The 57671-nt window shown below is 38.9% G+C and carries 48 protein-coding genes, 20 tRNA genes, 3 rRNA genes, 1 pseudogene, 2 riboswitches and 1 other annotated feature (1 of these 75 running past the window's edge); of the genes and pseudogenes, 17 read left to right on the forward strand and 55 right to left on the reverse strand.

Translation table 11 applies throughout. The annotated features are described in order from the left end of the window. The 3 genes from B1R93_RS19360 to B1R93_RS19370 form a co-directional block, all read right to left on the reverse strand. Nucleotides 1–765, reverse strand: the start of a protein-coding gene (locus B1R93_RS19360) for a methyl-accepting chemotaxis protein (RefSeq protein WP_088105580.1). It extends 930 nt beyond the left edge of the window; the window shows 765 of its 1695 coding nt (coding positions 1–765); the start codon lies at nt 763–765; the stop codon falls past the left edge of the window. A gap of 176 nt (nt 766–941) precedes the next feature. Then, nucleotides 942–1646 carry a Crp/Fnr family transcriptional regulator gene (locus B1R93_RS19365; protein ID WP_088105581.1) on the reverse strand — a complete coding sequence of 235 codons (705 nt, stop codon included), beginning with the start codon at nt 1644–1646 and terminating at the stop codon, nt 942–944. Between the two features lie 112 nt (nt 1647–1758). Then, the gene (locus tag B1R93_RS19370) at nt 1759–2064 is read right to left on the reverse strand and encodes a nitrite reductase (NAD(P)H) small subunit (RefSeq protein ID WP_088105582.1); all 306 of its coding nucleotides are present in this window, start codon (nt 2062–2064) and stop codon (nt 1759–1761) included. A gap of 212 nt (nt 2065–2276) precedes the next feature. Here B1R93_RS19370 and B1R93_RS19375 point away from each other — a divergent pair, with 212 nt between their 5' ends. Continuing rightward, nucleotides 2277–3563, forward strand: coding sequence for an MFS transporter (locus tag B1R93_RS19375; protein WP_088105583.1), 1287 nt, complete (start codon nt 2277–2279; stop codon nt 3561–3563). 156 nt (nt 3564–3719) lie between these two features. Here B1R93_RS19375 and B1R93_RS19380 read toward each other — a convergent pair whose 3' ends face one another. After that, nucleotides 3720–4328, reverse strand: a complete 609-nt coding sequence (locus B1R93_RS19380; RefSeq protein WP_088105584.1) for a molybdenum cofactor guanylyltransferase — start codon at nt 4326–4328, stop codon at nt 3720–3722. 186 nt (nt 4329–4514) lie between these two features. Between B1R93_RS19380 and B1R93_RS19385 the strand changes: the two genes are divergently transcribed. Continuing rightward, entirely contained in the window at nt 4515–5231 is a 717-nt protein-coding gene (locus tag B1R93_RS19385) for a Crp/Fnr family transcriptional regulator (protein ID WP_088105585.1), read from the forward strand. Here the strand turns inward: B1R93_RS19385 and B1R93_RS19390 are convergent. From B1R93_RS19390 to B1R93_RS19405, 4 genes and pseudogenes are all read right to left on the reverse strand, one after another. Continuing rightward, nucleotides 5192–6694, reverse strand: a pseudogene (locus B1R93_RS19390) (IS1182 family transposase). The gene B1R93_RS19385 and the pseudogene B1R93_RS19390 sit on opposite strands and share 40 nt — an antisense overlap. A 453-nt stretch (nt 6695–7147) precedes the next feature. Beyond that, nucleotides 7148–7876 (reverse strand): pyruvate formate-lyase-activating protein, encoded by a 729-nt coding sequence (pflA, locus tag B1R93_RS19395; protein WP_088105586.1) that lies wholly within the window; start codon nt 7874–7876, stop codon nt 7148–7150. Between the two features lie 61 nt (nt 7877–7937). After that, a complete protein-coding gene (gene pflB / locus B1R93_RS19400; RefSeq protein WP_088105587.1) occupies nt 7938–10163 on the reverse strand; it encodes a formate C-acetyltransferase in 2226 nt (741 codons plus the stop codon). Between the two features lie 577 nt (nt 10164–10740). Next, a complete protein-coding gene (locus B1R93_RS19405; protein ID WP_088105588.1) occupies nt 10741–11034 on the reverse strand; it encodes a DUF6509 family protein in 294 nt (97 codons plus the stop codon). Between the two features lie 173 nt (nt 11035–11207). On the opposite strand from B1R93_RS19405, the gene B1R93_RS19410 reads away from it, so the two are divergent. Beyond that, a complete protein-coding gene (locus B1R93_RS19410; protein ID WP_088105589.1) occupies nt 11208–11750 on the forward strand; it encodes a cysteine hydrolase family protein in 543 nt (180 codons plus the stop codon). Between the two features lie 118 nt (nt 11751–11868). Here the strand turns inward: B1R93_RS19410 and B1R93_RS19415 are convergent, their stop codons facing one another. The 3 genes from B1R93_RS19415 to B1R93_RS19425 are packed head-to-tail and all read right to left on the reverse strand — an operon-like array spanning nt 11869 to nt 14082. Beyond that, entirely contained in the window at nt 11869–12669 is an 801-nt protein-coding gene (locus B1R93_RS19415; protein WP_088105590.1) for an alpha/beta hydrolase, read from the reverse strand. A gap of 5 nt (nt 12670–12674) precedes the next feature. Next, on the reverse strand, nt 12675–13466 hold the full coding sequence (locus B1R93_RS19420) for an alpha/beta hydrolase (RefSeq protein WP_088105591.1): 792 nt from the start codon (nt 13464–13466) through the stop codon (nt 12675–12677). Between the two features lie 46 nt (nt 13467–13512). After that, complete coding sequence (locus B1R93_RS19425) at nt 13513–14082, reverse strand: YdcF family protein (protein ID WP_165763886.1); 570 nt, start codon at nt 14080–14082, stop codon at nt 13513–13515. Nucleotides 14083–14289: 207 nt separating this feature from the next. Between B1R93_RS19425 and B1R93_RS19430 the strand changes: the two genes are divergently transcribed. Together B1R93_RS19430 and B1R93_RS19435 are read left to right on the forward strand one after the other, a co-directional pair. Then, nucleotides 14290–14499, forward strand: a complete 210-nt coding sequence (locus tag B1R93_RS19430; protein WP_088105593.1) for a heavy-metal-associated domain-containing protein — start codon at nt 14290–14292, stop codon at nt 14497–14499. 13 nt (nt 14500–14512) lie between these two features. Beyond that, nucleotides 14513–15202, forward strand: a complete 690-nt coding sequence (locus B1R93_RS19435) for a hypothetical protein (protein ID WP_088105594.1) — start codon at nt 14513–14515, stop codon at nt 15200–15202. A 61-nt stretch (nt 15203–15263) separates the two neighbouring features. Here the strand turns inward: B1R93_RS19435 and B1R93_RS19440 are convergent, their stop codons facing one another. Beyond that, the gene (locus tag B1R93_RS19440) at nt 15264–16709 is read right to left on the reverse strand and encodes a DEAD/DEAH box helicase (RefSeq protein WP_088105595.1); all 1446 of its coding nucleotides are present in this window, start codon (nt 16707–16709) and stop codon (nt 15264–15266) included. Nucleotides 16710–17285: 576 nt separating this feature from the next. On the opposite strand from B1R93_RS19440, the gene B1R93_RS19450 reads away from it, so the two are divergent. Then, entirely contained in the window at nt 17286–18335 is a 1050-nt protein-coding gene (locus B1R93_RS19450; protein WP_088105597.1) for an AbrB family transcriptional regulator, read from the forward strand. 97 nt (nt 18336–18432) lie between these two features. Here B1R93_RS19450 and B1R93_RS19455 read toward each other — a convergent pair whose 3' ends face one another. The 3 genes from B1R93_RS19455 to B1R93_RS19465 all read right to left on the reverse strand — a co-directional run bounded on the left by B1R93_RS19455 (nt 18433) and on the right by B1R93_RS19465 (nt 22212). After that, nucleotides 18433–20091, reverse strand: a complete 1659-nt coding sequence (locus B1R93_RS19455) for a 2-isopropylmalate synthase (protein WP_088105598.1) — start codon at nt 20089–20091, stop codon at nt 18433–18435. 69 nt (nt 20092–20160) lie between these two features. After that, nucleotides 20161–20416: a binding site (T-box leader), on the reverse strand. Nucleotides 20417–20505: 89 nt separating this feature from the next. Further along, nucleotides 20506–21276 carry an SDR family oxidoreductase gene (locus tag B1R93_RS19460; RefSeq protein WP_088105599.1) on the reverse strand — a complete coding sequence of 257 codons (771 nt, stop codon included), beginning with the start codon at nt 21274–21276 and terminating at the stop codon, nt 20506–20508. A 273-nt stretch (nt 21277–21549) separates the two neighbouring features. Next, entirely contained in the window at nt 21550–22212 is a 663-nt protein-coding gene (locus B1R93_RS19465) for a cyclase family protein (protein WP_088105600.1), read from the reverse strand. 163 nt (nt 22213–22375) lie between these two features. Here B1R93_RS19465 and B1R93_RS19470 point away from each other — a divergent pair, with 163 nt between their 5' ends. Both B1R93_RS19470 and B1R93_RS19475 read left to right on the forward strand, forming a co-directional pair. After that, complete coding sequence (locus B1R93_RS19470; protein WP_088105601.1) at nt 22376–23605, forward strand: DNA polymerase IV; 1230 nt, start codon at nt 22376–22378, stop codon at nt 23603–23605. Further along, entirely contained in the window at nt 23602–23943 is a 342-nt protein-coding gene (locus B1R93_RS19475) for a YolD-like family protein (protein ID WP_088105602.1), read from the forward strand. The genes B1R93_RS19470 and B1R93_RS19475 overlap by 4 nt, the downstream gene beginning before the upstream one ends. A gap of 300 nt (nt 23944–24243) precedes the next feature. On the opposite strand, the gene B1R93_RS19480 is transcribed toward B1R93_RS19475, so the two are convergent. The 3 genes from B1R93_RS19480 to B1R93_RS19490 all read right to left on the reverse strand — a co-directional run bounded on the left by B1R93_RS19480 (nt 24244) and on the right by B1R93_RS19490 (nt 25861). Beyond that, nucleotides 24244–24594: a hypothetical protein gene (locus tag B1R93_RS19480; protein WP_088105603.1), complete on the reverse strand. Its 351-nt coding sequence runs from the start codon at nt 24592–24594 to the stop codon at nt 24244–24246. Between the two features lie 167 nt (nt 24595–24761). Beyond that, complete coding sequence (locus B1R93_RS19485; protein ID WP_088105604.1) at nt 24762–25268, reverse strand: hypothetical protein; 507 nt, start codon at nt 25266–25268, stop codon at nt 24762–24764. Nucleotides 25269–25393: 125 nt separating this feature from the next. Next, nucleotides 25394–25861, reverse strand: coding sequence for a GNAT family N-acetyltransferase (locus B1R93_RS19490; RefSeq protein WP_165763887.1), 468 nt, complete (start codon nt 25859–25861; stop codon nt 25394–25396). A gap of 473 nt (nt 25862–26334) precedes the next feature. Between B1R93_RS19490 and B1R93_RS19495 the strand changes: the two genes are divergently transcribed. From B1R93_RS19495 to B1R93_RS19510, 4 genes are all read left to right on the forward strand, one after another. Then, nucleotides 26335–26532, forward strand: coding sequence for a hypothetical protein (locus tag B1R93_RS19495; protein ID WP_088105606.1), 198 nt, complete (start codon nt 26335–26337; stop codon nt 26530–26532). A gap of 152 nt (nt 26533–26684) precedes the next feature. Then, nucleotides 26685–27464 carry a hypothetical protein gene (locus B1R93_RS19500; protein WP_088105607.1) on the forward strand — a complete coding sequence of 260 codons (780 nt, stop codon included), beginning with the start codon at nt 26685–26687 and terminating at the stop codon, nt 27462–27464. 10 nt (nt 27465–27474) lie between these two features. After that, nucleotides 27475–27942 carry a hypothetical protein gene (locus B1R93_RS19505; protein WP_088105608.1) on the forward strand — a complete coding sequence of 156 codons (468 nt, stop codon included), beginning with the start codon at nt 27475–27477 and terminating at the stop codon, nt 27940–27942. A 27-nt stretch (nt 27943–27969) separates the two neighbouring features. Beyond that, entirely contained in the window at nt 27970–28449 is a 480-nt protein-coding gene (locus B1R93_RS19510) for a CBO0543 family protein (RefSeq protein WP_088105609.1), read from the forward strand. Nucleotides 28450–28532: 83 nt separating this feature from the next. Here B1R93_RS19510 and B1R93_RS19515 read toward each other — a convergent pair whose 3' ends face one another. Beyond that, nucleotides 28533–31712, reverse strand: a complete 3180-nt coding sequence (locus B1R93_RS19515) for an EAL domain-containing protein (protein ID WP_088105610.1) — start codon at nt 31710–31712, stop codon at nt 28533–28535. A gap of 189 nt (nt 31713–31901) precedes the next feature. Further along, nucleotides 31902–31983: riboswitch (cyclic di-GMP riboswitch) on the reverse strand. 236 nt (nt 31984–32219) lie between these two features. Here B1R93_RS19515 and B1R93_RS19520 point away from each other — a divergent pair. Beyond that, nucleotides 32220–33221, forward strand: coding sequence for an LLM class flavin-dependent oxidoreductase (locus B1R93_RS19520; protein ID WP_088105611.1), 1002 nt, complete (start codon nt 32220–32222; stop codon nt 33219–33221). A 41-nt stretch (nt 33222–33262) separates the two neighbouring features. Here B1R93_RS19520 and B1R93_RS19525 read toward each other — a convergent pair whose 3' ends face one another. Then, on the reverse strand, nt 33263–34447 hold the full coding sequence (locus B1R93_RS19525; protein WP_088105612.1) for an MFS transporter: 1185 nt from the start codon (nt 34445–34447) through the stop codon (nt 33263–33265). Between the two features lie 210 nt (nt 34448–34657). Between B1R93_RS19525 and B1R93_RS19530 the strand changes: the two genes are divergently transcribed. Further along, the gene (locus B1R93_RS19530) at nt 34658–34918 is read left to right on the forward strand and encodes a hypothetical protein (protein ID WP_088105613.1); all 261 of its coding nucleotides are present in this window, start codon (nt 34658–34660) and stop codon (nt 34916–34918) included. Between the two features lie 169 nt (nt 34919–35087). On the opposite strand, the gene B1R93_RS19535 is transcribed toward B1R93_RS19530, so the two are convergent. The 23 genes from B1R93_RS19535 to B1R93_RS19645 all read right to left on the reverse strand — a co-directional run bounded on the left by B1R93_RS19535 (nt 35088) and on the right by B1R93_RS19645 (nt 42799). Continuing rightward, a tRNA-Leu gene (locus B1R93_RS19535) sits at nt 35088–35169 on the reverse strand. A gap of 7 nt (nt 35170–35176) precedes the next feature. Then, nucleotides 35177–35252, reverse strand: a tRNA-Lys gene (locus tag B1R93_RS19540). A 124-nt stretch (nt 35253–35376) separates the two neighbouring features. Further along, a tRNA-Val gene (locus tag B1R93_RS19545) sits at nt 35377–35452 on the reverse strand. 9 nt (nt 35453–35461) lie between these two features. Beyond that, nucleotides 35462–35536: transfer RNA gene (locus B1R93_RS19550), tRNA-Glu, on the reverse strand. A gap of 5 nt (nt 35537–35541) precedes the next feature. Further along, nucleotides 35542–35616, reverse strand: a tRNA-Asn gene (locus tag B1R93_RS19555). Nucleotides 35617–35619: 3 nt separating this feature from the next. Then, nucleotides 35620–35696 (reverse strand) — tRNA-Ile (locus tag B1R93_RS19560). A 16-nt stretch (nt 35697–35712) separates the two neighbouring features. Beyond that, nucleotides 35713–35786, reverse strand: a tRNA-Gly gene (locus tag B1R93_RS19565). A gap of 193 nt (nt 35787–35979) precedes the next feature. Next, nucleotides 35980–36056: transfer RNA gene (locus B1R93_RS19570), tRNA-Pro, on the reverse strand. Nucleotides 36057–36075: 19 nt separating this feature from the next. Further along, nucleotides 36076–36152 (reverse strand) — tRNA-Arg (locus B1R93_RS19575). Nucleotides 36153–36157: 5 nt separating this feature from the next. Continuing rightward, nucleotides 36158–36246: transfer RNA gene (locus tag B1R93_RS19580), tRNA-Leu, on the reverse strand. A gap of 27 nt (nt 36247–36273) precedes the next feature. Further along, nucleotides 36274–36348: transfer RNA gene (locus B1R93_RS19585), tRNA-Gly, on the reverse strand. 2 nt (nt 36349–36350) lie between these two features. Beyond that, nucleotides 36351–36425: transfer RNA gene (locus B1R93_RS19590), tRNA-Gln, on the reverse strand. A gap of 8 nt (nt 36426–36433) precedes the next feature. After that, nucleotides 36434–36509 (reverse strand) — tRNA-His (locus B1R93_RS19595). Nucleotides 36510–36515: 6 nt separating this feature from the next. Beyond that, nucleotides 36516–36591: transfer RNA gene (locus B1R93_RS19600), tRNA-Phe, on the reverse strand. Between the two features lie 29 nt (nt 36592–36620). Beyond that, nucleotides 36621–36697 (reverse strand) — tRNA-Asp (locus tag B1R93_RS19605). Between the two features lie 5 nt (nt 36698–36702). Next, nucleotides 36703–36779, reverse strand: a tRNA-Met gene (locus B1R93_RS19610). Nucleotides 36780–37137: 358 nt separating this feature from the next. Continuing rightward, nucleotides 37138–37230 (reverse strand) — tRNA-Ser (locus B1R93_RS19615). Between the two features lie 13 nt (nt 37231–37243). After that, nucleotides 37244–37317 (reverse strand) — tRNA-Ile (locus tag B1R93_RS19620). Between the two features lie 18 nt (nt 37318–37335). Further along, a tRNA-Met gene (locus B1R93_RS19625) sits at nt 37336–37409 on the reverse strand. A gap of 13 nt (nt 37410–37422) precedes the next feature. Continuing rightward, nucleotides 37423–37498, reverse strand: a tRNA-Ala gene (locus tag B1R93_RS19630). 23 nt (nt 37499–37521) lie between these two features. After that, nucleotides 37522–37637, reverse strand: a 5S ribosomal RNA gene (rrf, locus tag B1R93_RS19635). Between the two features lie 211 nt (nt 37638–37848). Further along, a 23S ribosomal RNA gene (locus tag B1R93_RS19640) occupies nt 37849–40786 on the reverse strand. A gap of 462 nt (nt 40787–41248) precedes the next feature. Next, nucleotides 41249–42799 (reverse strand): 16S ribosomal RNA (locus B1R93_RS19645). The 16S, 23S and 5S rRNA genes sit together here with 20 tRNA genes alongside, the layout of an rRNA operon. Before the next feature lie 498 nt (nt 42800–43297). Between B1R93_RS19645 and B1R93_RS19650 the strand changes: the two genes are divergently transcribed. After that, entirely contained in the window at nt 43298–44398 is a 1101-nt protein-coding gene (locus tag B1R93_RS19650) for a metallophosphoesterase (protein ID WP_088105614.1), read from the forward strand. Nucleotides 44399–44444: 46 nt separating this feature from the next. Here B1R93_RS19650 and B1R93_RS19655 read toward each other — a convergent pair whose 3' ends face one another. From B1R93_RS19655 to B1R93_RS19670, 4 genes are all read right to left on the reverse strand, one after another. Continuing rightward, nucleotides 44445–45251, reverse strand: a complete 807-nt coding sequence (locus tag B1R93_RS19655; RefSeq protein ID WP_088105615.1) for a hypothetical protein — start codon at nt 45249–45251, stop codon at nt 44445–44447. 361 nt (nt 45252–45612) lie between these two features. Next, a complete protein-coding gene (locus B1R93_RS19660; protein WP_088105616.1) occupies nt 45613–45792 on the reverse strand; it encodes a hypothetical protein in 180 nt (59 codons plus the stop codon). A gap of 165 nt (nt 45793–45957) precedes the next feature. Continuing rightward, entirely contained in the window at nt 45958–46047 is a 90-nt protein-coding gene (locus B1R93_RS19665) for a YjcZ family sporulation protein (protein WP_088105617.1), read from the reverse strand. Nucleotides 46048–46284: 237 nt separating this feature from the next. Then, entirely contained in the window at nt 46285–46521 is a 237-nt protein-coding gene (locus tag B1R93_RS19670; protein WP_088105618.1) for a hypothetical protein, read from the reverse strand. A 213-nt stretch (nt 46522–46734) separates the two neighbouring features. On the opposite strand from B1R93_RS19670, the gene B1R93_RS19675 reads away from it, so the two are divergent. Then, nucleotides 46735–47649, forward strand: coding sequence for a DMT family transporter (locus B1R93_RS19675; protein ID WP_088105619.1), 915 nt, complete (start codon nt 46735–46737; stop codon nt 47647–47649). 29 nt (nt 47650–47678) lie between these two features. On the opposite strand, the gene B1R93_RS23155 is transcribed toward B1R93_RS19675, so the two are convergent. The 6 genes from B1R93_RS23155 to B1R93_RS23750 all read right to left on the reverse strand — a co-directional run bounded on the left by B1R93_RS23155 (nt 47679) and on the right by B1R93_RS23750 (nt 51803). Continuing rightward, entirely contained in the window at nt 47679–47834 is a 156-nt protein-coding gene (locus tag B1R93_RS23155; RefSeq protein WP_165763888.1) for a hypothetical protein, read from the reverse strand. A 31-nt stretch (nt 47835–47865) separates the two neighbouring features. Continuing rightward, complete coding sequence (locus tag B1R93_RS19680; protein WP_088105620.1) at nt 47866–48078, reverse strand: hypothetical protein; 213 nt, start codon at nt 48076–48078, stop codon at nt 47866–47868. A 231-nt stretch (nt 48079–48309) separates the two neighbouring features. Next, nucleotides 48310–49815 carry an alpha-glucosidase/alpha-galactosidase gene (melA, locus tag B1R93_RS19685; protein WP_088105621.1) on the reverse strand — a complete coding sequence of 502 codons (1506 nt, stop codon included), beginning with the start codon at nt 49813–49815 and terminating at the stop codon, nt 48310–48312. 169 nt (nt 49816–49984) lie between these two features. Further along, complete coding sequence (locus B1R93_RS19690) at nt 49985–50881, reverse strand: AraC family transcriptional regulator (RefSeq protein WP_088105622.1); 897 nt, start codon at nt 50879–50881, stop codon at nt 49985–49987. 43 nt (nt 50882–50924) lie between these two features. After that, nucleotides 50925–51527 (reverse strand): class I SAM-dependent methyltransferase, encoded by a 603-nt coding sequence (locus B1R93_RS19695; protein WP_088105623.1) that lies wholly within the window; start codon nt 51525–51527, stop codon nt 50925–50927. A 150-nt stretch (nt 51528–51677) separates the two neighbouring features. After that, nucleotides 51678–51803: a hypothetical protein gene (locus B1R93_RS23750; RefSeq protein ID WP_280949497.1), complete on the reverse strand. Its 126-nt coding sequence runs from the start codon at nt 51801–51803 to the stop codon at nt 51678–51680. Between the two features lie 233 nt (nt 51804–52036). Between B1R93_RS23750 and B1R93_RS19700 the strand changes: the two genes are divergently transcribed. Continuing rightward, entirely contained in the window at nt 52037–52252 is a 216-nt protein-coding gene (locus tag B1R93_RS19700; protein ID WP_088105624.1) for a hypothetical protein, read from the forward strand. A 270-nt stretch (nt 52253–52522) separates the two neighbouring features. Here the strand turns inward: B1R93_RS19700 and B1R93_RS19705 are convergent, their stop codons facing one another. Then, entirely contained in the window at nt 52523–54742 is a 2220-nt protein-coding gene (locus B1R93_RS19705; protein WP_088105625.1) for an RNA degradosome polyphosphate kinase, read from the reverse strand. Nucleotides 54743–55270: 528 nt separating this feature from the next. Further along, the gene (locus tag B1R93_RS19710) at nt 55271–57379 is read right to left on the reverse strand and encodes a sensor domain-containing diguanylate cyclase (RefSeq protein ID WP_165763889.1); all 2109 of its coding nucleotides are present in this window, start codon (nt 57377–57379) and stop codon (nt 55271–55273) included. Nucleotides 57380–57473: 94 nt separating this feature from the next. Then, nucleotides 57474–57560: riboswitch (cyclic di-GMP riboswitch) on the reverse strand. Nucleotides 57561–57671 lie beyond the last annotated feature (111 nt).

The following is a 57671-nucleotide window of genomic DNA, read 5'->3' on the forward strand; positions in this document are numbered from 1 at the left end:
TCTTAAATTCGTCGTCATTCTTTCTAGATTACGTGCTAAATCGCCAACCTCATCGTTACTAATATTCTTAGTATATTGTTTGGTAATATCACCGTCTGCAATCTTTCTTGTCCGTTCAATTAGCTCTGATATAGGTTTGGTTTTCTTTTTAATTAGCAAAAACGTAAAAACTGCGGCAAAAATCAATGGAATAAATCCTAATAAAATTCCGTCCATGACGACCGTCAATGTTCGCTCTTTTACAATATTTGCGTCAAAATCAATAACACTAATAGCGACAATTTCTTTCGTAGGATTATGATCTTTGAAAATAGGTGCATAACCAGAAAGTCGCTTCATACCTGCGTATTCATAAATATGTGAATAGGTGGAATGTCTCATTTCTTTTAACATATTGATTGCTTCTGAATCTATATAAAATCGATCTCCGATTGAAAAGCCTCGTTTTTTTAAGTTATCATCCATTGCTAATATTTCACCATCTAAAGATAAAATATAATGGCTTTCAAAAATATGTTTATGGTTGATTGTCCAATTCAGCTTTTCTCCAATTTCATCATTCCTAAAACCATTTATTAAATCGTCTATATCCGTTACGTCTAATAAACCCGTTGTAATATTAGCACAACCGTATGCCTCAATGCCTGCCGCCTCATATATACTATCGTAGGCCGTTTTATAAGTAGTGATAGAGGTAATTATTAATGATAAAAAAATCACCCCGATAATAATAATTCCCAGTCGCCACGTTAAAGTCCTCTTCACGCTAACACCCTCAATCACGATAAATTATTTCTCGATAATTAATGTTAGCGTAGTATTAGCCTTTTTGGCATAGGGGAATTCCCCTATTGTAACTATTTAATTCCCTTAATGCCGTTATCAAAAAAGCATCTTAAGAAATTCACTTCCTAAGATGCTGAAAATATAGAGAAAAAGAATCAAATCGTGCAAATCTCAACCGGACAATCTCCACATTGTAAAAAGTCTTTTAAAAATTTCATGTCTTGAATAATAATGAAATGATTTTCATACGCAATGATGTTGTTCTTTTTTAGCTCAACCATCATCCGGTTCACTCCTTCACGGGTCGTACCAATGTACGTTGCTAGATCTTGATTCGTCAATTGTATGTTAATTAATATCCCTTTTTTATGAGATTTTCCGTATGAATTACTAAAGCGAATCAGTGTTGAATAAAGGCCGCCTTTCTTTCCACATAAAATGAGATCACGGAATTTTGATTGAATTGATTGAGTATGAACGGCGTTCCATTTCATAAAGGCTACAGCGATCTCACCATTTTGTTTAAATACCTCTTCAAGAACTTTCGCATCAAAGCGAACAAGCTCAGCATCCTTGACAACTGTCGCTGTTACAGTTAATACCAAATTGTTAAATAAAGCCATTTCACCTACAAGGTCATCGGCTTGACATAATTTTGCCGAGAATTCTTTCCCGTCTGATGTCATTTTACTTAAACGAACGTTGCCCGTGGTTACTAAATAGATAAACGTAGGTTTATCACCTTCAGAAAAAAGGATCGTATCCGCCTTCGCTTTTAGTCGAGAGCCTTTAGATAATAGTAGTTGCTGATTTTCTTGAGTTAATTGCTGAAAAAAGCGCACTTGATGTGTATGATTCAAGAAACAGCCCTCTTTTCCATGTTTTTAACCATCCTAGCATTTTTGCAAGAGTAAATAAAGCATTTCTAAGTCAAAAAAACGAAGTGAAAGGCTCTTCCTCTTCGTTGGTACATTAAAAATATATATATACACTGTCATCATCAATGTGTACTTCGTATACTTGTACGACGCCATTATCTGGTGCTTGAACTTGCCCATCAATAAGTGAAATTTTCCAATCATATAAAGGACAGTACAAAAATTCGCCGCTCACAAGTCCATCTGATAGCCTTCCTCCTTTTGGATGTGGACTTTTATTTTCAATAGCTCGCACTTGGCCATTGGTTAAGTGAAACAAAACCAGCTCCATATGCTGAATATGGACTACTTTCCCAATTCCAACCGGTAAAACGCATGCAGAAAAAATATTGCGAAACAAATTACAATGTTATTTTTTTGACTGTCACAATACGTTCATATTATTGCCAATGTCCGGACAAAAAGCTGAGTTTCTTCTATTTATACGAATCCAATAATTTGCTCATTTTTACGGTTAATCTTCTTTTATTTGTGACCAATATCACATTCATTCCTCATTCATCTTTGTATGATTTACGTAGAAGTTAATCTAGACACAATGGAGGAATCAACATGGGTCGAATAAAAGAATGGAACCCTGAAAATGAAGAGTTTTGGGAAAAAGAAGGGAAACAACATGCTCGAAGAAATCTTTGGATCTCTGTACCGACATTAATGCTCGCTTTTATCGTTTGGCAAATTTGGTCAGTAGTGGCTGCAAGACTTAATGACATTGGATTTCAATTTACAGAAGCCCAATTGTTTACTTTAGCTGCAACACCTGGTTTAGTCGGTGCAACATTACGTTTTGTCTATACATTTGCAGTCGGAAAGTTTGGAGGACGAAATTGGGTGGTGTTTTCTACCGCTATTTTAGCATTACCTGCTTTCGGAATTGGTTTTGCTGTTCAAAATCCAGAAACCCCCTATTGGATCATGTTAGCACTTGCAGCCCTTTGCGGTGTTGGCGGTGGTAATTTCTCTTCAGCTTCAGCGAATATGAGCTTCTTTTTTCCAAAGAAAGAAAAAGGAACAGCTCTTGGCATTAATGGAGGATTAGGAAATATGGGGGTGTCTGTTGTTCAATTTGTCACACCACTCATTATAACTATTGGAACGTTTTCATTTATCGCTGGAAAAGGTCAGACTTTACCTGATGGCACGGAAATCTGGTTACAAAATGCAGCATTTATTTGGGTCATTCCTATTATTGTCTTTACAATCATCGCTTATTTTGGAATGGATAATTTACCTACTGCAAAGCAATCCGTAAAGGATCAATTTGTAATCGTAAAACGAAAGCACACTTGGGTTATGACATTACTATATGTAGCTACATTCGGGTCGTTTATTGGTTATGGAGCAGCTTTTCCATTATTGCTACGCTCTCAATTTCCTGAATATGTTTCTTTAGCCTTTTTAGGTGCTTTCTTAGCTGCAATATCTCGCCCGGTTGGGGGATGGGTTTCAGATAAGTTTGGCGGGGCTAAAGTAACAGGAATCGTGCTTTTCGTTATGATGCTAGGTGCTTTATCTGTCATCTTCTTTATTGGACAAAAAAGTTTTACAGGTTTCTTGCTTTCATTTTTAATCTTATTTATCGCGGCTGGAATGGGATCTGGTTCAACCTTCCAAATGATTCCGATTATCTTCCCGGTAAAAGAAGCTGCACCTGTTTTAGGCTTTACCGCTGCCTTTGCAGCATACGGTTCTTTCTTCATACCCCAATTATTTGGTTGGTCTGTCTCTACGACAGGAACACCCATTTCAGCTCTTTATATTTTTATCGGCTTCTATGTCATTTCTATCCTGTTAAATTGGTACTATTACCAACGTAAAAATTCCGAAGTAAAATGCTAATTTTATAAGGTTGTTCCAAAAGGTTGGTTTCAAACTTTAACTTTTTGGAACAACCTTTTCTTAACGAAGTGAATGGTTCAAAATAAAGTTCTAAGTTATCATTCTCTCAACAAAAAAGGCAATAGACTTGTTATCGTCTACTTGCCTTTTGACTATTTACATCGAAATGATTGAGTCATTTTGACTATTTCGTTTCGCTTCTTGATAATCTTCAAAAGATTTAACCCTAAGTTGAAAAGGTTTATCGATTTTAATAGCTTCAAATTTTTCATTGTCGATAACTTTAAAGTTTACTTTTTCTAATAAAGACATGATGCTTGCATTTTCCTGTTCGAGTAATTGATTCGTAATATCTGCACATGATCGTTCGTAGAGACTATGAAAAGGTTGAATCGATCCATTATACTCTGATGTAATTAATTGAAGACCCTCTTTCTTAAATGTATACATAAACAAAATAGCATCAGCTGATAAAAATGGCATGTCAGATGTTACAACCCATAACCAGTCATTTTTTGACAGTGACAATGCTGCATGTAATGCACTTAACCTTTGTGAGCCTTTAAAATAATTTGTAATCATGCGGCTCGAGTTCCCTAGGAGCGGCAAGTAATGAGAAGGGTGGCTAGTCACAAGGATGACCTCTTTACAAATTTTCTTCAATTCGTTTACTTGATGCTCTATTAATGTTTTTTGACCGATGTGAATGAATCCGGTCATTTCAGTATCATTTGAAGTATCAAGGATGACGCCTGTTATGTTCATGTTTTCACCTCCTCTACGTTTTTCTCTCTTTTAGTTTAAAACGAAAGGCTGTTCAATTCTGTTAATTTCATCACACTTCGTTTTGAACAATCATTTTGCTCCAATTGCTTAAGTGTGATTTTTATCACATTTTTATTTTGTGTTGTTGTATATACTCAAGGAGAGGAATGCTTAGGAGGGGTATTTATGATAAACGTAACAAGTGAACGGAACATTCATCAAAATACGTACCATCTTACAGATAAAACACTTCACGCATTAACGGAGATTATGTATGAACAATATGTTCAATCTGGAACTTTTTTATTTCGGGAAGGTAATACAGCAAATAAGCTGTTTTATATTATAGAGGGACACGTAAAAATTATAAAAGGAACTTCAGATGGGAAAGAATATATTTTAAATATGTTCAGAAACGGCGATTTATTTGGTGAAATGAGCAGCTTTATTAACATCTCTTATAGCTACAATGCGATTGCTGTTACCGATTGTAAGGTTGGAGTTATTCAACAGAAGGATCTAGAAATTCTTCTATGGCAGCATGGAGAAATTGCTGTAGAATTTCTGAAGTGGACGTCCCTTCTCAATCAAATAACACAATCTAAATTACGCGATCTGACCTTTCATGGAAAGCTTGGTGCACTTGCCTCCACCCTTATTCGGATGAGTCATTCTTATGGAGAGGAACGCAATGGGGCCATTCATATTACAAGAAAGATTAAAAATGCCGAGCTAGGTGAATATATTGGTGCCACAAGAGAAAGTGTAAATCGCATGCTTTCTGATTTAAAAGCAAATAACATCATTAACCAACAGAAAGGTTTTCTCATTATCTATGATCTCGACCATTTAAAGAACATTTGTCAATGCGAAAATTGTCCATTGGAGATCTGTAGAATGTAAAATATAAAAAGCTCAGCTTGTAGCTGAGCTTCAGACCGTAGACAAAACGCCTTTGAGAAAAGATTCTCAAAGGCGTTTTTACGTGATTTTGTTTATTTGTGGTTAGTGACACTGGAGGATGAGTGTTTCACCAGTGCCAATTCGCTAACTTCTTCAGGTTCATGGAAGCGAAAACAAGCATTGCCTGCATTGAATTATTTTCCAACCCTTTTAGATTGGTCCAACGCAAACCATGCTTCTGTGTTGAGATCGGCAAAGACGCGTTCGATGGTTTCCTTCCGCTTCGCGTAAATCTCTTTATTTAAATCCGTATGTCGCAAGTGTTCAGCATCATCTAAGGCACCTTGCCAAATGTGCCGTAAAACTAGCTTCTGATGGTTTTTACTTTTCGTACATTGGTGTAACACAGGACAGTCCTGACAAATGGATGGATTCGATATGTACTCTCGATATCCGTCTCGGTTTGTGGTTCGATATGGGAGAATCTGATCTTCTGGATATATGTAACAATCATAGTACTCATCATAAACAAACTCGTGTTTTCGGAAATAGCCTGGAGGCGTCATTGGACGTTTATACGGCATGACAGCTCGTGTTGCCTCATCTTTAAGTTTCTTCGCAATACTCGGTGTCTTGTATCCAGCATCTACTGCAACCACTTGAGGTTTTGTCACTTTCTCTTTTAGTTAATCAAATAATTTGTGAAATACTTGACTATCATGGACATTGGCAGGAGTCACAATCGTTCCTAAGACGAAACCATTTCGGTCACAAGCTGTGTGATAACTATAGGCAAACATCTTTTCACGTTCGCTTTTGACATAGTATCCACTTTCAGGATGCGTTGTACTCTCTTTGATCTCCCTTCTCGACTCCTTCTTCAAAGGTAAGGGCTTTTTTCCGTTTTCCGCTCTTTCAGCGTTAATTTCTTCTTCTAATTGTTTCTGGTACGCTCTCGCTACCCAACGAACAACTTTTTTTCCAAACTTTCGCTTATTCGCGTTCGCCTTGACGTGCGTCGAATCGATGAAAGCAACCTCTGGATTAACAAACCCTTTGTCCATCGCATTCCGTAGAATGCGGTAAAAAGATCTGTTCAAACACATCACTGTCCCTGAATCGACAAGCATAATTTTTACCGAATATAGAAAAGTGAGGGATTTTATCCTCGAATCCAAACCCTAAAAACCATCGATATGCAACATTGGTTTCAATCTCTTTAATGGTCTGACGCATCGATCGAATACCGAACACATATTGAATAAAGACCATTTTAACTAAAACTACCGGATCCACACTTGGACGCCCTTTATTAGAAGAGTATAAATCTTTGACGATGTCATAGATAAAATCAAATTCCATCGAATGATCCAATTTACGAACAAGGTGGTCTTCAGGAACTAATTTTCAATCCAGACCATCTCCATTTGCATCCGCTTATCTTCCAACTTTTTTGACATCATCGCCCATTCACCCAGTCTTGTATTCATCCGTATTATAGAAAAAAACCAGTCAACTGTCTCGCATTTGTGAGTATGAAGGATGTTAAAAAGGAAGTGGACTCGTATTTCTCATCTGAAATAGCGGACGGGATGGGAGGGCCGACTCCTGCAGGAGGAAAGGGCAGGTGGAAATCCACCGGCGGAGCCGGTTAGTTCCACGCCCGCCTGCGGAAAGCGTGCCCCCCATCCCGGTAGCGGATTCGAAGCGTCTTTTCATGGCAATCCCACAAAAATACAAAAGCTTGTCGACTGTCTCGTTATAGAGACTTTGTCGACAAGCTGAAGCTCAGCTTGTAGCTGAGCTTTTTTCGTTCTGCATGTATTTTACTGTGCTTTTAAAGGTACCGAAATAAAAACGAGTACATTCTGAATTTCATAAAGCCTCTTTAACACATAAGGCAAGTATAACAGCCCTTAGTGTTTTTGTAATATCGATTTTGCGATGTTAATACGCTCTTCTGTTGGAGGTTCTACGCCTTCGAGAGGATATTCTAATCCTAACTCCTTCCACTTATAAACCCCCAATTTATGATAAGGTAGCACTTCTACCTTTTGGACATTATCAAGGCTATCAATAAACTCCTTTAATTGAGTTAAATCAGCTTCGTTATCAGTTAATCCCGGAACTAAGACATGGCGGATCCAGACTGGTATTTTTTTTGAAGACAGCAATTTCGCAAAGGTTAAAATATGCTCATTCTTCATACCTGTCAAGTTCACGTGTTTACCAGAATCTATATGCTTAATGTCTAGTAACACGAGGTCCGTTAAAGCTAGTAATTTATCTAATTTCAATAAAAACTCTGGATGCTCCTGAAAACAGCCTCCCGAAGAATCAATCGTTGTGTGAATGCCAAGCTCTTTACACTTCATAAAGAGTTCTGTTAAAAAATCCAAATGAAGTAACGGCTCTCCACCAGACACCGTAATCCCACCCCCGCTGCTTTCAAAATACGGGAGATAATGTTGCAGATCCCTGATAATATCATCTACTGAAATCTCTTTACCATGCCCGACTTTCCATGTATCTGGGTTATGGCAATACTGACAACGCAAAAGACAGCCTTGCATAAATACGATATAACGTAAACCAGGTCCATCGACTGTACCACAGGTTTCTATTGAATGAATACGACCGTTCATACAAATCCCTCTTCTTCTTGAAAACGCAAATCCCCAATAATGGGGATTCCCGTTTAGTTTTTTATAGTGATTCGTGGAACGTACGGTTAATCACATCAATTTGTTGTTCACGAGTTAACTTGATGAAATTGACTGCATAACCTGACACACGAATCGTTAATTGCGGATACTTTTCTGGGTGTTCCATTGCATCTAGTAAAGTATCACGATTAAAGACGTTAATATTTAGATGGTGACCACCTTGTTTTGAGTACCCATCTAAAATCCCAACTAAATTATTCGTTTGGTCTTGGTTTTCTTTTCCTAATGCCTTTGGAACGATACTAAATGTATTAGATACACCGTCTAAAGAATGCTCATACGGAATTTTTGCAACAGACGTTAATGAAGCAAGTGCACCTTTTTTGTCACGACCATGAAGCGGATTTGCCCCTGGCGCAAATGGTTCGCCTGCTCTTCTGCCGTCAGGGGTATTCCCTGTCTTCTTTCCATAGACGACATTACTAGTAATCGTTAATACAGACATTGTTGTAACAGAATTACGGTACGTTTGATGCTTTTTAAGCTTTTCCATGAATGTTTTTACGAGCCAGACTGCCATGCTATCCACTCTATCATCGTTATTTCCGTATTTCGGATAGTCGCCTTCCATCTCAAAGTCTACAACGAGCCCTAGCTCATTTCGAATTGGCTTTACCTTTGCATATTTAATTGCACTTAAACTATCTGCCGCAACAGATAAGCCGGCAATCCCTGTAGCCATTGTACGGAGAATCTCCTTATCGTGTAAGGCCATTTCAATGCGCTCGCAGCTATATTTATCATGCATATAATGAATTACATTTAATGTGTTAATGTAAAGCTCCGCTAACCAATCCATCATTTTGTCGTAATTTTTCATTACCTCATCATAATCTAAATATTCAGAGCTGATTGGTGCAAGACTTGGCCCGATTTGTGTTTTTATCATCTCATCAACGCCGCCATTTATCGCATAGAGGAGAGCTTTTGCTAAATTGGCGCGCGCTCCAAAGAATTGCATTTGCTTCCCAATTCTCATTGCACTTACACAGCATGCAATTCCGTAATCATCCCCAAACTGTGGCCGCATAATATCATCATTTTCGTACTGCACTGAACTTGTTTTAATGGACATTTGCGCACAATAATTTTTGAAATTTTGTGGTAAATGTTTTGACCAAAGAATCGTTAAGTTGGGCTCAGGTGCTGGCCCTAGATTATCTAGAGTATGCAGGAAGCGAAATGAATTTTTCGTGACAAGCGATCTTCCATCGACTCCGACACCAGCGATTGATTCAGTAACCCATGTTGGATCTCCACTAAAGAGTTCATTGTAGTCTGGCGTTCTTGCAAATTTAACAAGTCGAAGCTTCATTACAAAGTGATCGACTAGTTCTTGAGCTTCTACCTCTGTTAGTGTACCTTCTTGTAAATCCCGTTCAATGTAGATGTCTAAGAAAGTTGATACACGGCCTAAACTCATCGCTGCACCATTTTGTTCTTTAATAGCTGCTAAATAGCCGAAATATAACCATTGAAAGGCCTCTTTCGCATTTTGGGCTGGTTTAGTAATATCAAACCCGTAAGAAGTGGCCATTTCTTTTAACTCATACAATGCTTTAATTTGTTCCTGAATTTCTTCGCGGTCTCGGATCACCTCTTCTGTCATCGTTTTACCTGTCGCTTCTAAGTCTTTTTGTTTTTGACTTATGAGAAAATCAACACCATATAATGCAACGCGACGATAGTCACCGATAATCCGTCCACGACCATATGCATCAGGTAAGCCTGTAATGATACCAGCTTTGCGCGCCATTCTCATTTCAGGCGTGTAAGCATCAAATACACCTTGGTTATGTGTTTTCCGGTATTTTGTAAAAATATCAACGACTTCGGGTTCCACTTCGTAGCCATAAGCTTGACATGCATCCTGTGCCATGCGGATCCCGCCAAAAGGTTGTAAAGAACGTTTAAATGGAACATCGGTTTGTAAACCGACGACTTTTTCAAGTTTCCTATTCAAAAAACCTGGACCATGAGAGACAATGGTAGAAACGATCGATGTATCCATATTTAACACGCCGCCATTTTCACGCTCTTGCTTGGTAAGTTCCATAATCTGCTTCCATAATTGATTTGTACTATCGGTTGCCCCCTCTAAAAATGAATCAGTGCCATTATATAATGTATAATTTAGTTGAATAAAATCGCGGACATTAACATCTTCTTGCCATTTACCTTCTTTAAAGGTTCTCCAGTAAGACATTACCAAATCCCTCGCTTTCGTAATATGAACTATTTGTGAAGTGATTCACAAGTGTTGTCAAATAGATGACTAATGTTTCCCTTACATTGATAGAATACCGTTTTTCTGAATTTATAAATGTGATTAATATCACTTTTTACCTCTCTTTTTTTTGACGAAATTTCGAACGAATGTTGTCGTTAAATTAGAAAGGACATCTAAAGGTGATTTCCCTCCTTCAGATGCCCAATAACTTTTACACACCTTTATAGGCTGCTCTGTACACTTCTACTAGTTCACTAACTAAGGAAGCTTTGGATTAGCTGTTATACACTGATCTTCAAACGCTTTTTCAGCTAAATATTCTACCTTTTTTCCATATGTCTTTTCATCCACAGCGTTTGGAGTCTAGAAGAACTGATTTTAAAAGAAAGTGACAGTAGCATCGTTTTTTTGGCTCTTACCTCTTGGTGAAATTTCACAAACTGCCAATTCAACCCTTCATTTCTAACTTACAACTTTTAGTGTGAATAACTTATAGTATTTAAGATGTGATGTTGATCACGAAATAAAAAAACTTGAGAGCTATAAATCACCCTCAAGAATTTTTTAATTCAGCAAGATATTGATAACAATATTGCTGAACTAGGTCAAGTTCCTCTTCTTCTAAATCAAAATCAAGGTACCGGTCTGTTCCTTTTTCGTATATCTGATACTGCTTCATGCTTACTTCTTGATCGTCTGCGATAATCACTCTTATATAAAGACCATGCACAGAAAATAATTCATCATCTTCTGGCACTTCAACGTTAAGATGAAACTCATACCGTTCCCCTGTTAATATTCCTGTTGGATCGTTAATTTTTTCAACTTCATGGCTAACAATTTCCATTCGTATCCCCCCGTGTTTCTTATGACTATTCTTCTTATAGAGCTTTCTCTTTCTTCATGAGATTTATGATTCAACTATGTTCTTTAAAATTTATTTTCGCATTAAATAACAAAAATAGCCATAACCTGTCTTCGATGATACGATAATAACAAATAGAACTAGGAGATGATTTAATGCCGAATGAAGCATTGCTTATTGTTGATATGAGCCATGATTTTGTTGCAGACAATGGGAATTTAACGGTTGGAAAACCCGCTCAAAAGATCATTCCATATATTATTGAGCTAGCAAACACGTTTTTAACAGATGGGAAGCTTGTTTTTATTACGATGGATGCTCATGAAGAGAATGACGCACATTTTGACCTTTGGCCTCCACATAATGTTGTTGGTACAAAAGGTCAAACCCTATATGGTGATTTAGCGGATTGGTATGAACAGAATAAAAACAACAATCAACTTCGCTATGTACCTAAAACCGACTATAATGCCTTCTTCAATACGAACTTGGCTCAACAACTGCGTGACGCTGGCGTTGATAAGGTTCATGTTGTCGGAGTTTGTACAGATATATGTGATTTTCTTACAATTGCCGGTGCGAATGCTGAAGGCTTTAAAACAGCGATTCATAAACAAGGGTGTGCGACCTTTACAAACCTAGGCGAAACGATGATGCACCATATGAACACTTGCTTTCATACAGAAATTATCGGTTAAACATTCGGGCGTCGCAGCTCTCCTCTTTAAACGCCTTACGATGAAAAAACTCTCATCGTAAGGCGTTTAGCAAATGGAGACAACACCATATATTTTGGGGAGGTTTGTTCTAGATTAATTAGATTCCAATATACTTTTCCTTATTCCTCTCTAAGCCTAGATACTTAAAAAATCGAATTATTTCCATGTCCCAAAAATCCCACGTATGGTCATAGCCTTCTGCCAGGTGGTATTGGTAATGATACGGGTTTCCTTCAAGAGCGATAAAAAATTCTTTGACCTTCTCATTTAAATCTAGCCACGGGTCAAGGCTACCGCACGCATGATAAACCCTTGGTAGCTCCCCACCATTCTTAATTGCTTCACGCCCTAAATGCTTTAGATCATTCTTCGTCTCTTTAATATCACCTTCACCAAATAAGAGAATTCGATCATAGGCACGCTTTGAGCCATCGTTTTCAAATGCGATGTCAGATTTATCTCCAGCTGAGAACGCACCGATGGCCGCATACAAATCTGGTCTTGCTAGGCCTAGCTTCAAACAGCCGTAGCCTCCATTAGATAGGCCCGAAATGTAATTGTCCTCACGTTTAGACGAGAGCCTTGGAAACATATGTCTTAGAACAGCTGGAAGCTCCTCTGTCATATAGCTAAAGTATTTTCCACCATGTGTCATGTCAACATAACAGGAATGATGAACCCCTGGAGAGATAACAGCTATTCCATACTCTAATGCATAGCGCTCAATGCTGCTCATTCGTAACCATGCAGTATGATCACCTGAGCCACCATGTAATAACCAAAGAACCGGGAGCTTCCCATCTCCTGAATACGGCTGTTTCTCTTGAGGTAATATGACATTAACCTCCATTTCCATTCCTAACACCTCTGAGAAAACATGCGTTTCAATTAAAGCCATCTAGTTCACCCCTTAGCCGTTTGTCGTACTGGCAACCAGTTTGTTAAAATATGTTCAATGCAACGGTCCCAATGCTTCCACGTGTGATCACCAGGTCCTTCCTCATATGTAAGAGGCAACCCTAGCTTCAAGGCATGATCCTTAAATCTTACATTATGCTCGTAGAGAAAATCCTCCGTTCCACACCACATATATAATTCTGGTCTCTCCTGATCGGATTGAGCAAGACGTTCTGCATTGGCAAAAAGGTCATTTACACTCCCTTTCATTGCTTCCTGGTTGCCGAAAATATTTTCAATAAATGAGCGCTCTAATAATTCTAGTCTTTCGTTCAATTTAAGGATATCCATTACACCCGAAAATGAGGCAGCTGCACGATATGTTTCAGGCTTTACCAATCCAGCTTTCATCGCCCCATAGCCTCCCATTGAAAGGCCCGCGATAAATCGATCCTCTCTCTTATCTGAAAGCGGAAACATTCTTTCGCAAATCAATGGCAATTCTTCTGTAATGAACGTAAAGTACTTGCGACCATAAGCCATATCAGTATACCAACCGAGATGCCCTGCTGGCATAATAATAGCAAGTGGTCGTCCTTCAACATATCGCTCTATGCTCGTTCGTCTCATCCAAGTTGATTGATTGTCACTCATACCGTGTAATAAATATAGGGTTTGATACGGTCCAGGATCTTTCACCGTATGCGCTCCTCCCGCAATGTGCTGAGGTAGTAAAACTTCCATCGGTACTGGCATGCCAAGTACCTCAGAATGATAATGAACATGAAGCCAAGCCATAGATACCCCTCCTCGTTAATGCTTTCACCTAATGTTACTTCTATTCTTACTCTCGATCAAAAATAAGCGTTTTTGCTACAGCGACATACTCTCTTGCCCACATTTTACCTTTAACTATAGCTGGTGTTTTTGCTGCCAACGTATATGGTTCCATTCCTAAGCGCCCTGCGATTACGGTTGCCCGATACAAATGGAAATCATTGCTAACAATGACGATAGTCGCATCTTCCTCTAGCATTGGTTGCGATAGTTTAAGATTTTCAAAGGTTGATGTTGATTGGTCTTCTTTGATAATCCGCTCTCCTTCGATTCCTTGCTCTATGAAAAAACGTTTCATCGCCTCAGCCTCTGTAATCGATTCGCCTGGTCCTTGTCCACCCGAAACAATAACCTTTGCGCCCGGATTATTCTGCAAATATTCAAGTGCAGCATGAACTCGATTTTGTAACGAAAGTGACATAGTTTCGCCATGGAGCCTAGCACCTAAGACGATGACATAATCAGCATTCTCCACAGTCTCTTGTTTTGCAGTCGATGTAATTGCAACTGTAACGAAAACAATATAAATGAGTGACATGACAAAAATGGATAGTAATACATACAGTAGTTTTCTCATCGTTAACCTCATCTCTGATGTTTCTAAGGGAATTATATCTTTAAATAGTAATGATATCCACCTCTTCTTGCTACATTCTTCTAATGCGCCTTTAACATCCCCTCATTTAATTATCCTGATTTGCCTTCTCATACATAGATTGCTTTTTGTTGGGGATTCTCATAATGAACTCAGTTATCAACTTTATGTTTGAAAGGAAGACGGCTAATGCAGGATATGACAATTATTATTCAAGAAGCAACCAAAGAACAACCGATTCAAACGCTAGAGGTGACACTTATGCAAATGAATGGGATCGAGCGTGCTCTTGTAGATATGGACGATGGTGAAGTTAAAGTTTCATACAATGAAAATGAGGTCAATAAGGACCAAATTATTACCCATATTAAGCAGCACGGTCTGCACGTACTAGATTAAATGGAGGTAAATGATGGATCAACAAGAAAAATGGAAAACGGCTGCAATTGCTATGTCAAGTGGTTTAAAAGCTCATGCCTTTAAGGCTACGTCTAGTCCCAGTAATGTAGTCGATCTTCAAACGGTTAACTCAATTATTAACGACTGGCCTGCATTATCAAAAAAATCAGCGAACCTAACGATTAACAGATACGGACCACCAAATGAAGCCATTTCAAGTAGGCTTATTTGGTATAAAAATGGACCTTGGAAGAGAACGATTGTTTATCAAGAAGAAATCCCACATGATTTCCCACAACCTCACTCGGATGTTATTGAAAATGTCATCGACTATCAGGTACCACCTGAAAAGTTTACGGAGCTTGCAAAGTTTGATGGCAGTGTCATCATCGAACGAACAAAGGGAGAGGTTTCTTCACGCTGCGATATGGAAGAAGCCAACATTATTGCGTTGAATTTAATGCATGATATTGTAACAGGGAAAATGGATGCGCAAACAGCACGTGATGTATATTGTGAAGTAACATCAGCCTTCATGTTAAACCGTTCAGCACCTTATGCAGAAAAACTCCAATTTGAGATTCCAACAAATACGAGAGATACGGATCAAATCATGATTGTTGATGAGATGGCTCGTGAAGCGGTTGAAAAAGTAAAAGACATTGTTTCAGGCGAGCAACAAGAACAGAAAAAGTATCATTAGACTTCAAAAAAACGAGCCTTCCGTTATTACCGGGAGCTCGTTTTTTGAAGCTAGTCTTCTTTTATTGCTTCGCTTTATGAACCTTTAACTGCTTACCTTTTACTGTTTTTTCTTTCATTTGTTTTAGAACGATTGAACCCTTTCCGTTTAGGATTTCTACAAAGGAGGCATTCTCTTGAATGTTAATAATTCCGATGTCATCAGCTGTTACTCCTTCAATATTAGCGATTGTCCCAACAAAGTCAACAGCGCGTAGCTTCTTCTTTTTACCTCCGTTAAAGTACAGCTTCATGATGTCTTGGTTCAGTTCTGCACTTTTATCCTTCTTTAATTCCGGCTTTGTATTGAGCTTTTTTTCAAAGGCTGCTTCATTTCTATTGACCTCGGTTTTAGAAGGAGGATTTGATTTTGGTAATTCAAAGCCAATAAAGTCTTCAATTTCTTTCACATATCTACGTTCTTCTGATGTGTAAAAGGTGATTGCCTTACCTGTTTTACCCGCACGTCCGGTTCGTCCTGTCCGGTGAACAAAGCTTTCCTTTTCTAATGGAAGATCATAATTTAGGACATGTGTGACACTATCGATATCGATGCCTCTAGCCGCTACATTCGTTGCGACTAAATAGCGAAACCTGCCCTTCTTAAAATCATTCATTACCTCAAAGCGATCATCCTGATACATACCACCATGCAGCTTATCACATGGAATATCAAGAACATCTAATTTGTTAAAGAGATGATTAACTTCTTCTTGTGTACGACAAAAAATAATACAACTGTCTGGATTTTCAACGATAAGAATGTCTTTTAAAATAGAGAATTTATTGTTTTCGGTTACTTCGATTAATAGGTGCTCAATTCGATCCGTCGTTAAGCCGCTTGACTCAATTTCGATATAGACAGGAGCCTTCATATATTTACCACTTAGCGCCTTAATATCCTCTGGTAATGTTGCGGAAAATAACATCGTTACACGCTCAGTAGGCAACTCATGGATAATGGCTTCAACTTGGTCAATAAAGCCCATGTTGAGCATTTCATCAGCTTCATCAATAATCAGATACTCAAGACGCTCAACATTCAAGGTTCCTTTTTGGATATGATCCAATACACGTCCTGGCGTTCCAACAACGACATGTGATTTTTGCTTTAATTCAAGCTTCTGACGCTCAAAGGATTGTTTACCGTAAATCGCCGTCGCTTTCACGCGTTTAAAGCGACCGATATTAATGATATCCTCTTTCACCTGTGCTGCCAGCTCTCTTGTAGGTGTTAATACAAGGGCCTGAGGCTTATTCTCCTCCCAGTCAACAAGCTCACAAAGTGGGATTCCGTACGCAGCTGTTTTCCCACTGCCTGTTTGTGATTTTACGACAAGGTCCTTTTTTGCTAAGGCTTTTGGAATGACTTGCGCCTGAACCTCTGTTGGATTGCGGAAGCCTAAGCTAGTAAGTGCCTTTTTAATTTCTTCACTTATAACACCGTTCGTAAATGGTTGTTTGTTCATCTCAATACCTCTTCTTTGCTGTGTCCTTTTTTATATCTTGTGTCAATGCGTTCCCTTTGTATGCAGATTAGGTACGAAACGACTTAGTTTATTTCTTTTTGTTCCAACCTATCATTCCATCTTTAAGGATTCTACACGTTCAAAGCCTTTTGCTTCCAAGAACTCAGTAGCCTTTTGGCTACGCGTTCCGCCTCTATTACACACAATTCGTAACACATCTTATTTAAACTCAGTAAAGCAGGTTGGCACAGACTTTTAGATGTTACGTCTGTAACGTAAACAAGACCCGCTTCGACTTCACTTAATGAAACCTTCTGTAGCACTTGTTTGACATTTGTTTCTAATGATACTACATTCTCCATAACCTTTATAGATAATCCTCACCAAAATCTGTGGTAGCCTTATCTATAATCTCACGTGTATACCGGACATCGGTAAAAAACTCCTCATTTTTGCATTCTTTTTACAAAATTGGACTTAACCCTATTTTAAGACTAAGGTTTTTTAGTTATAGTGAAGGAGTATGTACTTCGGGAATCGAAAGTTTTACGTAGATATACTAAAGGAGTCAAAACAATGATACAACGGTTTATCGAAACGGCCTTGCTCGGTTTTTTAGGAGGCTTCTTATTTAATAACCTCAATCTCCCCTTACCATGGATTCTTGGTTCATTAACCTTTGTCATGCTATGGCAAGGGTTTACGCACAGAGAAGCCTATTGGCCAAATGCGGTTAAAAATATAGGCTTAATCATTCTAGGTCTTTATTTTGGTCTTTATTTTACAATTAGTACATTTTTATCGATAGGGCCTTACGTTTTCCCTTTTCTATTTGTGACCTGTATTCTGATTTTCTCTAGTATTGCGATAAGCATGACCATTACAAAATGGATAAACGTGGATGATGTGACTAGTGTATTTGGCTCAATTCCGGGTGGCTTATCAGAAATGGTCATTGCCAGTGAAGCTCTTCACGCCAATTCCTCCTATGTCGTCATTTTTCAAACGGTTCGCTTACTTACAGTCCTGTTTGTTGTTCCAAGTGTGATTATTCTATTTTTTACTGAATCAAGCGTTGCAATCGAGAGTATAACGACACCCTTTGAGTTCGGTTGGAATGTTTTATGGTTTAGTTTCCCTGCTCTACTTGGTGTCCTTATTCGAAACAAAATTCCAGCCGGTATTGTCATTGGTCCGCTAGTATTGACAGCACTTATGAATCTAGTCTTAAATCTGGCTACGATTCCCGAGCTTCTTTTAATTGCTGGTCAACTAGCTATTGGTATTGGGTTAGGTAAAAACATTTCCTTTGCTGATGTAAAGGCTGGTGGAAAGTATAGTTTGATCTATTTCAGTGTCTCTTTAATTCTCATTTGTCTTTCTTTTTTATTAGGTGCCTTCTTTTCTTTGATAACATCATTAGACCTAGCTACGGCGATGTTAAGTGTCGCCCCTGGTGGCTTAATTGAGATGGTGCTAACTGCAGCGACTGTCGGCGCTGACCCTGCCATTGTGAGTGCTCTCCAGCTTACACGAATTCTTGTCATTCTAGTAGCAGTCCCTCCTTTTCTTAGCTGGTTTTTCAGAAAAAGAAGCAGAACAAATAACAGCACGAAGGTGAGCTAACACCTTCGTGCTGATTTGTAGTCAATCCATCGATTATTTATCATTTATAGAACAGGGAGTGATTGTATTTACTGACAAATCACTCCCTTATCACCCTTTAGTCAACCATCTTGTTAACTGCACTAAAGAGTGCTTTAACAGAGGAAGTCATAATATCAACGTCGATTCCACAGCCCCAATATACTTTGCCGTCTTCGGCCGTAATTCCGACATAGGATACCGCTTTTGATTCAGAACCTGTTTCAAGAGCGTGCTCTTTATAAGATAAATCTTTATAGTTAATTCCTAGTCTTGTTTGAAGTGCATTACTAATTGCGTCAAGTCTCCCGTTTCCAGAGCCTGAAATCTCCTCTACCTGTTCCTTGTAGCGAATCGTGACATTTGTTTGATAGTCAGCGCTTTTCGTATAACTATACTCGATAAATTCAACTGGTGAGATTAAGTTCACATATTCTTGGATAAAAATGTCGTAAATTTCATTTGGCATCAATTCTTTCTGCTTCTGATCAGAGACATTTTTGACGCTATATCCAAAACCTTCACGCATTTTTGGCGGCAGATCAAGTCCGTAATGCTGCTCTAATAAATAACCAATACCACCTTTTCCTGACTGACTGTTAATCCGGATAACATCTCCCTCATATTCTCTACCAATGTCTTTCGGATCAATAAGCAAGTAAGGAACAGACCATGTATCACTCTCATGCTCCTCGTGATATTTCATTCCCTTTGCAATCGCATCTTGATGCGATCCTGAGAATGCAGCAAATACTAGCTTTCCACCATAAGGCTGTCTTTCATGAACCCGCATCTTAGTAACACGCTCATACATTTCAATGATTTCAAGAATGTTTTCGAAATTCAACTGAGGGTCAACCCCGTGTGAATACAAGTTTAAAGCAAGTGTCACAATATCAACATTACCTGTACGTTCACCGTTTCCAAACAGCGTTCCTTCAATCCGCTGACCACCTGCAAGTAAGCTTAGTTCTGCATCAGCAATTCCTGTTCCTCTATCATTGTGAGGGTGAATGGATAAAATCACATTGTCGCGATATTTTAGATGATCGCTCATGTATTCAATTTGGCTTGCATAGACGTGTGGCATTGACATCGATACAGTTGCTGGTAGATTAATAATCACGTTATCCTCAGCTGTCGGCTGCCAGACATCTAATACCTGATTACAGATGTCTAGTGCAAAATCAATTTCTGTCCCTGTAAAGCTTTCAGGAGAGTATTGAAATTTAAAATTCCCTTCCGTTTCAGCTGCATATTTCTTTAATAATTCTGCCCCTGTAACAGCGATGTTAATGATTTCTTCCTTCGACTTTTTAAACACTTGCTCACGCTGCGCGACAGACGTTGAATTATACAAGTGAACCACGGCCTTGTTAACACCCTTAAGCGACTCAAATGTTTTTTTAATGATATGGTCTCTTGATTGAGTTAACACTTGGATCGTTACATCGTCCGGAATTAAATTTTTTTCAATCAATGTACGTAAAAATGTGTACTCCGTCTCTGATGCAGCCGGGAAGCCAACTTCAATTTCTTTAAAGCCAATTTTCACTAGCATTTTGAAATATTCTAGCTTCTCTTCTAAATTCATCGGAACGACCAACGCTTGGTTTCCATCGCGCAGGTCGACACTACACCATGTTGGTGCTTCCGTAATATATTCCTTCTCTGTCCATTTCAAGCTTGTAACTGGAGGCATAAAGTAACCTCTTGCGTATTTATTGACGTTTTTCATTGACTAACACCCTTTCCTCAATCCCTTATGTGGTTAATTTTATACACAAAAAAGCCTTCCATCTCTTAAAACAGAGACGAAAGACTTTGACATCTTACGCGGTACCACTCCGATTCACGCCAAAAAGGCGTGCACTCATGCAGATACGGGTTCTACGACCTTATATCCTCCTATTATAACGGTTAGGCTCCGTCTCCACCTACTCTGTTTCCATTTCAGCGAGCTACTTCAAGGTGAGTTCGGGTTTTGTTTACGGCTGTTTCGCACCATCCAACAGCTCTCTGGTCGTTCCCAAAAACCTACTATTCCTCTTCAACGTATTTTGTTTAAATATTGCTAATAACGTACCATATAAAATTGTTGTTATCAATAACTTTTATAAAAAAAGTTGATTTATTAGTTAGAAAAGTCACGCTAATCTCTAAACCCACCATCTGAATGAATAATTTGTCCCGTGATCCAGCTAGCTGTATCACTAACTAAAAAGGAAACTAAACGAGCCGCATCTTCTGGGACCCCAATACGTCCCATTGGAAATTTCGGCTTTAAAAATTGCTGGATTTCTGTATTCATCCAGCCTGAATCGGTCGGCCCGGGATCAATCGCATTAACAGTTATCTGATAAGGCGCAAGCTCCATCGCCAACGTTTTTGTAAAAGCTGAAACCGCTCCTTTTGTCGTAACATATGCCAAATTTCCTGGCTCGGGGCTCTTATCTTGCCCTGACACAAAGTTAACAATACGCCCCGCTTGTCTTCCTTGGAGTCGTTTAGCAAATTCAGTAGAAAGCATACACGTACCCCTAACGTTCACAGCATAATGATCATCTAAAATCATTGCTGTTAATTTACTAAAATTGACGTCCACACAATGGGTTGCATTATTAATTAAAATCGTCGGTTGACCGAGAATTCGCTCCACCTCATTTAAAAGTACAGTCGATGCATTCTCCTTCGATAAATCGAGCTCCATATGCCCAACTTCAATACCATATTCAAGCAATTCTCTTTTTAATTGTTCTGGCCACTTATCTTCTGCATCATCGTAGCCAGTTTTTTGATCATACTTAGTTAAATGCGTAAAAAACAGGTTTACACCCTGTTGTGCTAATTCTCTACAGATCGCTGTGCCAATTCCTTTTCTGCGACTTGCCCCCGTGACAATCGCAATCTTTTTATGATTCATCTATTCGTTCCTCCTTAAATTAAGGAACACGATTACATAGGAGATGTTATAAAAAAAAGCAGATTCCTCCAAAGGTATCTGCCTGGTCTGTAACCTTGCGTCCCTTGTATGGTAAAGATAGACATACTCCTCCCTTTAACGTTAAACAGGAGGCTTCTATCAAATTAATCTACCATTACAAAGTCTGCCACATATAGAATCTAGATTCCCCTCTCTTCACATTTCCGGACTTACTATAACAAAGGAAATTATCTGAAAGCAAGGAATTTTATATTACGCTTCGACAATTTCTGCAAATGCACGAACTGGGAACGTTCCAACACCCTTTAGTTTTGGTGGAACTGCATAAAAGCGAAATGGTTTTGATAATTGGTTTAAATGACATAAGTGCTCGACAATCGGAATTTCTTCACCTAATAACGTCGTATGAACGGGTCGAGCTTTTCCCGACGTATCATCAATATTAACGGAATCTATTCCGACTAAAGCAACGTTTTGGCTGACGAGGTATTGCGCAGCCTTCTCTGTCAGGTACGGATGGTTTTCAAAATACCTCTCCGTATTCCAGTAATTATCCCAACCTGTATGAACTAATACCGCTTTTTCTTTCAAATCAAGATGATAAAACGAGTCCGCATCGATCGCTTTTACTGATGAATCGATATATATAACAATCCCTTCTAATCCTGCCATTTTCGGAATGGCCGTTTCCGAGAGGTCCTTTCCTTTCACGTAACGATGAAATGGAACATCGACATACGTTCCTGTATTGGAAACCATTTCGATTTTTCCAATTTGAAACTCCGTACCCGGCTCGTAATGCTGACGCGATTCCTCTCTACTTAGATAATCACAAATAATTGGAGCCGGAAGCCCCTTATACGTAACTAAACCATTCTCAATCGTATGACTTAAATCGATATACGTTCGCTTCATCTCTTTTTTACTCCTCTCTCAAATCTATCTTTACTTTACTCCATTTATTTTAACATAAACTCCCAGTTGGGTCGTTCTGCTGGTATGATTAACCATTGAATATCGAACGCACATTCGCATATAATAGATACAAACATTAGTTCGCTTTAAGGGATGGTTTATTATGAAAGTTGTTTTTCTCGTAGATATGGAATCCTTTTATGCATCAATCGAAAAGGCAAAGCACCCAGAGTACCAAACTCGTCCCCTCGTTGTCTCAGGAGATCCCAAACGACGTTCAGGTGTCATCTTAGCCGCTTGCCCATTAGCGAAAAAACGTGGTGTGAAAAATGCCGAACGCCTATGGGAAGCTCAGCAAAAGTGCCCCGAAGCTGTTGTTGTCCGACCACGAATGCAGGATTATATTGATGTATCTGTGCAAATTACGGAGATTTTAGAACGCTACACCGATATGGTTGAACCCTTTTCGATCGACGAACAGTTTATGGATGTAACCCATAGTCAAGCGTTGTTTGGGTCACCACTTGAAATCGCTCAGAAAATCCAACGTGAGATTTATTTTGAGACCCGTGTCCGAGCGCGAATTGGTATTGGCGAAAATAAAGTATTAGCGAAAATGGCCTGCGATAACTTCTCAAAGAAAAACTCATCGGGGATTTATTGGCTAAAAAAAGAAGAATTAGCCGACACTCTTTGGAGGCTTCCTATCGATAAGATGTTTGGGATCGGCTCAAAAATGACACAGCATTTTCGCAATCGAGGTATTCGTACCATCGGTCATATTGCCGCATTGTCGGCCGAATATTTTATTAAAAGATGGGGCATCAACGGGCATGTGCTTTGGATGACGGCAAACGGCATTGACTACTCTCCTGTCACGACAGCCTCTCATGATAAACAAAAAGCCATTGGTCATGGGATGACGTTGCCTCGGGACTACGCAGCCTATGCAGAAATTAAAGTCGTTCTCCTCGAATTGTGTGAGGAAGTGTGCCGTAGAGCTCGAAACTCTCGTGTCATGGGGCAAACCATTTCTGTTAGCGTTAGCGGAGCCAGCTATGATTTCCCAACAGGCTTTCATCGTCAAACAACGTTAGCGGAGCCTTCTAACATTAGCCTCGATATTTTTCATGCAGTTGAAGGACTGTTTCTGCAGTTCTGGAATCAGCAGCCCGTTCGGCGGTTAGCCGTAAGTATCACAAAGCTAAGCCCTGATAACGAACTACAATTAAGTTTATTTGAAACAGACAAAGAAAAGAAATTTGACCTCGGCTATGTAATGGACGAAATCAATAACAAATATGGAACAACTTCGATTGTAAGAGCGTCGTCTCTTGTAAAAGCTGGTCAAGTGTTTGAACGTTCCAAAAAGATTGGAGGACATTATAAATGATTGAACCATTAAAACGTGGAAATCTCTTATGGGAAAGCAGTCGAATGTTCTTACCGGAACATAAGCAGGCCTTACTCGCTCGAAAAGAAACCTTAAAAAAAGTCCCTAAACCACTCCTTGATGATCAGGAATTGCAGGAGATCGGCTATGTTGTTATGGATTCGTTACATTACACCTTATCTATCGAAGTGGAGTATTGGGAAGACGGTTTTTTTAAGGTAGTAAACGGTATCGTAAACTTAGTCGATTATCAAATGAAGTTTATTAAACTCGAGACCGAATCTTTTGGCGTTATGAAAATCAACATTGATTGCTTAAGAAGGGTTGAACGCTTGTAACAGTTGAGGTGGATAATATCCCCTCTCCCCCACACCAGAATTCCAATATAGTATACCAAGATAACGATAAATATGAGTTCAATTAAAAGAAGGAGGACGATTCGTGGAGCCTTTTATACTTATATTTAGAGACAATAAAAGCTTTATAGATTAGCCATTTTGAAGCTATTTATTCTACTGTACAAGTTTCTGTACACTTCAAGATTTTCATATTTTGCAAAAACAGCCCCTTCTCGCCATGCTAATAATGAAGCCGTAGGGATTGTTTAAGACATCATTCTTAATGACAGAAACCAATAATTACTTAAAATAAAAGACATAAAGATATATTAATATCATTATCACAAAAATATATAAAAGAATAGCTCTTTTAATACTTTTTTTCCATAATCCAATTCCGACAATACTCGCATCAACAGCTACTAAGATAATCCCAATGACTATTACCTCATCTATTTCAAAGATCATTCCCGAAAAAAAAGTTAAATAACCGATAAGCTGTAACCCATTGAGAATAAATTTTCCGGGGGTACTTAGTTCCTTTTTTACGTCTTCTTTTTCCTCCGTAGTTAATTTGTTAAATTTTGATTTTATATTAAAAATAATAAAAACGACAAATAGGAGAATGTATAGGATTTGAATGATTACCATTACAACACGACCTAATTAAGTGTATTTTCCTTATATTAACATGTTAACCACTCCAATTGTTAAGATATGGAGATACTGTTTCATAGATTAAACAAAAAAGCACTCCTTTTATAGGAATGCCTAGCGTCTCTTTTAATAAAAGACAACCAACCTTTGGGAGGTATTAGTTAAAAACTTGATTCGATTGTGTTAATCAGCCAATGTCCATCTTTGTAATCAAAGCTAATTGAGATTTCATACTTCCCATAAAGTTCATTCGATGAATTTTGAACCAGTACATAGTGTTCGGATGATATTTCGTTTAACGCAAAATCATCCTCAACATTGACCCAAACCGGTGTTTCTGAAGCTAATAAATAAAGTCCATCATCTTCTTCAGTGAATAAATAGCCATAATACTCTTCCACGCATTCGCGAGAAGCAATATTAGAGAAGCTCTGAAAGAATTCATCTTTTGTAGCATATTCTTGAACTTTCATCTGATCATCCACAGATAGATTTAGTTTGTCAGAGAACGTAGTTAATAGGTCAGCCGCTGTCTGTTTATCAAGGGTAGCTTTTCCCTTCTCAACGGACTGGGACGAACCATTTTCTAATTCAACCATCGACGTTTCGCCGCAACCTAATAAAGTAAAAAGAAACAAAAACACGAGCATTCTTCGGAATTTTAACATTGGTTATACAACACCTTTCTGAATACATTCTTTTTATTACATAAGACGAACATTTTCGAGAAAGGTTTCATATAGAGAAAAAGTACAACCTTATACGCTAACCCGATAATTAGGTCTGAGTTTAATTATTTAATAAGTAATTTCATTTTTCTCCCTTCGCAATCGACAAAACCATGCGATTGATAAAACATATAGGATCGAGCAAACTGTGGTATAGGAGGTGTAGCTACCTCTACTCGTTTCCATTTCATTATTCTACTAAAATTACTTACCGCCGCTAATAATTGTGTTCCTACTTTCTTTGAACGATAGCTTGGACGAACAAAGAACTCTTGAATGATCCCAAATTCTCCGCCAGCATACAAAGAGCGACTTGGACATAATGAGATAAAACCTATTATTTGATTATCCTCCTCTGCTAAGAATACGATGTAGCTTTCATCCTCTAACAATTTTTTACATAACTCTAATGAATCAGAGATTTTCGGTAATTTTTGCTTAGTCTTTGTTTTTTGACCAATCTCATTTATTAAGTCATGATATAATTCAGAAATAACTCGATACTGTTCTACATTTGCTCTGTTTATTTTCACTAAAGACACCTCGTTAGAAGTTTAATAATTTTACGACATTCAGTACACTGTTGTACTTCCTTTCCTACTACTTACTTGCAACACGAACTTGACTTCCCTTTCTTTCTATTAGAATTCATTCCTACTAAATTTTTATTTAAAGAAAGACACTATACTCTTTGAAATAGCCTGTGCTTACTTCAATATTTGAAAAGTCAGGAAGAAACATTGCTTTTAAAAAATTATCCCCGATATAATTTCAAAAGCAATATAGAGTGGTACAAAACTAACTATGAATATCATGTATTTTCTCATTTTGTTTCTCTTTGTTTGGATATTCAGACTCTTTTTCAACATAACACAGAAATTGCCCTTTTGGTTAAATATCCAATATTAAAATGTCGAAAATTCAGACTTTTGTGTTCTAAACCATAAATTGATGAGTAGGAATAGAATAAGCGAGTCGATCCAAAACCTAACAAGGAGATGATAGCATGTCATCAGGATTGTTATTTATTATTGCTGTGGTCGTGCTAGTCGTGGTTGCTATTGTTTTATCGTTACGCAAAAGTAAATCATCTGCTGAGACCCATTCAGAGGATAATGAAAGAAGTTGTAAGCAATGTGGTGAAAGCATTCCTTTTGATTACGATAAGTCATTATGTCCGCATTGCAATAAATTTTTAATGTAATCGCTTAATCATTTTAAGGAACAGGTTTGCCTAAACAGAGATTAATCTCTTTAGAGCAACCTGTTTCTTTTTTATTTCTATAAAAATAAATGAATGATTTATAAAAAATAATGAATCCTAATATAGAACAATTACATCGACGAGGTAACCACGTGAGAAATTTTAATCCGACAAATAAAGCCCGCCGCTTCAAAGCCTATATTAGTGCAATAGGAACGACTCAATTGCATTTGCACAATCCGTATATTGTTGCTTGGTGGTCAGCTGCCTTCCCAGGATTTGGACACATGTTAATAGCAAAAAACCTTAGAGGCTTTACTCTGTTTCTTTGGGAAATTCTCATTAACAATATGACTAACTTGAACCTTTCAATGGTTTATTCGTTTACAGGAAATATCGAAATGGCTAAAGCTGTTCTTGAACCTAGATGGTTTTTGTTATATATTCCTGTGTACCTTTTTGCCATTTGGGACAGCTACCGTACAGCTGTTAACATAAATAGTGAATATATTCTAGCTGAACGAGAACAAGCTAGCTTCCCGACATATAGCATTGGGGCGTGGGAAATCAATTACCTTGATAAAAGAAAACCTACAATGGCAGTAATGTGGTCTCTTTTCACACCTGGTTTAGGACAACTCTATTCTCATCAAATTTTTAAATCTTTTTTTATCATATTTTGGGTCGTTATTTTTGTTTACTTTTCAAACGTATTGGTAGCCATTCATTATCTCTTCTTTGGTGAAGTTACACTTGCAACACAGGCCTTAAATCCACAATGGCTATTATTTATTCCCTCCCATATCGGGTTTGCTGCCTATGATTCGTATGTTAACACGGTCGAAACGAATAAGCTTTTTGATACTGAACAAAAAAATTATTTAATCAAAAATTATCAACAGTATCGCGTCAAACTATCGAAACGAACATGAGGTGAAGCCTTTGCAAATCTTTTCAACTTACGAACATTCCACCTATCTAGAATTAGCCATCACTGCATTAGAGAACATTGGAATTGAAAAGAATGCGATTTTAGCTGTCCCTCTCAATAACCGCGTTGAAGAAAGGCGATTATTCGATACTCTACATCGAGCAGATGGCGTAAGTCTTTTTGATAAAGGAGCAGCAATTGGAACTGCGTTTTCCGTCATTGGTGCGAGTATCGGATTTGAATTAAAATGGGGCCCTATCTATTGGGGTCTTATAGGGGCAGCAAGTGGGTTTATGCTTGGATTTATCATTGATTACATACTATTTAAGGTGATTCATAAGAGAAACAGACAAATTCGCGGAAAAAAGTCTGAAGTAGTCCTTGTTGTTCACTGTGAAAAAGAACAAGTTGAGAAAGTTGAGAACATCTTATGGGACAATCTCGCCCTAGGTGTAGCAAAAGTAGATGACGACTTCTAGGTGAACACTCAACAAGGAGGACCTTTAATGAAACCAAAAACTTATGAGCACGTAATATTATACGGACTACTTGTGTTATCATTAGGAACATTACCCTTTTTATTAAGCGGTTCATTACGAAGACAATGGTTCATGCTCTATCTCTTTAATGCTATGACAAATGGTGTTTTTGACAAGATGATTAATACACGTAACATTGTTGTATATCCTGTACGGTTATTACCAAAATGTTTTAAAACTAACATTTTATTTGATTACCTCATGTACCCCGCAATTACTGTATTCTTTAACAGACTAACCTATAATAATCAACCTTTAACGATCATTTACAAATGGTTAATGATTTCCATCCCAATGCTATTAATTGAAATATGGGCAGAACGGAAATCAAACTTAATCAAATGGAACAAAAATTGGAAATGGCATAACACGTATCTTAGTATATCAGCAAAATCTCTTTCCGAAAGGCTACTCAGCTTTTATTTACGGAAGGTTCTATATAAGTAAGTGATAATCCTTTTTTAAAAATCAATACCTTTGGTTTAAATGTAAAAAGACATGACTATCAGAGTCATGTCTTTTTGTAAATGTTAACCATTACACAATGGTAAGCGAATCTCTACCGTTGTCCCTATTTTCTCCTTACTCTTAATGGTTAGAGTACCATTATGCTTTCGAACGATTCGATAGCATAGCATAAGCCCAAGTCCGGTTCCCTTTTCTTTATTACTATAAAAAGGCTCCCCTAAACGTTGAAGTCGTTCTTGACTTATACCAACGCCATTATCAATAACTTTAATTAACAAATGCTCATTCTCCGCTTTCACATCAAACGTAATCAGACCACCATCTGTCATCGCTTCAATACTATTTTTCACAATGTTAATAACTACTTGTTTCATTTGATTCTTGTCACACATGATACGTGGTAAGTTTGGTTCAATCGTAGATGAGAACTGAACATTTCTTAAATGAGCTTCTGATTCGAGTAAGGTTTCGACTTCACGAAGCAAACGAGAAATTGAAACTTCCTTTAACTGAATTTCTTGAGGTTTAGCTAGGGATAGAAATTCTTTAATAATTCCTTCAACACGATTGAATTCAGGTAAAATGATGTCAAAATACTCATCTTTAATTTGACCTTGTTGAATAAGTTGTATAAAGCCTTTAATGGATGTAATCGGATTTCTAATTTCATGTGCTACTCCAGCGGCTAACTCTCCAACTAACGAAAGCTTCTCGGAACGCCATAAACGTTCTTCAGATTTGCGTTTTTCTGTAACATCTCTCCCGATAATCATCACATGCTCAACGTTTTCTTGTTCACCTAAAACGGCTGTTCCGACACATTCAATTAACACTTCTTCTCCCATTGAATTAATGAAACGAAACTCAATTTGTGAAGATGATTTAGCATTAATGATATGGCTGAATTGTGTGGTAACATATTCAACGTCATCTGGATGAATATGATCGATTAGCTTTTCCTCTTTAGATTGAAGCGAAAAACCAAGCACGGTATGGAAGGAAGGAGAGACGTAGATACTCTCCCCATTTGTATCAAACAGGATGATGATATCTGTCATGTTTTCAGCAATAAGTCGGTACTTAGTCTCGCTTTCACGTAAGGCTTTTTCAGTATTTTTCCGATCCGTTATATCTACACAGGAAACAATCACTTCATGGACCTCTCCACCACGCTTGATTGGACTTAACGCAGCTAGATAACAAACCCCATTTACCTCTCCTTCAAACATGACGTTGTCTTCACCATTCCAAGCCCGATAATAGCTTAACTGAATCCGGTCAGCTTCACTTTTTGGAAGAAAATCATGTAACTCCTTCCCCACAATCTGATTTGGAATAAAGCCCATTCGATACATTAATTCCCCATCGCATAAAGTATGAACAAAGCGTTGATTTATTTTTTTAAACTTATAAATCATTCCTTGCTGGAGTCGAATCGTTTCGTTTAGTTCCTCTCTTGCCTTTTGTAAGAGCTTTTCGACCCACATTTTTTCACTTACGTCTTGAGAAATTCCGTATTGCACGACTTTTTTCTCAATATCAATTAAATTATGCTCCAATTGATTAGCAAGTACAGGTTTACTTAGAAAGAATCCCTGTCCTTCGTCACAGTGGTGCTGCTGTAAAAACGCTAGCTGCTCTTTCGTCTCTATCCCTTCAGCTACTACCCGTAAATTAAAATGATGAGCCATTGAAATAATCGATTTAACAATCATTTCATCATCTGGATTTTTATAAAGTCCTTGTACAAATGATTGATCGATTTTTAATGTGTCAACTGGCAGCTGTTTTAAGTCATTCAAAGAGCTTGATCCTCTCCCGAAATCATCAATACATATTTGAATTCCTAGCCCTTTCAGCTTTTGTAAAACTTCAATAGTTTGATTATTATCAGTTGTAACTCTTTCCGTTATTTCAAGTTCTAAATATTGTGGCTCAAGTCCAGTCCGTTCTAAACTTCTCACTATTACGTCAACTAAATCTTTTTGAGTAAATTGAAGTCCGGATAAATTTACAGAGACAGTAAAATAGAAACCTTTTTCTTGCCAGGCTTTATTTTGTCTGCATGCTTCGTTAAGAGCCCATTCACCAATGGAATGAATCAATCCAGTTTCTTCTGCTACCGGAATAAACACTCTTGGTGATACCTTCCCTAAACGAGGATGTTCCCAGCGAATAAGTGCTTCTATACTTAGGATTTTTCCTGATTTCAAATCAACTTTCGGTAAGTACTGTAATGAAAACTCCTTACGCTCAATCGCCTTGTATAATTCCATCTCCATTTTAAATGGACTTAATTTCAAATCATGTTCGTTTGATGAATAGAACGTAATATCTTGCCTTCGTTTTTTCGCCTCATACATAGCAAATTCAGCATTTTTGATTAGCGCATCGGCTGTCTTAGCATCTTCCGGATAAAGACTAATGCCTATGCTCGGTGTTGTAAATACATCATAATTACGAATTCGAATCGGTTTTGAAAGAACATTTATTATTTTTCTTGCAACTTTAGAAACGATATCTCGATCCATATTCTTTAAAATGATGATGAATTCGTCCCCACTTTGGCGTGCAACGATATCATCAGCCTTTACTGTTGATTTTAAACGAGATGTCACTTTCTTTAATAAAAGATCGCCATTTTCATGTCCTAATGTGTCATTAATCCCTTTAAAGCGGTCTAGATCTATAAAAAGAGTAGCGACACCATTGTTAGTAACATTAAGCTCATTGGAAAGAACTTTTGTTAGCATCATTTGATTTGGCAAACCAGTTAAATCGTCATAATAGGTCATCTGTTCAATGACGTTCTCCGCTTCGACAAGTGTGGAAATATCCTCAGAAATACAAAACGCACCTACAACTTCACCAGCGATAATTTTCGGGATGAAGGTAACGCTTACATCTAGGCAGGAGCGATCCTTTTTCTTCAAAGAGGCTCGAAATGAATGGAGTGTTCCGATGTTACTTTTCTCAAAAAATTGTTGAATATAATCCTCTTCATAAGTAAACAAAAGTTCGGACATATGCATCGGTTTCAAAAGTTCATTTTTGCTATATCCTGATAACCGAATACAACTATCGTTACAGTCTGTAATATATCCTCTTAAATCAAGAGAGTAGATATTGTGAGGATGAAGGTGAAAAAGAGAATCCAAATGTAAACCCTCTTCATGGTTAAGTAAATCACTCCGATCATTTGCATCCTTTTTTGTTTCATTGATTATTGATTGTATTTTCATATAATCACCATCACATTGTTTCTAGAATTCACAAGACAACTTCATTACCACTTTGAGTAAATAATTACTCCCCTCATTAGAGGCGGCATAACATATGTATGGCTCTTCGTTAAAAGCTTATGAATCTCCTTTGTCTCCTAGTTTTAAAAAAGAAACCTACTTTTGCCATAGGCTTCTTTCTCTCTACCATTCGGCAACCCGGCGACCATGTCAACGATTTAGGCCCGTAGCTTTGCGTCACTCCTTTTCAAGAGTTTTGCCAATGTTATACTCTGTCCGATTATAATGTGTAATATAATACTACCTTACATAACAGGTTCATTCAATTGTTAATTAGACAAAAATGCGTTAAGGATTTGTTAAAATGATAAAACAGTTCTTTTACAGGATTTAAAAAGAGGAAATAAGCATTATATTTTAAAGCTTGTGAAATAATTGTTAAAATAAATTGAACTAATAGTCACTATCTATTAAAAAACGCATTAAACAGGAAAGTAGATGAACACTATGTCACATAAACAGCTTCGCGATATTCGCTTTTCCGTATTGGATTTAGCACCGATCCTACGTGGCAGTACTGCCGCAGATTCATTTAAACATACCGTTTCTCTTGCTCAGCATGCCGAGAAATGGGGCTATACGCGATACTGGTTAGCTGAACACCATAATATGCCTGGAATCGCAAGCTCGGCCACATCCGTCGTCATTGGTCATGTTGCTGCCTCGACTTCAACAATACGTGTTGGATCAGGTGGAATTATGCTACCCAATCATTCCCCTTTAGTGATTGCTGAACAATTTGGTACTCTTGAATCTCTCTTCCCAGGAAGAATTGACTTAGGCCTCGGTCGTGCTCCTGGAACAGATCACCAAACTGCGTATGCGCTTCGTCGTGATCGACGAAGTGATAGTCACCAGTTCCCAGAGCAGTTAGCTGAGTTACGTGCGTATTTTGGCACAGAAAATAAACGTGTACGAGCAATCCCCGGTGAAGGATTAAACATACCAATATGGTTACTCGGTTCAAGTGGTTTCAGTGCCCAGTTAGCTGGTCAACTTGGACTTCCATTTGCGTTCGCGAGTCATTTTGCCCCGGAACATACGTTACAGGCCCTTGAGCTCTACCGCTCTACCTTCCAACCATCTGAAAGTCTTGAGGAACCATATGCAATGGTTGGAGTCAATGTGATTGCTGCTAATACAGATGAGGAGGCAGAACGACTCTCAACGTCGATGCAGAAACAGTTTTTGAACTTAATTCGCAACACCCCCTCCCCACTTCAACCTGCTACTGAACATGTTGAACTTTGGGGAGAACATGAAAAACAAGCACTTGAAAGCAAGCTTGGTTCATCCGTTATCGGAAGCCCGAAGACAGTGGAAGAAAAGCTACAAACTTTCTTAAATGAAACAAATGCAGATGAAATGATTGTAAATGGTCAAATCTACGACCATCACGCACGCCTCCGTTCTTTTGAAATCGTAAGTGAAATAAAAAAGTTGTCCTAAAAGGGCAACTAAAAAGGACGGATAAAAGGTAGACTTGCCTTTTATCCGTCCTTACAAACATTCTTTACTTGTTTCTTATTTTTTTGTTTTCCCCGAATGATTGTTACGACAATAAGCAAAGAGCCAACAGTAGATAGGACACCTGCTAACTGATACGTTAATTGTGGAGAGAATGACTCCATTAACCAACCACCCCCTGCATTTCCGACAAGCCCACCTAGACCAATTGCTGCAGCAATAAATAGTAATTGGCCCGTGGCAATCAAATCCTTTGGAATTAGCTTAGTAACATACTGAAACACAGAAACAAAAAAGATTGGGAACGTCACACCTTGTAAAAGCTGTAAGTAAATTAAGACTTTTGGCTGATCCATATAACCATATAAAAACCAACGTAAAGTAAACACAAATGCTGCTGCCACCATTAGCACTAGCTCATGATAATGTTTCAATAGTATCCCTGTTGCTATAAAAACTGGAATTGACGAAAAGGTAGCTAACATCCAAGCTACCCCCATCTGTTGCTCACTTGCACCTAATTCAGATAAATAGATTGTAAATAAGCTATCGTTCATTTTATGTGGTGTTAAAATAAGAAAACTTATTCCAACAATCCAAAGATATACTTTATTTTGAAACAATACTTTAATAGAAGAAAATGTGATAGTTGAACGAGAAATAGATGCTGACTCTTCTCGCTCTGCCTCACGAACGAGAAAAATAAGAGGAATAGAAAGGCTCATCATTATTGCATACATCCAACCAAGATATTCAATTCCGTATATTGAAATAACAATCCCCAAAATAAGTGCTGAAATTCCAACTCCAAATGACCCGAACGAACGCATAAAACCATAATTTTTTTTATAGGTTCTAGCGTAATACATCGCAATACTATCGGTTAATGGGCCACACGAAGTCATAAAAAACATAAATAACGTAAACACAAATAATAGAGTCAAAAACGTTTTGACCGAGAATAATAGAAAACTAAAAGCAAATGTACAAACCATCACAATAAAAAGGACAGTTTTTGTAGAATTCAATTTATCACTTATATATCCCCATATCGGCTGACCTACAACAGATATAACCGAGCCCATTGCCATAATCCAACCAATTTCGTCCTTACCTAATCCATTATATTGCAAATATAACGGCATAAACATTAAAATCACAGCAAACGAGGAATACAAAACAAAGTAAAATACTGAAATTCTAAACATATATAACTCCTAACAGCATGATCATTAATCGTACACCTTAAATAATGATTATATTGTCAACATCCAACTTTATTAATAGATTCAATAAAAACAACAGTATTCCCGCTTTATTATTTAAGTGACACTCTTTAAATAAGGCTGTTTTCTAAAAAATTGTGCTTTTTAAAATAAAATTTGATCGGTAGAATATTGAAAAGGAGGGAGATAAAAGTGAAAGAGTTTTTACTAAACAAAGATACTGAGCGTTCACGATTGACACATTTATTATTGGCATCAACGTCATTGTTATTAGCGTTTTTTGGTGGCACCTTTTTCTTCATTTTGGCAGCAACTACTATGATACTATTTTCTAACGTAGAGAAAAGTCAAAATAATTATATTAAAGCATATGGTACAATATTATATATCATAATTATTTCGTGGTATTTATATCAACTTGGTATGTGGATTTACACTAGATTTATAATATAAGTACCAATATCTAAATTTGCACAGGTTCCAGGAAAAGACATGATAGAATTCAATATAGAGCCAAAAAAGCACAACCCTTTGGGTTATGCTTTATCACAAGTTCTACTCTCGCAGGAGGAATCCTCAAACTACCTGCTCTTCGCTTCGTCACCTGTTATTAGTAGAAAAGTGCGGGTGAAGGGAGTCGAACCCCCACGTCATAAGACACTAGATCCTAAGTCTAGCGCGTCTGCCAATTCCGCCACACCCGCATAATTATGGTGAGCCATGAAGGACTCGAACCTTCGACCCTCTGATTAAAAGTCAGATGCTCTACCAACTGAGCTAATGGCTCTTGCGTTTTTGAAGTTATTCAGATTGTGTCTCTTCCTCTTCTAGCTAAGCTCCATAGTTGGCTGCGTCTGCTTACTCGACAAGGTAAACGCTCGTCTCTACCAATTGAGCTAGACCGGCATGTATGGTGGAGGATGACGGGATCGAACCGCCGACCCCCTGCTTGTAAGGCAGGTGCTCTCCCAGCTGAGCTAATCCTCCATTTCGTGTTGGTGACCCGTACGGGATTCGAACCCGTGTTACCGCCGTGAAAGGGCGGTGTCTTAACCGCTTGACCAACGGGCCATTCTTGGCTCCACAGGTAGGACTCGAACCTACGACCGATCGGTTAACAGCCGATTGCTCTACCACTGAGCTACTGTGGAATATGGTGGGCCTAAGTGGACTCGAACCACCGACCTCACGCTTATCAGGCGTGCGCTCTAACCAGCTGAGCTATAGGCCCATTTCATGTTATTAAATGGAGCGGGTGATGAGAATCGAACTCACGACATCAGCTTGGAAGGCTGAGGTTTTACCACTAAACTACACCCGCATCTTTTTCAATTGTTACCCTCATTCATCTTACGCACATTCATGTCTCTTCCTCTTCTAGCAACTCTTCGTAGCTTGCTGTGTCGAGACAACTCGTTGCCGTTTCGACGATGTAAACGCTCGTGGCTGAGGTTTTACCACTAAACTACACCCGCATCTTTTTCAATCACAATCTAAGCTTGACCTTAAAACAATGGTCGGGAAGACAGGATTTGAACCTGCGACCCCCTGGTCCCAAACCAGGTGCTCTACCAAGCTGAGCCACTTCCCGTCACTACTATATGTTTTCATGGCGCGCCCGAGAGGAGTCGAACCCCTAACCTTTTGATCCGTAGTCAAACGCTCTATCCAATTGAGCTACGGGCGCATCTTTGGTGCCGAGGGCCGGACTTGAACCGGCACGGTAGTCACCTACCGCAGGATTTTAAGTCCTGTGTGTCTGCCAATTCCACCACCCCGGCATCGGTTTTAAGGACTTTTTATTTTTTTGGAGCGGAAGACGGGATTCGAACCCGCGACCCCCACCTTGGCAAGGTGGTGTTCTACCACTGAACTACTTCCGCATTGGCTGGGCTAGCTGGATTCGAACCAACGCATGACGGAGTCAAAGTCCGTTGCCTTACCGCTTGGCTATAGCCCATTAGTTTATGGGGCGACTGATGGGAATCGAACCCACGAATGCCGGAACCACAATCCGGTGCGTTAACCACTTCGCCACAATCGCCATATCTGGTGGCTTGGGACGGAATCGAACCGCCGACACATGGATTTTCAGTCCATTGCTCTACCGACTGAGCTACCAAGCCAGAAACGAAAAACCATTTCTACTTTTAATTGGCGGTCCGGACGGGACTCGAACCCGCGACCTCCTGCGTGACAGGCAGGCATTCTAACCAACTGAACTACCGGACCATTTTTGGTTGCGGGGGAAGGATTTGAACCTCCGACCTTCGGGTTATGAGCCCGACGAGCTACCAGACTGCTCCACCCCGCGTCGTCATATAGTAATGGATGTTGCTTATTCATGATGTTGTCTCTTCCTCTTCTCGTGTTTCAAGAAGGTCATGCGTCGAGACATGTCGATGTTTTTTCGACGAAGTTTCGCTTCATGCTCCACCCCGCGTCGTTGTATAGTAATGGATGTTGTTTTTCACTGAAGAATACATCTTCCTCTTCTTGTATTTTAAGAAGTTGATGCGTCGATGTTACTCGTAGCATTTTCACGATGAGAATGCTCGTTGCTCCACCCCGCGTCGTTTTAAAGTAATGGATGTTGTTTACTCAATGATGTAACAACTGTTTCTTCCTCTTCTCGTATATTCTGAGAAGGTAATGCGTCGATGTAGATTAGATGGCGGAGGAAGAGGGATTCGAACCCCCGCGCGGTTTAACCCGCCTGTCGGTTTTCAAGACCGATCCCTTCAGCCGGACTTGGGTATTCCTCCAAAGGTTATAAAGTGGATCCTGTAGGACTCGAACCTACGACCAATCGGTTATGAGCCGACCGCTCTGACCAACTGAGCTAAGGATCCTTTTTATAGATATAATAGTAGCGGCGGAGGGAATCGAACCCACGACCTCACGGGTATGAACCGTACGCTCTAGCCAGCTGAGCTACGCCGCCAAATTTTAAAATATGGTGGAGCCTAGCGGGATCGAACCGCTGACCTCCTGCGTGCAAGGCAGGCGCTCTCCCAGCTGAGCTAAGGCCCCATAATAAAAGGTTAATTAGTTATGCCTTGCAACGTCCTACTCTCGCAGGAGGAATCCTCCAACTACCATCGGCGCAAAAGAGCTTAACGACCGTGTTCGGCATGGGAACGGGTGTGACCTCTTCGCTATCGCCACCAAACTTTTTGACTTCAGATAACCGGCGAATTTCTTCGTCAGCTGCGTGATCTTCGGTCATGTCACGTACGGGTGTACGCTCCATTCCTTAGTCACTTGCTTCCTCGAACTTCTTGGTTCTCTTTGTCAAACTAATATTGTTGAGATGATTCTCTCAAAACTAGATAATGTGTAAACAAGTCACAATCTGAGTGTGACATATGTCAAGAATGTTATTGGATAAGTCCTCGACCGATTAGTATCTGTCAGCTCCACGTGTCGCCACGCTTCCACACCAGACCTATCAACCTCATCATCTCTGAGGGGTCTTACTGGATTAACTCCATGGGAAATCTCATCTTGAGGGGGGCTTCATGCTTAGATGCTTTCAGCACTTATCCCGTCCACACGTAGCTACCCAGCGATGCTCCTGGCGGAACAACTGGTACACCAGCGGTGTGTCCATCCCGGTCCTCTCGTACTAAGGACAGCTCCTCTCAAATTTCCTACGCCCGCGACGGATAGGGACCGAACTGTCTCACGACGTTCTGAACCCAGCTCGCGTACCGCTTTAATGGGCGAACAGCCCAACCCTTGGGACCTACTTCAGCCCCAGGATGCGATGAGCCGACATCGAGGTGCCAAACCTCCCCGTCGATGTGGACTCTTGGGGGAGATAAGCCTGTTATCCCCAGGGTAGCTTTTATCCGTTGAGCGATGGCCCTTCCATGCGGAACCACCGGATCACTAAGCCCGACTTTCGTCCCTGCTCGACTTGTAGGTCTCGCAGTCAAGCTCCCTTTTGCCTTTGCACTCTACGAATGATTTCCAACCATTCTGAGGGAACCTTTGGGCGCCTCCGTTACTGTTTAGGAGGCGACCGCCCCAGTCAAACTGCCCACCTGACACTGTCCCTGAACCGGATCACGGTTCGAGGTTAGAATGTCAGCACAGTCAGGGTAGTATCCCACCGACGCCTCCATCGAAGCTGGCGCTCCGACTTCCAAGGCTCCTACCTATCCTGTACAAACTGTACCAACATCCAATATCAAGCTACAGTAAAGCTCCATGGGGTCTTTCCGTCCTGTCGCGGGTAACCTGCATCTTCACAGGTACTATAATTTCACCGGGTCTCTCGTTGAGACAGTATCCAAATCGTTACACCATTCGTGCGGGTCGGAACTTACCCGACAAGGAATTTCGCTACCTTAGGACCGTTATAGTTACGGCCGCCGTTTACTGGGGCTTCAATTCAGAGCTTCTCCTAATGGATAACCCCTCCTCTTAACCTTCCAGCACCGGGCAGGTGTCAGCCCCTATACTTCGCCTTGCGGCTTCGCAGAGACCTGTGTTTTTGCTAAACAGTCGCTTGGATCTATTCACTGCGGCTCTCTCGGGCTTGCACCCTATCAGAGCACCCCTTCTCCCGAAGTTACGGGGTCATTTTGCCGAGTTCCTTAACGAGAGTTCTCCCGAGCGTCTTAGAATTCTCTTCTCGCCTACCTGTGTCGGTTTGCGGTACGGGCACCTCTCACCTCGCTAGAGGCTTTTCTAGGCAGTGTAGAATCAGGAACTTCGGTACTATATTTCCCTCGCCATCACAGCTCAGCCTATGCGGTAAGCGGATTTGCCTACTTACCAGCCTAACTGCTTGAACGCGCATATCCATCAGCGCGCTTACCCTATCTTACTGCGTCCCCCCATTACTCAAACGGTGAGGAGGTGGTACAGGAATTTCAACCTGTTGTCCATCGCCTACGCCTTTCGGCCTCGGCTTAGGTCCCGACTTACCCTGAGCGGACGAGCCTTCCTCAGGAAACCTTGGGCTTTCGACGGAGGGGATTCTCACCCCTCTTTTCGCTACTCATACCGGCATTCTCACTTCTATGCGCTCCACCAGTCCTCTCGGTCTGACTTCGCTGCACATAGAACGCTCCCCTACCACTGACACCATAAGGTGTCAATCCATAGCTTCGGTGATACGTTTAGCCCCGGTACATTTTCGGCGCAGAGTCACTCGACCAGTGAGCTATTACGCACTCTTTAAATGGTGGCTGCTTCTAAGCCAACATCCTGGTTGTCTGGGCAACTCCACATCCTTTTCCACTTAACGTATACTTTGGGACCTTAGCTGATGGTCTGGGCTGTTTCCCTCTTGACTACGGATCTTAGCACTCGCAGTCTGACTCCCGAGGATAAGTATTTGGCATTCGGAGTTTGACTGAATTCGGTAATCCTGTGGGGACCCCTAGTCCAATCAGTGCTCTACCTCCAATACTCTCACCTCGAGGCTAGCCCTAAAGCTATTTCGGGGAGAACCAGCTATTTCCGAGTTCGATTGGCATTTCACCCCTACCCACACCTCATCCCCGCACTTTTCAACGTGCGTGGGTTCGGGCCTCCATTCAGTGTTACCTGAACTTCACCCTGGACATGGGTAGATCACACGGTTTCGGGTCTACGACCACGTACTATGGCGCCCTATTCAGACTCGCTTTCGCTACGGCTCCGCCTTATCAGCTTAACCTTGCACGGGATCGTAACTCGCCGGTTCATTCTACAAAAGGCACGCTGTCACCCATAAACGGGCTCCAACTAGTTGTAGGCACACGGTTTCAGGATCTCTTTCACTCCCCTTCCGGGGTGCTTTTCACCTTTCCCTCACGGTACTGGTTCACTATCGGTCACTAGGGAGTATTTAGCCTTGGGAGATGGTCCTCCCGGATTCCGACGGGGTTTCACGTGTCCCGCCGTACTCAGGATACACTCAAGAGGAAACGAAGTTTCGATTACAGGATTGTTACCTTCTATGATGGGCCTTTCCAGACCGCTTCATCTACTCCGTTTCTTTGTAACTCCGTATAGAGTGTCCTACAACCCCAAGAGGCAAGCCTCTTGGTTTGGGCTGTTTCCGTTTCGCTCGCCGCTACTCAGGAAATCGCATTTGCTTTCTCTTCCTCTGGGTACTTAGATGTTTCAGTTCCCCAGGTCTGCCTCCTCGTATCCTATGTATTCAGATACGGGTACCATCCCATTACGGATGGTGGGTTCCCCCATTCGGATATCCTCGGATCAAAGCTTACTTACAGCTCCCCGAGGCGTTTCGTCGTTCGTCACGTCCTTCTTCGGCTCCTAGTGCCAAGGCATTCACCGTGCGCCCTTTCTAACTTAACCAAATTGCGGCAGATAACCTTCGTAACTCTTCGCCAGCTACGTGTTTCTCGGTCATGTCACGTACGGATGTACGCTCCATTCCTCGAACACTTGCTTCCTCGATTTACTCGGTTCTCTTTGCAATTACTTTTGGCTTCAGATAACCTTCGAATTTCTTCGTCAACTTCGTGGTCTTCGGACATGTCACGTACGGATGTACGCTCCATTCCTCAGCCACTGGTTTCCTCGAACTTCTCGGTTCTCTTTGCCAAAAACGTCTTATTTAAAAAAGTCGTTTTTGAATTCTTGACATGCTCGTTCAAACAAAGTCAGTTAAGACTCCGGTGAACAAAACATTGTTTACATTCATTATCTAGTTTTCAAAGAACCAAGTTTTGAAAGAAATAAATTCTTCCAAAACTGACCAAAAGCACAAGCGTTATATGACCTACGTCATACATCGACTAGAGTTAAACTCCATAGAAAGGAGGTGATCCAGCCGCACCTTCCGATACGGCTACCTTGTTACGACTTCACCCCAATCATCTGTCCCACCTTAGGCGGCTGGCTCCAAAAGGTTACCCCACCGACTTCGGGTGTTACAAACTCTCGTGGTGTGACGGGCGGTGTGTACAAGGCCCGGGAACGTATTCACCGCGGCATGCTGATCCGCGATTACTAGCAATTCCGGCTTCATGTAGGCGAGTTGCAGCCTACAATCCGAACTGAGAATGGCTTTATGGGATTGGCTCCACCTCGCGGCTTCGCTACCCTTTGTACCATCCATTGTAGCACGTGTGTAGCCCAGGTCATAAGGGGCATGATGATTTGACGTCATCCCCACCTTCCTCCGGTTTGTCACCGGCAGTCACCTTAGAGTGCCCAACTAAATGCTGGCAACTAAGATCAAGGGTTGCGCTCGTTGCGGGACTTAACCCAACATCTCACGACACGAGCTGACGACAACCATGCACCACCTGTCACTTATGTCCCCGAAGGGAAATCCCTATCTCTAGGGAGGGCATAAGGATGTCAAGACCTGGTAAGGTTCTTCGCGTTGCTTCGAATTAAACCACATGCTCCACTGCTTGTGCGGGCCCCCGTCAATTCCTTTGAGTTTCAGCCTTGCGGCCGTACTCCCCAGGCGGAGTGCTTAATGTGTTAACGTCGGCACTAAGGGCATCGAAACCCCTAACACCTAGCACTCATCGTTTACGGCGTGGACTACCAGGGTATCTAATCCTGTTTGCTCCCCACGCTTTCGCGCCTCAGCGTCAGTTACAGACCAGAGAGTCGCCTTCGCCACTGGTGTTCCTCCACATATCTACGCATTTCACCGCTACACGTGGAATTCCACTCTCCTCTTCTGCACTCAAGTCTCCCAGTTTCCAATGACCCTCCCCGGTTGAGCCGGGGGCTTTCACATCAGACTTAAAAGACCGCCTGCGCGCGCTTTACGCCCAATAATTCCGGACAACGCTTGCCACCTACGTATTACCGCGGCTGCTGGCACGTAGTTAGCCGTGGCTTTCTGGTTAGGTACCGTCAAGGTGCCGCCCTATTCGAACGGCACGTGTTCTTCCCTAACAACAGAGTTTTACGAACCGAAATCCTTCATCACTCACGCGGCGTTGCTCCGTCAGACTTTCGTCCATTGCGGAAGATTCCCTACTGCTGCCTCCCGTAGGAGTCTGGGCCGTGTCTCAGTCCCAGTGTGGCCGATCACCCTCTCAGGTCGGCTACGCATCGTCGCCTTGGTAAGCCGTTACCTTACCAACTAGCTAATGCGCCGCGGGCCCATCCTGTAGTGATAGCCGGAGCCATCTTTTATCCTAACGTCATGAGACATTAGAAATTATCCGGTATTAGCACCGATTTCTCGATGTTATCCCGATCTACAGGGCAGGTTGCCCACGTGTTACTCACCCGTCCGCCGCTAACTTCCAGGAGCAAGCTCCCTTCAGTCCGCTCGACTTGCATGTATTAGGCACGCCGCCAGCGTTCGTCCTGAGCCAGGATCAAACTCTCCATAAAAATGGTGAGCTGATTAGCTCGAATAAATAATAAATTGACGAGATTGGTTTAAATGAAAAGAACATTTAAACTGTCTCTCTTTTCGCTTGGCTTTTGTTCAGTTTTCAAAGAACTTATTCATCGCATCTCAGCGACAATTACTATCATAACATAATCACTTGTTCTGCGCAACAACTTTTTTAAAATATTTTTCATGAAAACTACCATCCGTTGTTGGCGACAAATAATAATATATCACATTAAATAATTCTACGCAAGTGTTTCTCAAAAAATAATTTCTCTGAACAAAATGTGAATATTTATTTCGAACAGGTTTTTTACTTTATCATAATTAAGAATCTAGATCAATCCTCGACAAAAAATTTTAAATGTAATTATCTCGAATTTTCTAAAACCACTATTCTTCTTCACACATGTAATATCATAATTCATTAAAATAGCATTCACAATTCACAAATGATACGAATAAATCTGCAAGTTAAAGAACGGAGGGCAAAAATGAAAAAAAGAGCTATTACCTTTTTTCTTATCTATAATCTTCTTACCTTATATATTGGCTGGAACGTCTGGGTATGGGTTAAAGTAGTTTCGGGATTTGAGCACCTCCTGTTATTTTGGATTGTTCTTTTCGTATCGGCTAATTCTTTTTTTATTAGTCGATTAAATAAAAGGCTAGCCCTTCTAAAGATTATCGGTGCATATTGGATAGGTTTATTTCAGTACGCAGTGCTTTCTTTTCCAATAGCAAACATCGTTTATTTGCTACTTATAAATATAACAACCTATACTCCCGACGTCCTGCTTTATTATGTTGGAATTATCGTTATCATATTTCTTTTATTTATCTTCTTTTACGGAACATATAATGCTTACAATACTGTCGTTCGAACGTACAGCATAAATATCCCTAAAAAGGTGAAAAAAATAAAAAAACTGCGAATTGCAATGGCATCAGATATGCACTTTGGGCTTTTATCAGGGACCACGCATTTAAAAAGGCTTGTAAAGATAGTCAATGAACTTAAACCTGATCTTATTCTTTTTCTAGGCGATATTATTGACGATGATCCCGACTCTTTCAAACAAAAAAACATGGGAACAATGATGAAACAAATGAAATCTCCTCTTGGTGTTTATGGAGTACTCGGAAATCATGAGTATTACGGAGGAAAAATTTCCGAATTTATAAAAGAAATGACTGACATCGAAGTAAAGATCCTATTAGATGAAGTGATATTACTCGAAGACAGTATCTATCTTATTGGACGAAGGGATCGTACAGAAAAAAAGAGAAAAACTTTAGAAAAACTACTTGAAACCACAGACAAAACTAAACCTCACCTCCTCATGGATCACCAACCTTTTCATTTAGAAAAAGCGGAACATGCAGGTGTCGACTTAATGTTATCAGGGCATACCCATAGAGGCCAAATGGCCCCAAATCATCTTATCACTCGAAAAATGTACGAAGTTGATTGGGGCTATTTAAAGAAAAACAACCTTCACACTATTGTTTCCTCAGGATTTGGTTTTTGGGGTCCTCCCCTTCGAATTGGAAGTCGCTCAGAGGTTGTTGAAATTGAAATTACGTTCAAATAATCTTTCGGTAAAATAGCTCACCCTTCACATTGGGTGAGCTATTTTATTAATGGACAGACTTCTTTACATGGAGATGCTTCACTTCGGATTCAAGTTTTGCGATAGCCTGTTTTAACATAGTTGAAGACTCTCTTGTTACCGTTTGAAGCTGAAGCAACTCACAGTAAAGTTCAAGATGTAAATGTTCCTGTTCCCTTTGTTGAGTTGTTAAATCCTTACTTTTCTCAATAAGCTGATTCACTCTTTCTTGAGTACATTTCTGCTCCTTTTTATTCTCCCTCACTTTTTCGAGCAAATCACGATAATCCAAGTTTTGTAATTGGAGCTGTTCTTCAAATTGATCCTGTACCGTCTTTTGTTCTGACTGTTCTTTTTCAACTCTTTCACTTCGTTGTTTGTATTCTTCTATCTGTTTCTGCTGTTCACTTAATTGTTCAAATAGTTCATGTTTTGCATGTTCTATTTCGGTTAACTTATCATTTACATTTTTATAAGAATCCACAAGCTCTGTTAGCTGAGTTTGAAGGACTGTTCCCTCACCTTTATATTGTTCAAAGCGACTAATTAATTCTTGTTGCATATCACCTTTCTGTTCAACCGTACGATGTATTTTTTCCTGCATTGCACTGAGTTTTTTGGCTGCTTTTTCTTGCTTAACAACTTGCCCAGTTAAATAATCAATGTTCTGGGTATGAGAGTTAATAATTTTGAATAATTGATTAATATTTTTTTCAATCCCATCGATTTGTTGATTTGAATAAAAAACATGTTGATTCCTAATTTCGTTTTCCGACTGATTTTGTAGAAATACCTTGGGCCCTAAACGATTAACATTATAAAATTGGCTGCCCATTGTAACCACTCCCCCAAATAAAGTTATGGTTAGTTTATGGATCCTAAAGGTGTAGGGTGCCTAGTCACAACTTAAATAGGCAACTGCGGAAAACATGATTAAACTTCTTCTTTCATAAAACATTTTTAAAACCTATAAAATGAGGGTGTCCCTAAAGGTCCTGTTTTGACCTTTTGAACACCCTGTAGTAACGAAGTCACTTCATGTACGATGAGTGGGTTTGATAGGCGAACACCTTACGCTGGTAGTCGGCGAAAAGAGACCCATGTTCTCATCGCAAGGAGTGCTGAGCAAACGGAGCCATTACCTTGCACTTTATTGGCTTATTGGAACAGCCCCATCCCACATTCCGTTTATCTCCTTACTCCTTTTCTTCGTTATCAACGTTTTCTTTAGTTTGAGTTGGAGCTTCCAAAGGTCTTCTTCTCCCAAATAAAATCACGTCCCAAGGATCTACAAACGTTACTTCTGTCTCCTTCGCACCCTCGACGCTATTCTTTGATTCAGCAACATTTTCAGTTACTTTCTTATTATCTTCCATTAATATTCCTCCTTATCGTAATTTTTCTATATCATGGTATTCCTTAACCTCAAAATGGATTGGGCTACGAGGAAGCTTTTCAATAATCATGGTTCTAACAAAAAAAGTTCCTCAGTTGTAGGAACCTATTATATGTAGGAAGGGGATAATCCCCTTCTTATTTAATTAATATGGCATCCAAGCTGCACCAACAATAACAAGTAGGATAAATAATACAACAATTAACGCAAAACCTCCGCCGTAAACGTGAGACATTATAACTCCACTCCCTTTTTATCCAAATATTTGTGAAGCTTCACAGTATAAATTATGCAAAAAATGAGGAGACGTACTAGTTATACGACTATATACAACAAAAATTTTATTAGGCCATACTAGTAAATAAGCCTCCTATAAAATAGAAGGCTTATTAAACACTAATTTATGTTTAAAATACATTTATAATCTCTCGTAAGGTCCTGATAGGTTAATGTAACGTTTAGCACATACTCATTACTTCTTCCTGCTGGAAAAACAATAATGATACATCTCCTTACTTGTTCTTGGTGCAATCCCAACGCTACTTACCGTTCCTAATAACTGACCACTCTTAGCTAATAAGGATAAATCCATTTGAAAACGATGGGAATAGACGTCGTCATTAAATAAACCAACTTGAGCAATAACCTTCTCATGATTAGCTTCATCTCTACGTATCGTTGGATAAATTTTAGAGCAAATGAACAGCATTTAATCTCAACATTTTCGTCAGCGATTACGAAAAATACACGCTTTCCTTCTTCTAGAGTTACGGTTGCGTGTACAGTTTGATTATCATGTGCATACTTTTTTAAAAGTTCTTGAAGCAAATAGTTTTTAAATGGACTTTTATAAAGAGCATTGCATTTTGAACACTTTTACGAACCATGTTACAATGACCAAGTTGAAAAGGTGGTTGATGCAATGCTTCGCTCTTATTTATTATTATCAATAACGATGATTTTATTTTCAGGTAATATTCTCGTTGGAAAAGCCATTCATGATTTACCACCTGCTACGATTACATTTGTTCGATGTTTCATTTCATTCTTAATTCTTCTGCCTATTGGCTTTCTTGAACTTAAGAACAACCGTTTAATATGGTTGAAAGAGTGGAAACCACTTCTTTCTTTATCACTAAGTGGTATTGTTATGTTTAATTTTTTTCTATATGCTTCCCTGCAGTTCACAACGTCTACAAATGTAGCTGTTATTGAAACAACGACTCCTGTATTTGCCGTTTTGCTAGGATTGGTTTTTTTGAAGGAACGTCTTAGGGGTATACAGCTATTCGGTATTCTCTTGTCACTTTTAGGAGCATTTTCGGTCATTACTAAAGGGGATTGGTTGATGTTTAGCAAAATTCAATTTAACATCGGTGACATACTTGCTATTATTGCAGTTATGGCATGGGCTGTTTATTCTCTATTAATCAAAAAGCATAATCACAAGTTTCCACTTTACGGAAGTCTTACTATTATGTTATCCATTGCCTTAATCGTCTTATTTCCATTTGCGTTCTATGAATGGAGAGAAGGGGTACTCCATTTACTTGAACCAACATTGATTATCGGCCTTTTATATTTAGGTATTTTTCCTTCTGTTATCGCACTTATATTTTGGAACAAAGGTGTTGCTGAAATCGGACCATCTCGGGCTTCTGTTTTTTTGAACTTACTTCCCGTGTTTACGATAATTGGCGCAGTCCTTTTTCTAGGAGAAACTGTCACTTATGGACAATTAATTGGTGGAGTTGTCGTAATTTTTGGGGTTTACTTAACAACAAAGAAGGTACGTTTAACTACATCTACTTATGAAAAGGAAGATTTGAAGGGGTAGAAGGAAGCAGCCGAATTTGGCTGCTTTTTTTAGCGATTGTTTTTCTTATTAGCTTGTTGTGTCTCAGTTGCATTGTGTAAACCTTGCTCACTAAATGCGTTATCACTATTTAAATCACTTTGAATGGGACTTCCGTTCATCGTGCCAGAGCGTTTATCGAGTTTGTTTTGCTTCTTTTTAGACATAAAATGGACCTCCCTCTATTTTGTAGATAAGCTATTGTCGCTTTGAATTTTGCTGTATTCTATTCAGTGCTTCTTCTACTGCTTCTACAATAAAAGCATCACTCCCTTGTAAATCGTTAATGTTCATTTCACCTGACTGCAAGCGCTCGCAAATTTCATGAATATCCTCTGAAATCGAAAGTGGTATTCTATCCTCGTTTAACATATTATTTAATTCCGTCGCTAACTGTTGTTCTTGACTCACTTCAATTACTCCCTTTCCATATCGCTTTTATTCCATATGTTCATTCTTGCCATTTTCAGTAGTACTATGTATGGATAATAAAATTGGTATTATCAAAATGGCTGGATAAGGAGAGTTAAATAAACACAATTCAATTATTGCTTTAAACTGAAAAAAACCCACGTTCGAAAATTGTTATCGTTAGCCAGTAACAAGTTTGAACATGGGAGTCTGTGATTAATGTATGAATACTTATTTTGTTGCAGATGGGCGCTCTTTTGCTTTATCCGATTCAGCAGCATTTTTGCGTGCTGCTTCTTTATTCTCAGCTAACTCTTCTACAGTTTTAACCTTAAGTCGTGCCGCCCCTTGATAATCCTTGGTTGGAATAAGCTCACCCGCGCTCAATCTTTGTTTAGCCTCTTTGATTGCTTTTGTATATTGTGGCAGCCACTTTTCCTGTGCAACTAGCATTTCATCAACTAACTGCCAAATTTCTTTCGGGTTACAAACCGCACCGACAAGCGGGTCCATCATCATCGCTTGCCGAAGCAGCATATCATCTCCGTTAACTGCCGCTTCTACAGCAAGTCTTTGTACAGAAATACTTACATTACAAACAGCTGCACACCCGATAGGAAGCTCCCCGACATGAGGTATATTCATTCCATTACGATCCACATATCCCGGTACCTCGACAATGGCATCATCAGGTAGATTAGAAATAATTCCTTTGTTCACCACATTAAAATGCCCTCGGTATACACGACCCGTTTCTAATGCTTCTATAATATAAGACCCATGCTCTTCACCACGATGATCCGCTCTGTATTCATATGCCGGTTCCTTTAACCAATTGGGAAAATCGGTCTTGAACCAATTTCGTCCCTCCGTACAAACACGTAAATACCCACCAGTTTCACCGTTTATCCAAGTACCAAGGTCGATCCATTCATTGATTTCTTCCGGACGTTTCCGATACCATGGAACATACTCACTTAAGTGGCCATTTGATTCCGTTGAATAATAGCCAAAGCGTTTTAACATATCAATACGAACCTTTTCTGTTTTTAAAAATTCCGGATGGTTTTCAAAGGCTTCAAGCACCTTCTCGGTTAAATCTTCGCCATTATGCTTCACACTAATATACCATGTTTGGTGATTAATCCCGGCACAAATGATATCCACTTCTTCCTTTTTCAAACCAAAGGCTTCAGCAATCTGCCCGTGACCACCTTGCACGCCGTGACATAGGCCAATCGTACGAACACCTCCATATTTATGGCAAGCCCATGTGAGCATCGCCATCGGGTTCGCGTAATTCAACAATAAGCAATCAGAAGCTGCAACTTCACGAATGTCTTTGCAGATCGCGAGCATTTCAACAATCCCACGTTGACCGTACATAATTCCGCCCGCACAGAGCGTATCCCCTACACATTGATCAATCCCGTATTTTAGCGGGATGTCAACATCATGTTTAAATGCCTCGAGACCTCCAATGCGAACGACGGAGAATATATACTTTGCATCTCTTAGTGCCTCTCTACGATTGGGTGTTGCCTGAATTTGAATATCTAAGCCATTTTCGTCGATATCTCTTTGACAAAGCTGTGTGACCATCTCCAAATTTTCTAGACTAATATCGGTAAAGGCAACCTCAATGTTATGAAATTCTTGTACAGCAAGAAGATCACGTAACAAACCACGTGTAAATCCAATACTTCCTGCGCCAATAAAGGCAATTTTAAATGACATAAGTGCAACTCTCCTTTTTTATTGAATAATACGAAAACATAAATAAATGTTAACACCAAAAGTAGTAAAGCGTTTTCAAAGTTGTAACTTCATAAGAAATTCTATGTATAAAATTTTAACTTTTCTACTTATAGGCAAACAAAAAAGCAGTCGTATGCAACAAACTGCTTTACTTATAACTAAACTTTTGGATATTCTGTTGCGCACATTTTCGATATGCAAGTGGTGATTGTAGCGTATATTTTTTAAAAAGCAGACTGAAGTATTGACGGCTATTAATTCCGACAAAAGAAGAAACATCGATAATCGGAATATCCGTGTCTGCCAAGAGCATTTTTGCCTTTTCAATACGGAGTCCTGTCAAATACTCCATGACAGTAACTCCCATTTGTTTTTTGAAAATACGATGGAGGTATCCTGGGTGTAAGTTCACGACCTCTGCAATCACCTGCATTCGCAATTCGCAATCATAATGATGATGGAGATACTCAATCACTTTCTTTATATAAACATTCGTTTGCTGCTGTTTATTTTTTCTCTCTTTTTCCTCTATCATAATACGTGTAATTTGAATAAAAAGCTGTGTTAAATGAAGTTGAACCATAACGTCCTTTTCATCTTCTTTTTTATCTAATTCAAGTACTAAATGCTTTAATGTATGATAGATTTCGTTTGCGTCTTTTAAGACAATATAGCCATCACAAAAGGTCAACAGCTCAACAATTCGTTTGTTTTCTGTGGCTAACTCTTTCAGAGATGGGAATATCCCCTTCTTTCCGGTAAAAGAGAATTCAATATTTAGCATTCGGCAAGGGTTTCCTTTTTCTACGAGTAGTTGATGGGCTAAATTCGCATCAAGTAGGATAAAGTCTCCTTTTTTCAACGTAATCGGTTGCTGTTCTACATTGACTACGCAGTTACCTTGAATGACATACATAATTTCTAAATCATCATGAGTATGGTTATCCATATAAAATTGCTCCAAGGTTTTAAAATAATAGGCCGTAACTTTAGGATGAAAGTCGTCTACTAGTAATTTACTCTGGCACAGACTAAAATTGCTCATTACATCCACCTCCAAGGATGGTTCTACGCTCTAAAAACAACGGTTAAAGCCGATATATCAAAAATCTCTCATTACTATTTTCATCATATAATCCAGGCAGTTGTATTTCCTTTATTAATTCAAAAGACGTATAGTTCTCCAAATAAAAAATATAGTCCTCAGATGGATAATATAAAATCAATTCCATCTCACGTTTTGTTTGTTCCATTGATCGTAATATGTTATTAACGACTTTCATGAAAACCTGAACGGAAAAAGGGTTAAAAAAGTAAAATTTATTATCTAATGGATCAATCTCATATTCTTCTGCCAGACATTGATAAAAGTAGAGGTTGGTATTTTTTACGTTGGGCTTTTTTATGTAACGTAGTTGATTGTCCATGGCTTCTTGGAAGAAACGCTCATTCATTTCGATGCCTATAACTGTTGTTCCATAAAAATAATGAAGATAAAAATTTAATCTTCCTTTTCCACAACCAAAATCAACGATGCGGTCACTACACGTTATTTGATACTGAGTAAATAAATATTCGAGTGCAGCATATGGTGTCGGCTCATAACGATGATAATGCACAGATGTAAGAAATCCCTTTTGGTTTTCACCTGTTTGAATCTGCAATACATGATCATAGTTTTTTACATTCATTTTGAACTCCTAATAAGAATAGCTTCTTTGCTCCAATAAGCTTTACCGGTTATATAGCATGAAACACAAAGGAATGAAGATTATTTCTAGTAGTCTAATATAATGCCAGCAATGGCTTTATTTTTTCTTGTGTAGGTATTTTATACACCTTTATTTTAACATACTTGTTTTCAATTCATTTGTATTAAAGTGAAAATTAGCCAACCCAAAAAACAACAAAGCCTTTTCGCTTAAGTCTTTAGTAGCGAAATTACGTAAAGGATCCAATGCATCCATTGTAAAGCCCCTCCTTCCCTCCTAATTATTCCTTATTTTCATCTTCACCCCCCCGAAAAAAGCATGTTCGTACGAATAGTTAAGGGAAAGGTTACCACTTGCTATCTCGTAAAAAGGACGGTCTGCTTTAACGAAATCTGCATACATATAGTTAAAACATACATTTTACCAAACCCTTTAAATTGGACCGATCTTCTTACGAGTACAAAATTTTCACAGAGAGGAAATACATTATGCTTTCTAATTTAACATTTATTCAACGACAACCCCTTGTGATGAAAACAAAGGAAGTCTACACAAACATTGAACAACGTAAAAGGCAACGAAACCTGTATCGTTCGGTTACCCCTGAAGAAAAGGATACAAACTCTTCCAAAAAAACGATGTATGTAAGCGGGGATGGCTACGAAGGAAAACTTTATAAAAGTACCTTTGACTTCAAAGTTTAGTTCTCAGTACACGAAAATAAAAACGGACAATATAAGGTTAACTTGAATGCACATTGATTATGAACGAATTTCTATAACTAAGAGAAGAGGTTCTAAGAGGTTAACAAACAATCCTCTTAGAACCTCTTTAAAGCCATATAATTTTTCAAAGCGGTTCCATTACAGTCTTCTTGATTACTTATATACGGTCAGGGTATACGAAGTAACTCCACCAACAAAAAAGAGCTTATTCTATGATCATCATCTAGAACAAACTCTATCGCTACTTTTTCAACTAATAGATCCATAAATTTCTCGTATTTTAACTAAGTATGAATTTCCTATCTTAGCTAATTTATGTTTTAACTTTAATGCTGGCATATGTTCTTTGTCTTTTATCTTTCTATCATAAGCCTTTTGACACATGATCAGTTGACTATTCACTTTTTCTTCATCAGCTGCTCTTTTTACATAATGATACACACCATGACAATCTTGTTCACGTGCCTTACAATTATCATTTAACATGAGTGTAAGACTTTCATGTATTCGTTGTTTTAAATGTTTTTTCAAAATTGGGAATAGGATTTCAACTCGTTTGTCCATATTTCGTGTCATCATGTCCGCCGAAGAAAGAAACACCTTGTCCAAACCATTATGATGAAAACAATAAATTCGTGGATGCTCTAAAAATGTTCCTACTATACTACGTACAGTTATGTTTTCACTTACTCCTTTAATACCTGGGCGTAAACAGCATATCCCTCTTACGATTAAATCGATTTTAACACCAGCATTCGAAGCTTCATAAAGCTCTATAATAAGCCTTTTATCTGTCAAGGAATTCATCTGAGCAATGATACGACCATTCCCATACTTTTTGTGAAAACGAATTTCAGCCTTTATTAACTCAATAAATGTATTTCTTATTCCATAAGGAGAAACAGCTAAATGGTGATATTCTGGTTTTTCCATATAACCACTTAAATAATTAAAGAAATTCGTTGCGTCTATGCCAATTTTCTGATTTGACGTTAGCAAACCCATATCGGTATATAGCCTCGCCGTCGCATCATTATAATTTCCAGTTCCTAAGTGCACAAATCGTTCAATTTTTCCTTTTTTCCGGCGGACAACAAGTGTTATTTTACTGTGTGTTTTTAAATAAGTCATCCCATAGATGACATGACAGCCTGCCTTCTCTAGTTCCCTTGCCCATTGAACATTATTTTCTTCATCGAACCTTGCTTTTAATTCTACGAGCACCGTTACCTGTTTCCCTTTTTCAGCTGCACGCTCAAGACTTTTAATAATTGGAGATTCACCACTAACACGATAAAGTGTCTGTTTTATTGCTAGAACATCCGGATCATCTGCTGCTTGTGAAATAAATTGAATAACTGGTTCAAAGGACTCATATGGATGATGAAGCAGCACATCCTGTTTCGAAATCTTTTCAAAAATATCCTGTTCTCCCTCTAAATCCAGTGATGGCTGTGGGATGAAGGATGGTGTTACTAGATGTTCATGCGTCGTTTGAATCGTTTTATAAAATGAGAAAAGAAACGTTAAATCCAATGGTGCCTTAACCGAATAAACATTTTCACAATCAATTTCTAATTCGTCAATTAAATACTTAACGACTTGCTCATCATAGCAATGATGCTGCACCTCTAACCGAACACAAGATCCCCATTTACGTTTTTTGATCTCTTCCTCAATTTCTTGTAAAAGGTCTTCTGCACCTTCCTCATGAATCGTTAAATCAGCATTTCGTGTAATTCGAAAAGGTGTGACCGACTTCACTTGATACCCTTTAAATAATTTATAAATGAATTGAGTAATAACATCCTCTAACAGAACAAAGATTCTTGATTTACCTTCTGATGGTAATTCAATAAATCGATTTAGCATAGAGGGGACTTGTACAAAAACTAGTTTTCCATTAGAAGGTAGAAATTTGGGATTAGTAGTATTCTTTTCTTCAAGAATAACCGCCAAATTTAAGGATTTATTTAGCAGCATGGGGAATGGTCGATAGGCATCAATAGCCATAGGAGTTAGGACTGCAAAAATTTGCTCATCAAAAATTTCCTCTAAAAAAGACATTTTATAAGGAGTAAGGTCTGCCAGTGAAACGAATTTGATTTGTTCATTTGCTAATTGAGGAACCAATTCCTCTAAAAATACATGATCTTGCTCTTCTACAAGATTATGTGCAATGTTTGAAATAGCACTAAGTTGTTCTTTAGGTGTTAAACCAGCTTTGTTTTCAGGTCTATTGAACCCTACTTTTACTTGATCTTGTAAACCTGCAACACGTACCATGAAAAATTCATCTAAATTAGAACTGAAAATCGCCAAAAATTTAAAACGTTCTAATAAGGCATTTCTTACATCGGTTGCTTCTTGAAGTACGCGATGATTGAAATCTAGCCAGCTTAACTCCCGATTATTGTAAAAAGAAGGATTATCTAAGTCTAAATTATTGTTTGGGTAAGTTATTTCCATGATCCTTCATCTCCCTTATTCAGATTACGACATATTGCGACTTTATGTTAATTTAAAAATATCACAGTGTTGTAAACATAAGGTAAATAGTTTGTTAATTTATTGTAAAAAAGGTATCATTTTACCCATCTTTCTATTAATTGTACTCCTAAAATACGATTTCAGCAATAAATTTATAAACGTTTAATTTAGAACAAATGCTGTATTTACAGCATTTTTATTAGGAGTGTGGACCACACAGTTTCTTTTAGAATACTCAAGAATATATATTAAACCTTCTTTACAAAATTTTTATAATTTCCAATTATAAAAAGCTTACTTACGCATTGTAAGTAAGCTTCCCCTTCAACTGAATAAATAGTATCTAAACAGTTAATAACACACAATTCTTTCCGGTGAATATTTATGTTGGTATGTTTTCTACCTATTTATGAAAATGAATGTCATCTTTATATTTAAAAAAGTTCCATTACAAAATGTAACGGAACTTCCCCAATATTAATTGTTTCTATTCTACAAATAATTTATTTACTTTAAAATTACACAATTTCTCCCTTGCTCTTTAGCCTGATAAAGAGCTTCGTCAGTTCGGTGAAGTAGCGTCTCCAGGTGGTCTCCACTTTCTAATTGAGTTACTCCTATACTTATCGAAACGTTAATCGGACCCTTTTTAGTAATAAAAATATGATTAAAAACGTTTTGTCGCATTTTTTCCCCAAACTGCTCAGCGGCTTTCCCATCTAAACCAGGCAAAACTAAAGCAAATTCCTCGCCTCCGTATCGGGCCAAAACATTTTTTTCTGGCGTGGTGCTTGAAATAACAGAAGCGATTTGTCGTAATACTTCATCTCCTATAAAATGACCATAAATATCGTTAATTTGTTTAAAATGATCAATATCAAATAAAATAACAGACAGTGGTTCTTCGTTTATCTCAGCACTTTTAAACTCTTTCTGAGCCAACTGATAGAAGTAGCGGCGGTTGTATAATCCTGTTAATTCATCTGTTACTGCCATTTTTTCCATTTGATGATATAACATAGCATTAGATATCGCAACAACTACCTGACTAGAATAACTAAGAATTATATCTGCTTCACTTCTTTCGAATCTTTTATTCTCCCTCTCGATTACATTGATGCCAATCAAATTACCGTGTAACTTATAGGGAATAACTAGGATAAAACTTTGTTCACCACTTTGAGAACATATAGGCTGTTCATCTCGTTTAAATTGCTCATAGTATTCACGTAATCGCTCAATATCAAGTTGAGCTAGTTGATGATTATCCTCTTCAGCTAAAACCTTCATGACTAAGTCTTGATTATGAATAGACCATATACTTGCACGATTGTAATCAACAAAAGCTTTTAACTCTTCTAACGCAATTTGTTGAACCTCATCAACGTCTAAACTAGAACTTAATGTATACATAGCAGATCTAAGCATCTCTGACATGTAACTTCTTTCACGCTCTGTAGCATTATCGACTTCAAGTTTATTTGCCTTCTCTTGCGCTTGCATCAATTTATCAATTCTTACTAACATTTGATTGAACGTACGGGCAAGTACTCCCAATTCATCCTTTGAGTGAATATTCATGCGGGCTTCCAAATCACCCGTTCCTACCTTCTTGATTGTTGATAAAATTACCTGTAACGGACCTGTTACCCATTTTGATAAAAAAATAATAACAAAAACAAGTGATACGATAAGAGTAGCCAATAGTACAATGAAAAACTTTATAGCCAGTTCCTTTAATGGGCTCTTTATATCCTCAATATCATCCTCGACAATAACAATCCAATCAGCCAATGGAATTTTCGAGTAACTTAAGTACTTATGGTTTCCGCCTTCATCTGTTTCTAGCGTTCCTTTTACAATAGTATCACTTGCTTTTCCATCTAATAAAGAAAGAATTTGAGGATTTTCTACCTTTGTTTTTATTAAAGATTCATCCTTAGAATGTGCCAAAATCAACCCTTCAGAGTCAATAATATATAAATTACCACGTTCGTTTACCGAAATTCCTTTCAAAGGGTCTGAGAAAAATGATGTATAAATTGAGTTTCCCATCACGCCTATTACTTGACCTGTATTATTTCTAACAGGAGCGGCAGTGACAATAATTGTTTCTCCGTTAGCCCTTGAAGTAATTGTCCCACTCACCGCTGAATGCCCTTTCATAGCTGCAAGAAAATACGTTCGATCAACTACATTTATACTACCTGTCTCAAATTTTTCTTCACTACTTGCAATAACAACCCCATTACTATCACCTAACCAAAATTTCTCATGGTTAACAGAGCCTTGAAACGCATCACGAAGGGCTTCAGTCGTCATTTTAAAGTGCTTGTTATTTGTTGAAAAATACTCATTGTCAGTAAGCGAGTTTCTCACAATTAATGTATTATGAAAGAGTGGTTGAGAAGCAAGAATTTCTGTTTTTCTAATTTCAGACGTAACTAATGCATGAATGGCTTCCCCTGTTCGAAATGCATTCGCCTTAATCTCATCCTCACTCTTACGCATCAAAAGATCAGAACTAAACGAATACGTTAAAAGCCCAGTAATCAAAATTGAGCATGTAACTAATATAACGATGAAGAGTGGTAGTTTTGTTCTTAAATTAGTCATCATATGCTCCTTTCGCTTACTATGCTATAGTAAAATCTTTTTAATTGTTTTCAAAAAAAACTGCACCGAATGGCACAGTTCTTCATGAACTAAGTTCGGTAACTTGGCTACCATAGAACTCTCATTCCTTAGGTCCAAAGCTTTGCGTCCCTTTCTTTCAAAAGGTTTGCCATTTTTCGACTTTAATCGACAAATTCATTTATTTATAATACTATACTTCTATTTTTTTGAATAGGTATTAATAAAAAGTCTAACTAAAGCAAGCACAAGATAAACTATATTTACCTTGGTA

The organism is Halalkalibacter urbisdiaboli (assembly GCF_002156385.1).
Lineage (GTDB): Bacteria > Bacillota > Bacilli > Bacillales > Bacillaceae_D > Halalkalibacter_A > Halalkalibacter_A urbisdiaboli.

Coding starts and splice junctions, on each gene's coding strand:
- B1R93_RS19705 (WP_088105625.1), bottom strand. CDS start 54,742: ATGGAAATAACTTACCCAAACAATAATTTAGACTTAGATAATCCTTCT.
- B1R93_RS19440 (WP_088105595.1), bottom strand. CDS start 16,709: ATGAACAAACAACCATTTACGAACGGTGTTATAAGTGAAGAAATTAAA.
- pflA (WP_088105586.1), bottom strand. CDS start 7,876: ATGAACGGTCGTATTCATTCAATAGAAACCTGTGGTACAGTCGATGGA.
- pflB (WP_088105587.1), bottom strand. CDS start 10,163: ATGTCTTACTGGAGAACCTTTAAAGAAGGTAAATGGCAAGAAGATGTT.
- B1R93_RS19480 (WP_088105603.1), bottom strand. CDS start 24,594: ATGGTAATCATTCAAATCCTATACATTCTCCTATTTGTCGTTTTTATT.
- B1R93_RS19525 (WP_088105612.1), bottom strand. CDS start 34,447: ATGTTTAGAATTTCAGTATTTTACTTTGTTTTGTATTCCTCGTTTGCT.
- B1R93_RS19510 (WP_088105609.1), top strand. CDS start 27,970: ATGAAACCAAAAACTTATGAGCACGTAATATTATACGGACTACTTGTG.
- B1R93_RS19700 (WP_088105624.1), top strand. CDS start 52,037: ATGCTTTCTAATTTAACATTTATTCAACGACAACCCCTTGTGATGAAA.
- B1R93_RS19410 (WP_088105589.1), top strand. CDS start 11,208: ATGCCGAATGAAGCATTGCTTATTGTTGATATGAGCCATGATTTTGTT.
- B1R93_RS19515 (WP_088105610.1), bottom strand. CDS start 31,712: ATGAAAATACAATCAATAATCAATGAAACAAAAAAGGATGCAAATGAT.
- B1R93_RS19425 (WP_165763886.1), bottom strand. CDS start 14,082: ATGAGAAAACTACTGTATGTATTACTATCCATTTTTGTCATGTCACTC.
- B1R93_RS23750 (WP_280949497.1), bottom strand. CDS start 51,803: ATGGATGCATTGGATCCTTTACGTAATTTCGCTACTAAAGACTTAAGC.
- B1R93_RS19665 (WP_088105617.1), bottom strand. CDS start 46,047: ATGTCTCACGTTTACGGCGGAGGTTTTGCGTTAATTGTTGTATTATTT.
- B1R93_RS23155 (WP_165763888.1), bottom strand. CDS start 47,834: ATGTCTAAAAAGAAGCAAAACAAACTCGATAAACGCTCTGGCACGATG.
- B1R93_RS19660 (WP_088105616.1), bottom strand. CDS start 45,792: ATGGAAGATAATAAGAAAGTAACTGAAAATGTTGCTGAATCAAAGAAT.
- B1R93_RS19405 (WP_088105588.1), bottom strand. CDS start 11,034: ATGGAAATTGTTAGCCATGAAGTTGAAAAAATTAACGATCCAACAGGA.
- B1R93_RS19495 (WP_088105606.1), top strand. CDS start 26,335: ATGTCATCAGGATTGTTATTTATTATTGCTGTGGTCGTGCTAGTCGTG.
- melA (WP_088105621.1), bottom strand. CDS start 49,815: ATGTCATTTAAAATTGCCTTTATTGGCGCAGGAAGTATTGGATTTACA.
- B1R93_RS19455 (WP_088105598.1), bottom strand. CDS start 20,091: ATGAAAAACGTCAATAAATACGCAAGAGGTTACTTTATGCCTCCAGTT.
- B1R93_RS19460 (WP_088105599.1), bottom strand. CDS start 21,276: ATGAATCATAAAAAGATTGCGATTGTCACGGGGGCAAGTCGCAGAAAA.
- B1R93_RS19420 (WP_088105591.1), bottom strand. CDS start 13,466: ATGGCTTGGCTTCATGTTCATTATCATTCTGAGGTACTTGGCATGCCA.
- B1R93_RS19485 (WP_088105604.1), bottom strand. CDS start 25,268: ATGTTAAAATTCCGAAGAATGCTCGTGTTTTTGTTTCTTTTTACTTTA.
- B1R93_RS19655 (WP_088105615.1), bottom strand. CDS start 45,251: ATGGGCAGCCAATTTTATAATGTTAATCGTTTAGGGCCCAAGGTATTT.
- B1R93_RS19470 (WP_088105601.1), top strand. CDS start 22,376: ATGAAAGTTGTTTTTCTCGTAGATATGGAATCCTTTTATGCATCAATC.
- B1R93_RS19380 (WP_088105584.1), bottom strand. CDS start 4,328: ATGAACATAACAGGCGTCATCCTTGATACTTCAAATGATACTGAAATG.
- B1R93_RS19520 (WP_088105611.1), top strand. CDS start 32,220: ATGTCACATAAACAGCTTCGCGATATTCGCTTTTCCGTATTGGATTTA.
- B1R93_RS19475 (WP_088105602.1), top strand. CDS start 23,602: ATGATTGAACCATTAAAACGTGGAAATCTCTTATGGGAAAGCAGTCGA.
- B1R93_RS19450 (WP_088105597.1), top strand. CDS start 17,286: ATGATACAACGGTTTATCGAAACGGCCTTGCTCGGTTTTTTAGGAGGC.
- B1R93_RS19670 (WP_088105618.1), bottom strand. CDS start 46,521: ATGCTGTTCATTTGCTCTAAAATTTATCCAACGATACGTAGAGATGAA.
- B1R93_RS19430 (WP_088105593.1), top strand. CDS start 14,290: ATGCAGGATATGACAATTATTATTCAAGAAGCAACCAAAGAACAACCG.
- B1R93_RS19465 (WP_088105600.1), bottom strand. CDS start 22,212: ATGAAGCGAACGTATATCGATTTAAGTCATACGATTGAGAATGGTTTA.
- B1R93_RS19675 (WP_088105619.1), top strand. CDS start 46,735: ATGCTTCGCTCTTATTTATTATTATCAATAACGATGATTTTATTTTCA.
- B1R93_RS19435 (WP_088105594.1), top strand. CDS start 14,513: ATGGATCAACAAGAAAAATGGAAAACGGCTGCAATTGCTATGTCAAGT.
- B1R93_RS19650 (WP_088105614.1), top strand. CDS start 43,298: ATGAAAAAAAGAGCTATTACCTTTTTTCTTATCTATAATCTTCTTACC.
- B1R93_RS19375 (WP_088105583.1), top strand. CDS start 2,277: ATGGGTCGAATAAAAGAATGGAACCCTGAAAATGAAGAGTTTTGGGAA.
- B1R93_RS19415 (WP_088105590.1), bottom strand. CDS start 12,669: ATGGCTTTAATTGAAACGCATGTTTTCTCAGAGGTGTTAGGAATGGAA.
- B1R93_RS19690 (WP_088105622.1), bottom strand. CDS start 50,881: ATGAGCAATTTTAGTCTGTGCCAGAGTAAATTACTAGTAGACGACTTT.
- B1R93_RS19695 (WP_088105623.1), bottom strand. CDS start 51,527: ATGAATGTAAAAAACTATGATCATGTATTGCAGATTCAAACAGGTGAA.
- B1R93_RS19710 (WP_165763889.1), bottom strand. CDS start 57,379: ATGACTAATTTAAGAACAAAACTACCACTCTTCATCGTTATATTAGTT.
- B1R93_RS19385 (WP_088105585.1), top strand. CDS start 4,515: ATGATAAACGTAACAAGTGAACGGAACATTCATCAAAATACGTACCAT.